This window comes from Massilia sp. Mn16-1_5, from assembly GCF_004798585.1.
In the GTDB taxonomy this organism is placed as follows: Bacteria; Pseudomonadota; Gammaproteobacteria; order Burkholderiales; family Burkholderiaceae_D; genus Telluria.
The window spans coordinates 115,344-170,209 of record NZ_PPXQ01000014.1; the positions used below are offsets into that span (position 1 = coordinate 115,344).

At 64.6% G+C, this 54,866-nt stretch carries 58 protein-coding genes and 2 tRNA genes (2 of these 60 cut by a window edge); 19 read left to right on the plus strand and 41 right to left on the minus strand.

What is annotated here, in order from left to right; all coding sequences use genetic code 11:
• The 3 genes from C2862_RS17515 to C2862_RS17525 all read right to left on the minus strand — a co-directional run.
• Positions 1-329: the 5' portion of a type IV pilin protein gene (locus tag C2862_RS17515; RefSeq protein ID WP_136221426.1), read on the minus strand. The gene continues 85 nt to the left of window position 1, outside the view; the window shows 329 of its 414 coding nt (coding positions 1-329); it begins with the start codon at positions 327-329; the stop codon falls past the left edge of the window.
• Positions 330-463: 134 nt separating this feature from the next.
• Positions 464-1,777, minus strand: a complete 1,314-nt coding sequence (locus C2862_RS17520) for a sensor histidine kinase (protein WP_307723556.1) — start codon at positions 1,775-1,777, stop codon at positions 464-466.
• Positions 1,774-2,445 carry a response regulator transcription factor gene (locus C2862_RS17525; protein WP_136221427.1) on the minus strand — a complete coding sequence of 224 codons (672 nt, stop codon included), beginning with the start codon at positions 2,443-2,445 and terminating at the stop codon, positions 1,774-1,776. The genes C2862_RS17520 and C2862_RS17525 overlap by 4 nt, the downstream gene beginning before the upstream one ends.
• A 277-nt stretch (positions 2,446-2,722) precedes the next feature.
• Between C2862_RS17525 and C2862_RS17530 the strand changes: the two genes are divergently transcribed.
• Positions 2,723-3,532 (plus strand): Crp/Fnr family transcriptional regulator, encoded by an 810-nt coding sequence (locus C2862_RS17530; RefSeq protein WP_136221428.1) that lies wholly within the window; start codon positions 2,723-2,725, stop codon positions 3,530-3,532.
• Positions 3,533-3,637: 105 nt separating this feature from the next.
• Here C2862_RS17530 and C2862_RS17535 read toward each other — a convergent pair whose 3' ends face one another.
• The 11 genes from C2862_RS17535 to C2862_RS17585 all read right to left on the minus strand — a co-directional run bounded on the left by C2862_RS17535 (position 3,638) and on the right by C2862_RS17585 (position 14,395).
• A complete protein-coding gene (locus tag C2862_RS17535) occupies positions 3,638-5,107 on the minus strand; it encodes a CHASE3 domain-containing protein (RefSeq protein ID WP_136221429.1) in 1,470 nt (489 codons plus the stop codon).
• A 257-nt stretch (positions 5,108-5,364) separates the two neighbouring features.
• Complete coding sequence (locus C2862_RS17540) at positions 5,365-5,997, minus strand: response regulator transcription factor (protein ID WP_056334485.1); 633 nt, start codon at positions 5,995-5,997, stop codon at positions 5,365-5,367.
• A 160-nt stretch (positions 5,998-6,157) separates the two neighbouring features.
• A complete protein-coding gene (locus C2862_RS17545; RefSeq protein ID WP_136221430.1) occupies positions 6,158-6,562 on the minus strand; it encodes a MerR family transcriptional regulator in 405 nt (134 codons plus the stop codon).
• 20 nt (positions 6,563-6,582) lie between these two features.
• Positions 6,583-6,942 carry an integration host factor subunit alpha gene (locus C2862_RS17550; protein WP_136221431.1) on the minus strand — a complete coding sequence of 120 codons (360 nt, stop codon included), beginning with the start codon at positions 6,940-6,942 and terminating at the stop codon, positions 6,583-6,585.
• A gap of 107 nt (positions 6,943-7,049) precedes the next feature.
• A complete protein-coding gene (gene pheT / locus C2862_RS17555; RefSeq protein ID WP_136221432.1) occupies positions 7,050-9,476 on the minus strand; it encodes a phenylalanine--tRNA ligase subunit beta in 2,427 nt (808 codons plus the stop codon).
• A gap of 57 nt (positions 9,477-9,533) precedes the next feature.
• Positions 9,534-10,550, minus strand: a complete 1,017-nt coding sequence (pheS, locus tag C2862_RS17560; protein ID WP_136221433.1) for a phenylalanine--tRNA ligase subunit alpha — start codon at positions 10,548-10,550, stop codon at positions 9,534-9,536.
• 178 nt (positions 10,551-10,728) lie between these two features.
• The gene (rplT, locus tag C2862_RS17565; protein ID WP_056334468.1) at positions 10,729-11,088 is read right to left on the minus strand and encodes a 50S ribosomal protein L20; all 360 of its coding nucleotides are present in this window, start codon (positions 11,086-11,088) and stop codon (positions 10,729-10,731) included.
• Positions 11,089-11,108: 20 nt separating this feature from the next.
• Positions 11,109-11,306 (minus strand): 50S ribosomal protein L35, encoded by a 198-nt coding sequence (gene rpmI, locus C2862_RS17570; RefSeq protein ID WP_026354218.1) that lies wholly within the window; start codon positions 11,304-11,306, stop codon positions 11,109-11,111.
• 299 nt (positions 11,307-11,605) lie between these two features.
• On the minus strand, positions 11,606-12,151 hold the full coding sequence (infC, locus tag C2862_RS17575; RefSeq protein ID WP_267873537.1) for a translation initiation factor IF-3: 546 nt from the start codon (positions 12,149-12,151) through the stop codon (positions 11,606-11,608).
• 20 nt (positions 12,152-12,171) lie between these two features.
• Positions 12,172-14,082 carry a threonine--tRNA ligase gene (gene thrS, locus C2862_RS17580; RefSeq protein ID WP_136221435.1) on the minus strand — a complete coding sequence of 637 codons (1,911 nt, stop codon included), beginning with the start codon at positions 14,080-14,082 and terminating at the stop codon, positions 12,172-12,174.
• A 236-nt stretch (positions 14,083-14,318) separates the two neighbouring features.
• Positions 14,319-14,395, minus strand: a tRNA-Val gene (locus tag C2862_RS17585).
• Between the two features lie 125 nt (positions 14,396-14,520).
• Between C2862_RS17585 and C2862_RS17590 the strand changes: the two genes are divergently transcribed.
• Positions 14,521-15,498, plus strand: coding sequence for a cation diffusion facilitator family transporter (locus tag C2862_RS17590; protein ID WP_136221436.1), 978 nt, complete (start codon positions 14,521-14,523; stop codon positions 15,496-15,498).
• Positions 15,499-15,530: 32 nt separating this feature from the next.
• On the plus strand, positions 15,531-16,499 hold the full coding sequence (locus tag C2862_RS17595) for an NAD(P)/FAD-dependent oxidoreductase (protein ID WP_136221437.1): 969 nt from the start codon (positions 15,531-15,533) through the stop codon (positions 16,497-16,499).
• A 79-nt stretch (positions 16,500-16,578) separates the two neighbouring features.
• Here the strand turns inward: C2862_RS17595 and C2862_RS17600 are convergent, their stop codons facing one another.
• From C2862_RS17600 to C2862_RS17625, 6 genes are all read right to left on the minus strand, one after another.
• Positions 16,579-17,211: a hypothetical protein gene (locus tag C2862_RS17600; protein ID WP_136221438.1), complete on the minus strand. Its 633-nt coding sequence runs from the start codon at positions 17,209-17,211 to the stop codon at positions 16,579-16,581.
• Positions 17,208-18,137, minus strand: a complete 930-nt coding sequence (locus tag C2862_RS17605) for an MlaD family protein (RefSeq protein ID WP_136221439.1) — start codon at positions 18,135-18,137, stop codon at positions 17,208-17,210. Before C2862_RS17605 ends, C2862_RS17600 begins: the two co-directional genes overlap by 4 nt.
• Before the next feature lie 6 nt (positions 18,138-18,143).
• Positions 18,144-18,950, minus strand: a complete 807-nt coding sequence (locus C2862_RS17610) for an ABC transporter permease (protein WP_136221440.1) — start codon at positions 18,948-18,950, stop codon at positions 18,144-18,146.
• Between the two features lie 123 nt (positions 18,951-19,073).
• Positions 19,074-21,320 (minus strand): bifunctional (p)ppGpp synthetase/guanosine-3',5'-bis(diphosphate) 3'-pyrophosphohydrolase, encoded by a 2,247-nt coding sequence (locus tag C2862_RS17615; RefSeq protein ID WP_136221441.1) that lies wholly within the window; start codon positions 21,318-21,320, stop codon positions 19,074-19,076.
• Positions 21,321-21,337: 17 nt separating this feature from the next.
• Positions 21,338-21,688: a RidA family protein gene (locus C2862_RS17620; protein WP_136221442.1), complete on the minus strand. Its 351-nt coding sequence runs from the start codon at positions 21,686-21,688 to the stop codon at positions 21,338-21,340.
• 36 nt (positions 21,689-21,724) lie between these two features.
• Positions 21,725-22,603, minus strand: a complete 879-nt coding sequence (locus C2862_RS17625) for an alpha/beta fold hydrolase (protein WP_136221443.1) — start codon at positions 22,601-22,603, stop codon at positions 21,725-21,727.
• Between the two features lie 125 nt (positions 22,604-22,728).
• Here C2862_RS17625 and C2862_RS17630 point away from each other — a divergent pair, with 125 nt between their 5' ends.
• Positions 22,729-23,523, plus strand: coding sequence for a 3-hydroxybutyrate dehydrogenase (locus tag C2862_RS17630; RefSeq protein WP_136221444.1), 795 nt, complete (start codon positions 22,729-22,731; stop codon positions 23,521-23,523).
• Positions 23,524-23,719: 196 nt separating this feature from the next.
• The gene (locus tag C2862_RS17635) at positions 23,720-24,367 is read left to right on the plus strand and encodes a CatA-like O-acetyltransferase (RefSeq protein ID WP_136221445.1); all 648 of its coding nucleotides are present in this window, start codon (positions 23,720-23,722) and stop codon (positions 24,365-24,367) included.
• On the opposite strand, the gene C2862_RS17640 is transcribed toward C2862_RS17635, so the two are convergent.
• Complete coding sequence (locus tag C2862_RS17640; RefSeq protein WP_136221446.1) at positions 24,348-24,980, minus strand: membrane protein insertase YidC; 633 nt, start codon at positions 24,978-24,980, stop codon at positions 24,348-24,350. The two genes, C2862_RS17635 and C2862_RS17640, sit on opposite strands and share 20 nt — an antisense overlap.
• 121 nt (positions 24,981-25,101) lie before the next feature.
• On the minus strand, positions 25,102-26,172 hold the full coding sequence (locus tag C2862_RS17645) for a DUF5694 domain-containing protein (protein ID WP_210736036.1): 1,071 nt from the start codon (positions 26,170-26,172) through the stop codon (positions 25,102-25,104).
• Positions 26,173-26,343: 171 nt separating this feature from the next.
• Between C2862_RS17645 and C2862_RS17650 the strand changes: the two genes are divergently transcribed.
• From C2862_RS17650 to C2862_RS17660, 3 genes are all read left to right on the plus strand, one after another.
• Positions 26,344-26,925, plus strand: coding sequence for a TetR/AcrR family transcriptional regulator (locus C2862_RS17650; RefSeq protein ID WP_136221447.1), 582 nt, complete (start codon positions 26,344-26,346; stop codon positions 26,923-26,925).
• 84 nt (positions 26,926-27,009) lie between these two features.
• Complete coding sequence (locus C2862_RS17655) at positions 27,010-27,714, plus strand: SDR family oxidoreductase (RefSeq protein WP_136221448.1); 705 nt, start codon at positions 27,010-27,012, stop codon at positions 27,712-27,714.
• Between the two features lie 12 nt (positions 27,715-27,726).
• Positions 27,727-29,133 carry an MFS transporter gene (locus C2862_RS17660; RefSeq protein WP_136221449.1) on the plus strand — a complete coding sequence of 469 codons (1,407 nt, stop codon included), beginning with the start codon at positions 27,727-27,729 and terminating at the stop codon, positions 29,131-29,133.
• Here C2862_RS17660 and C2862_RS17665 read toward each other — a convergent pair.
• Positions 29,130-30,635, minus strand: a complete 1,506-nt coding sequence (locus C2862_RS17665; protein WP_136221450.1) for a tetratricopeptide repeat protein — start codon at positions 30,633-30,635, stop codon at positions 29,130-29,132. The genes C2862_RS17660 and C2862_RS17665 overlap by 4 nt on opposite strands.
• A gap of 95 nt (positions 30,636-30,730) precedes the next feature.
• Between C2862_RS17665 and C2862_RS17670 the strand changes: the two genes are divergently transcribed.
• The 3 genes from C2862_RS17670 (at position 30,731) to C2862_RS17680 (ending at position 34,058) form a co-directional block, all read left to right on the plus strand.
• A complete protein-coding gene (locus C2862_RS17670) occupies positions 30,731-32,014 on the plus strand; it encodes an amidohydrolase family protein (protein ID WP_136221451.1) in 1,284 nt (427 codons plus the stop codon).
• Between the two features lie 154 nt (positions 32,015-32,168).
• Positions 32,169-33,470, plus strand: a complete 1,302-nt coding sequence (locus C2862_RS17675; RefSeq protein ID WP_136221452.1) for a dicarboxylate/amino acid:cation symporter — start codon at positions 32,169-32,171, stop codon at positions 33,468-33,470.
• 138 nt (positions 33,471-33,608) lie between these two features.
• A complete protein-coding gene (locus tag C2862_RS17680) occupies positions 33,609-34,058 on the plus strand; it encodes a YciI family protein (RefSeq protein ID WP_136221453.1) in 450 nt (149 codons plus the stop codon).
• A 6-nt stretch (positions 34,059-34,064) separates the two neighbouring features.
• Here the strand turns inward: C2862_RS17680 and C2862_RS17685 are convergent, their stop codons facing one another.
• Complete coding sequence (locus tag C2862_RS17685; RefSeq protein WP_136221454.1) at positions 34,065-34,769, minus strand: SIMPL domain-containing protein; 705 nt, start codon at positions 34,767-34,769, stop codon at positions 34,065-34,067.
• 162 nt (positions 34,770-34,931) lie between these two features.
• Here C2862_RS17685 and C2862_RS17690 point away from each other — a divergent pair, with 162 nt between their 5' ends.
• From C2862_RS17690 to C2862_RS17705, 4 genes are all read left to right on the plus strand, one after another.
• Complete coding sequence (locus tag C2862_RS17690) at positions 34,932-35,315, plus strand: BlaI/MecI/CopY family transcriptional regulator (RefSeq protein ID WP_136221455.1); 384 nt, start codon at positions 34,932-34,934, stop codon at positions 35,313-35,315.
• A complete protein-coding gene (locus C2862_RS17695) occupies positions 35,312-36,589 on the plus strand; it encodes a M56 family metallopeptidase (protein WP_136221456.1) in 1,278 nt (425 codons plus the stop codon). The genes C2862_RS17690 and C2862_RS17695 overlap by 4 nt, the downstream gene beginning before the upstream one ends.
• An 88-nt stretch (positions 36,590-36,677) precedes the next feature.
• Positions 36,678-37,295: a hemolysin III family protein gene (locus tag C2862_RS17700; protein ID WP_136221457.1), complete on the plus strand. Its 618-nt coding sequence runs from the start codon at positions 36,678-36,680 to the stop codon at positions 37,293-37,295.
• A 47-nt stretch (positions 37,296-37,342) separates the two neighbouring features.
• Positions 37,343-37,819 (plus strand): energy transducer TonB, encoded by a 477-nt coding sequence (locus C2862_RS17705; RefSeq protein ID WP_136221458.1) that lies wholly within the window; start codon positions 37,343-37,345, stop codon positions 37,817-37,819.
• A gap of 148 nt (positions 37,820-37,967) precedes the next feature.
• Here C2862_RS17705 and C2862_RS25795 read toward each other — a convergent pair whose 3' ends face one another.
• Together C2862_RS25795 and C2862_RS17715 are read right to left on the minus strand one after the other, a co-directional pair.
• Positions 37,968-38,675, minus strand: a complete 708-nt coding sequence (locus C2862_RS25795) for a hypothetical protein (protein ID WP_229467490.1) — start codon at positions 38,673-38,675, stop codon at positions 37,968-37,970.
• 23 nt (positions 38,676-38,698) lie between these two features.
• A complete protein-coding gene (locus tag C2862_RS17715) occupies positions 38,699-39,136 on the minus strand; it encodes a hypothetical protein (protein WP_136221459.1) in 438 nt (145 codons plus the stop codon).
• 81 nt (positions 39,137-39,217) lie between these two features.
• Here C2862_RS17715 and C2862_RS17720 point away from each other — a divergent pair, with 81 nt between their 5' ends.
• The gene (locus C2862_RS17720; RefSeq protein ID WP_136221460.1) at positions 39,218-39,787 is read left to right on the plus strand and encodes a hypothetical protein; all 570 of its coding nucleotides are present in this window, start codon (positions 39,218-39,220) and stop codon (positions 39,785-39,787) included.
• A 61-nt stretch (positions 39,788-39,848) separates the two neighbouring features.
• On the opposite strand, the gene C2862_RS25335 is transcribed toward C2862_RS17720, so the two are convergent.
• From C2862_RS25335 to C2862_RS17730, 3 genes are all read right to left on the minus strand, one after another.
• Positions 39,849-39,948: transfer RNA gene (locus C2862_RS25335), tRNA-Met, on the minus strand.
• Between the two features lie 204 nt (positions 39,949-40,152).
• Complete coding sequence (locus tag C2862_RS17725; protein ID WP_136221461.1) at positions 40,153-40,803, minus strand: 3-oxoacid CoA-transferase subunit B; 651 nt, start codon at positions 40,801-40,803, stop codon at positions 40,153-40,155.
• 18 nt (positions 40,804-40,821) lie between these two features.
• Entirely contained in the window at positions 40,822-41,523 is a 702-nt protein-coding gene (locus tag C2862_RS17730; protein ID WP_136221462.1) for a CoA transferase subunit A, read from the minus strand.
• A 106-nt stretch (positions 41,524-41,629) separates the two neighbouring features.
• On the opposite strand from C2862_RS17730, the gene C2862_RS17735 reads away from it, so the two are divergent.
• On the plus strand, positions 41,630-42,217 hold the full coding sequence (locus tag C2862_RS17735) for a PAS and helix-turn-helix domain-containing protein (RefSeq protein WP_136221463.1): 588 nt from the start codon (positions 41,630-41,632) through the stop codon (positions 42,215-42,217).
• Positions 42,218-42,299: 82 nt separating this feature from the next.
• Here the strand turns inward: C2862_RS17735 and C2862_RS17740 are convergent, their stop codons facing one another.
• The gene (locus tag C2862_RS17740; RefSeq protein WP_136221464.1) at positions 42,300-42,722 is read right to left on the minus strand and encodes a thioesterase family protein; all 423 of its coding nucleotides are present in this window, start codon (positions 42,720-42,722) and stop codon (positions 42,300-42,302) included.
• A complete protein-coding gene (locus C2862_RS17745) occupies positions 42,719-43,543 on the minus strand; it encodes an SDR family oxidoreductase (RefSeq protein ID WP_373888260.1) in 825 nt (274 codons plus the stop codon). Before C2862_RS17745 ends, C2862_RS17740 begins: the two co-directional genes overlap by 4 nt.
• Positions 43,544-43,671: 128 nt before the next feature.
• Here C2862_RS17745 and C2862_RS17750 point away from each other — a divergent pair, with 128 nt between their 5' ends.
• Positions 43,672-45,348 carry an electron transfer flavoprotein-ubiquinone oxidoreductase gene (locus C2862_RS17750; protein WP_210736038.1) on the plus strand — a complete coding sequence of 559 codons (1,677 nt, stop codon included), beginning with the start codon at positions 43,672-43,674 and terminating at the stop codon, positions 45,346-45,348.
• 183 nt (positions 45,349-45,531) lie between these two features.
• A complete protein-coding gene (locus tag C2862_RS17755; RefSeq protein WP_136221465.1) occupies positions 45,532-46,731 on the plus strand; it encodes a porin in 1,200 nt (399 codons plus the stop codon).
• 56 nt (positions 46,732-46,787) lie between these two features.
• Here C2862_RS17755 and C2862_RS17760 read toward each other — a convergent pair whose 3' ends face one another.
• The 10 genes from C2862_RS17760 to C2862_RS17805 all read right to left on the minus strand — a co-directional run.
• Entirely contained in the window at positions 46,788-47,753 is a 966-nt protein-coding gene (locus C2862_RS17760) for a Bug family tripartite tricarboxylate transporter substrate binding protein (RefSeq protein ID WP_373888261.1), read from the minus strand.
• Positions 47,754-47,842: 89 nt separating this feature from the next.
• Complete coding sequence (gene gudD, locus C2862_RS17765; protein WP_229467494.1) at positions 47,843-49,153, minus strand: glucarate dehydratase; 1,311 nt, start codon at positions 49,151-49,153, stop codon at positions 47,843-47,845.
• A 233-nt stretch (positions 49,154-49,386) separates the two neighbouring features.
• A complete protein-coding gene (locus tag C2862_RS17770) occupies positions 49,387-50,469 on the minus strand; it encodes a porin (protein WP_136221467.1) in 1,083 nt (360 codons plus the stop codon).
• 168 nt (positions 50,470-50,637) lie between these two features.
• Positions 50,638-51,522: a LysR family transcriptional regulator gene (locus tag C2862_RS17775; RefSeq protein ID WP_136221468.1), complete on the minus strand. Its 885-nt coding sequence runs from the start codon at positions 51,520-51,522 to the stop codon at positions 50,638-50,640.
• A 13-nt stretch (positions 51,523-51,535) separates the two neighbouring features.
• On the minus strand, positions 51,536-52,210 hold the full coding sequence (locus tag C2862_RS17780; RefSeq protein ID WP_136221469.1) for an amino acid ABC transporter permease: 675 nt from the start codon (positions 52,208-52,210) through the stop codon (positions 51,536-51,538).
• Between the two features lie 3 nt (positions 52,211-52,213).
• Positions 52,214-53,041, minus strand: coding sequence for a transporter substrate-binding domain-containing protein (locus C2862_RS17785; protein WP_210736040.1), 828 nt, complete (start codon positions 53,039-53,041; stop codon positions 52,214-52,216).
• Between the two features lie 85 nt (positions 53,042-53,126).
• Entirely contained in the window at positions 53,127-53,546 is a 420-nt protein-coding gene (locus C2862_RS17790) for a hypothetical protein (protein ID WP_136221470.1), read from the minus strand.
• Positions 53,547-53,604: 58 nt separating this feature from the next.
• On the minus strand, positions 53,605-54,075 hold the full coding sequence (locus tag C2862_RS17795) for a metallophosphoesterase family protein (protein ID WP_136221471.1): 471 nt from the start codon (positions 54,073-54,075) through the stop codon (positions 53,605-53,607).
• Positions 54,076-54,106: 31 nt separating this feature from the next.
• Positions 54,107-54,397 (minus strand): DUF378 domain-containing protein, encoded by a 291-nt coding sequence (locus tag C2862_RS17800; RefSeq protein ID WP_136221472.1) that lies wholly within the window; start codon positions 54,395-54,397, stop codon positions 54,107-54,109.
• Between the two features lie 127 nt (positions 54,398-54,524).
• Positions 54,525-54,866: the 3' portion of a DUF882 domain-containing protein gene (locus tag C2862_RS17805; RefSeq protein ID WP_229467491.1), read on the minus strand. Its footprint extends 300 nt past the window's final position; 342 of the gene's 642 nt are visible here — the last part of the coding sequence; its start codon lies beyond the right edge, outside the window; its stop codon occupies positions 54,525-54,527.

The following is a 54,866-nucleotide window of genomic DNA, read 5'->3' on the forward strand; positions in this document are numbered from 1 at the left end:
TGGCCGTTCTGGTCGATCGTGAAGACGAAGCCCAGCGTCGCGTTCTTGCCGGTCGCGCTGATCGTGTAGGCCGTGTCGGTCGCGCTCTCGACCTTGAAGCTGAAGTTGTCGGTGTTCGCCGGCAGCGCCGCAAAGCCGCTGTAGGAATTCGTATTCGACCAGTGCTGCTCGAGCGCCGGCTGCACGCCCGCCAGGGCGGAATAGGCATCGGTCAGGCGCGTGCGCAGGACGTAGCTGCCGTAGGTGGGCACGGCGATCGCGGACAGGATGCCGATGATGGCGACCGTGATCATGAGTTCGATGAGCGTGAAGCCAGCCTGAGGTTTCATGTCGGTTCCCGAAGATGGGACGCGCCGCTTGGAAGCATCGCGCCGGAAATAAAAGTTGCCTTGGGAGAATAATACCGCAGGAAGCTTGCATTACCCTGAGGAAATGCTGACAGGAAGCTGACAGTCGAGTCTACTCAGGGAAAGGCCACCGTGAAGACGGCTCCGCCGCCTTGCGCATCGGACAGCGTCAGCTCGGCGCCGTGCAGGCTGGCGATGTCGCGCACGATGGCCAGGCCCAGGCCGCTGCCATGGGTGCCCTCGTCCAGCCGCACGAAGCGCTCGAATACTTTTTCGCGTTGGTAGAGGGGGATGCCGGGGCCGTTGTCTTCGATGCGCAGCATGCTGCCACCGCCTGCCAGCGCGGCGCAGCCGACGGTGACGCGCCCGCCCCGCGGCGTATAGCGCAGGGCGTTGTCGACCAGGTTGTCGACCAGGTCGCGCAGCAGGAAGCGGTCGCCCTGTACCCGGGCCGGCGCCAGCTCGAAGCCGAGGTCGATGTCGCGGCTGGCGGCCTGCTCCACAAAAGCCTGGATGCTTTCGGCGACCAGGTCGGACAGGTCGAGCGGCGCCAGGCGCGCGCGCGCAAAGCGGTTCGGCTCGGCGCGCTCCAGCGACAGCAGCTGATTCGTTTGCCGGATCATGCGCTCGTTCGCGCCCAGCATCAGATCGAGCGAACGGCGGGTCTCGGGATCGCCGGCGTGGCGCGCGGCCAGCCATTCGAGCTGCAGGCGCAGCCCGGCCAGCGGCGTGCGCAGCTGGTGCGCGACGTTGGCGCGGAATTCGTCCTGGGCGCGCGCGCCGGCATCGATCCGGCCCAGCAGGGCATTGAAGGCGCCGACCACCGGCAAGAGTTCGCGCGGCATGCCGGCGTCGTCGAGCGGGGCCAGGTCGGCGCTGCCGCGCGCATCGAGCCGCGCACGCAGGCGCGCCAGCGGAGACAAGCCATTCCCGACCGAGAACCAGACCAGGCCCACCAGCGCCAGGCTGAACAGCACTTCGAGCAGCACCAGCGAGCGCACGATGGCCGCCTGCACGCCCTGGCGCGCGCGCGTGGTGCGCGCCAGGCTGACACGCATGCCCTCGCCCGCCTCGGCCACTGCGACCCGCACCGGCTCGCCGTCGAGACGGGCATCGAGCAGGCCCGTGCGCCGCGGCGCGGAAAGCTGTGGCGTGCCGGCCAGCAGGCGCCCGGCGCCATCGTGCAAGGCGGCCCAGCTGGCCTCGCCGGCGCCCTTGTCGGACGCCACCGTCTGCAGCGCGCCAGCCCCGCCGCTACGCACGCGCGCGGCCAGCGCGGCCGCATCCTGGCGCAGCCCTTCGTCGAAGGCGAGTTGCGCCGGCGTCCAGGCCAGCAGGTAGGTCAGCGCGGCGGCGCCCAGGTTGACGACCAGGATCGGCCCGACCAGCCACTTCAGCAGCCGCAGGCGAATGCTGGGAATGCCGCTCATGCGGCCGGCGCCGCTTCCAGGAGATAGCCGAAACCGCGGATGGTGCGCAGGGCGAGGCCCGCGCCTTCGAGTTTCAGGCGCAGGCGCGAGACATAGACTTCGACCGCATTCAGGGTCAGGTCTTCGCCCCAGGGCGCAATGGTGTCGATGATCTGCTGCTTGGAGACCACTCTGCCCGCCTGCTGCAGCAGGTATTCGAGCACGGCCCACTCGCGCGCCGACAGTTCCAGCGGTCGCTCGCCAATGCGTGCGCGGCGCGCGCCGGAATCGAAGACCAGGTTGCCAAGCAGGAGGATGCCGGTCTTGGGCGCATTCCTGCGCCCCAGCGCGCGGATGCGCGCCACCAGTTCTGGCGTGGCGAAAGGTTTGACCAGGTAGTCGTCGGCGCCGGTCTCGAGTCCGCGCACCCGGTCTTCGACGGCGTCGCGCGCGGTCAGCAGCAGGACCGGGGTGGTGTCGCCGCGCGCGCGCAGGCGGCGCACGACCTCGAAGCCGTCGATACCGGGCAGGCCGATGTCGAGCACGGCCACTTGCGGGGGATTGCGCTGCAACTGGAGGTCGGCCTGGAGACCGTCGCTGGCCAGTTCGACCTGCATGCCGTGACCCTGCAGGGTGCGGGTCAGACCGTCGGCAAGGACGGCGTCGTCTTCGACGAGTAGGACATGCATGCGCTGGACATAAGAAAAATGGCTGAGAGAACGGCCATTATGCGGAAAAAGTTGCTTCTTGAGAAGAAAAGCCCGGGAAAAGGCCTGATTTTCAGCATCTTTCCTAGTAGGACTGGACTGACACGACACCATGCATACAGCCTACATGGGGGCAACCCCTAATCTTATGTTCGGCAACAGACGGAACCATTATCGTACACACATCGCGATTAAGACATTGTCAACACAGTCTCCAAGAGTCGCACTCCATGCAGTACGTTAGATAAGAGGACAGAAAATGAACAACGCTCAACTCGGTGGTGTCACGCAAAAAGCACAATCGGTCAACCAGCTTCTTTCGACCAAAGAGGATATCAAAGCGGCGTCCCGTCCAGTTGTCAGTTTCAGCGGCACCCAGCAAAACGAACTGCTGGCAGCCCTCCCCCGCCAAGACCTGGAAACCCTGTTCGAGCACCTGGAACTGGTCCCTATGCCATTCGGTAAGGAACTGTTCGAGTATGGCAGCAAATTGGAATACGTGTATTTCCCGACGACTTCAATCGTGTCGCTGCTCTACGTGATGGAAGACGGCGCCACGACCGAGATCGCCGTGGTCGGCCACGAAGGCGTGGTCGGCGTGTCGCTCTTCATGGGCGAGCGCGCCATGTGCAGCGCCGTGGTCCAGAGCGCCGGCTACGGCTACCGCCTGAAGACCCAGTACCTGCGTGATGCATTCAACCGCGGCGGCGCCCTGCCCCAGCTCTTGATGCGCTACACCAACGCCCTGTTCGCCCAGATGGCCCAGAACGCCGTTGGCGGCCGCCACAGCTCGATCGAACAGAAACTCTGCCGCTGGCTGCTCGACCGCCTGGACCGTTCGCCAGGCAACGAGCTGAAAGTGACCCAGGAACTCATCTCCATCATGCTCGGCGTGCGTCGCGAAAGCATCACGGCCGCCGCCGGCAAGCTGCAGGATGAAGGCCTGATTCAGTACCGCCGCGGCAACATCACCGTGCTCGACCGTGCTGGCCTGGAAGAGTACGCAGGCGAATGCTACAAGGTCGCCAAGACCGAATACGACCGCCTGCTGATGGACGTGGCACGGTAAGGTGGTCGGCTCCACCTGATTGTCTGCGTGGCGCCTACGTAGGCGCCGCCCACGCGTTCAACGCACGGCGGCATCACTGCAAAGTATCAGGAAACAGCTCGAAGTTTAAGCAGCAAACCTTCCCAGATCGTCGTTCCCCACCGCCGGCAGGACCGGCGATGGGCTCGGCGGCACCAAGGCAATATTCCCTCCAGGCGCGATCGGCGCCGGAATCCGGGCCCGCACGCAGGTCCCTACCCCGTTCACCCCCGGTTCGACGTCGAGCTTGCCGCCCAGCAGCAATGCACGCTCACGCATGCCCAGCAAGCCATGCGACTTGGGACGCGTGATCGCGTCCGGCGCGATGCCGATGCCGTCGTCGGTCACCTCGAGCGCGAGCGAATCGTCCTCGCGCGCCAGGTGCACGATCACACTGCGCGCCTGCGCATATTTCGCAATGTTGTTGAGCGACTCCTGCACGATGCGGAACAGCGCGATCGCATGCATCGAGCCGGCCGAGTCGACTTCGCCGTCGATCAGCACGTCGCAATCGAGGCTTGTCACCCGCGCATAATCTTCGCAATAACTCTGCAGGGCGGCGGCCAGGCCCAGGTTGTCGAGCAGGCTCGGGCGCAGGTCCTCGACGATGCGGCGTTTCAATTGCACCGTGTCGACCAGGGTCGCGCGGGCACGCGCCAGCATCGGGGCCAGGTCCGGCCGGCTGCCGCGCAATTCTTCGCTGAGGCTGGCGAGGTCGAGGCCGATGGCCGTCAGGTTCGCGCCCATTTCGTCGTGCAATTCGCGCGCCAGTTTCGATTTCTCTTCTTCCGACACATGGATCAGGTGGCGCGACAGCACCGACAATTGCTCGGTACGGCGGGCCACCGTCGATTCGAGCTGCTCGTTGGCCAGCTGCAGGGCGTGCTCGGCGCGAGCACGGGCGGTGAAGCTGCGCTGCACCAGCTGGTAGAAGAGCAGCAGCACGGCGATCGCCGCGGCATTGATGCCCAGGCCCAGGATCACCGCATGGCGGTACTGGCCATAAAAGGCGGCGCTGCGCGCGTTCAGCAACTCGTTCTGCTCGCTCAGCATGATCACGACCTGCAGGCGGCTCTCGTCGCTGTCGCCTTCGCTGGGCGCACCGGTAATGGTGAGAATTTCCTTCAGGCCGCCGTCGCGGTAGATGGTGAGGGCCTCGTTCATCATGCGTAGCTGGCGCTCGACGAGCGCGCGCAGCTGGGCCAGGTTCTTTTGCTGCGAGGGATTGTCGGCCAGCAGCACGCCGAGTTTACGCAACTGGGTGTCGATCTGGGCCGGCGCACCCTGCACGGTGCCCAGGTAACTCGGTGAACCGGAGAGAAAATAGCCGCGCAGATTGCTTTCGGCGTCGGTGACGAGCAGGTTCAAATGCTGCAGCTCGTCGGTGACCTTGGTAGTCTGGTCTTGCAGGGAATTCGCGGCCTTCAGGCCATCCAGGTTGCGCAGTAGAAAAATACCATTGACCAGCAGGATCGCCACGCAGGCGAAGCACAACAGCGTCTTGAACAGCGGAAGGGAGCGCGCGTGTTTCGGGAGGGGATCGGTGGAAAAGTACATCTGCGGGTTCCTTTCGCGCAACTTGCCGGATCGCACTGATTATAGTCGCAGACGGACTTTAATGCAGCGCAGCAATGACGTCGAGTTGAAGGGATGAGACAGAATGTACTGGCGGGCAAGACTTCTTGCCGCCCCGCCAACTGACGCTTTGGCAAGGGTGCACGCCGACTTTTGATGCACTGCACTAATGCACTGCGGCAATGCCGCGTTGCCGGTTATCCGGCGAAGGCAGGCGCCGGGCGGCGCCCGCTACCGGCTCAGTCGAGCAGGTTGTTCTTCATCGCGTAATAAGTCAGGTCGCTGTTCGATTGCAGGCCCATCTTTTCCATGATGCGGGTGCGGTAGGTGGACACGGTCTTGATCGACAGTGACAGCGCGTTACCGATATCGGACACGGTCGCGCCCTTGGCCAGGCGCAGGAAGACCTGGAATTCACGGTCCGACAGCTCGGTGTGCAGGGCCGTATTCGGATCGCGGTCGAAGCTTTGCGCCAGCAGTTCGCCGACGGTCGAGCTCACGTAGCGGCGGCCCTGGAACACGGTACGCACCGCAGTCTTGAGCTCGTCGGCGTCGCACTCCTTGTTCAGGTAGCCGTTGGCGCCCATCTTGAAGAGATTCAATGCATATTGCTGAGCCGGATAGCCGGAAAGGATCAGCACCGGCAGGTTCGGCTGGCCCTGGCGGATGGTACGCAGAATGTCGATCCCACTCTGGTCGGGCATGGCGATGTCGAGCAGAAGCACGTCGCAGATTTCGCGACGGGCGATGTCCAGCGCCTCGCGGCCGGTGGCGCCTTCAGCGACGACTTCGAAATCGCCGGACGAGGAGAAAATCTGTTTGAAACCTGCTCGAACTATCTGGTGGTCGTCACAAATGGCAACGCGTATCATTGTCTTCCCTTAAATTTTCCTGGCACAGGAAAGTGCCGGGGAAAGCGTCCCCCGGCTGTCAGGCGTTGGATTACCTAAGCCGCATGTAACATTTTAGCACTCATGCGCCCTTCTACAACAGCGCACGACTGCCGGGTTAACGCTACTTTAAGCCGCTGCTTTAAGCTGGCCGCACGCTTTGCTTGCAGAGTGCGAGAATATCGAGCAAATCCGCACGCAACTTGGCCGTGTCGACGACGGGCGCCTCCTCGACCTGCACTTCCTCGACGCCGCCGGCCAGGTTGCTGGCGCGACTGTCGAGCTTGTTGCGTGCCCCGCTGATCGTGAAACCCTGTTCGTACAGCAGTTCGCGGATGCGCCGGATGAGCAGCACCTCATGGTGCTGGTAATAGCGGCGGTTACCTCGGCGTTTGACCGGCTTCAGCTGAGTAAATTCCTGTTCCCAGTAGCGCAGCACGTGCGGCTTGACGCCGCACAATTCGCTGACTTCGCCGATCGTGAAATAGCGCTTCGCCGGGATCGGCGGCAGCGCGGTCAGTTCAATCTTGTTCGGACGATCGTTCATAACTCACTTATCTGAAGCGCTCAAGCGGCGCGCGCCAGCGACGACGGCGGCGGGCTGGTCTCTTCGACCATGCCTTTCAGTTTCTGGCTGGCGTGGAAAGTCACGACGCGGCGCGCCGTGATCGGGATCTCTTCCCCGGTTTTCGGATTGCGGCCCGGCCGCTGTGGCTTGTCGCGCAACTGGAAGTTGCCAAAGCCGGACAGCTTGACGGCCTCGCCGCGCTCGAGCGCGTTACGGATCTCGTCGAAGAAGGTTTCGACCATGTCCTTGGCTTCGCGCTTGTTCAGGCCGACCTGCTCGAAGAGCAGCTCGGCCAGCTCGGCCTTGGTCAGGGTCGGCAGGTCCTTTTCGGCTTCCTTCCGTACCCGCGCCACCTGCATCGCGCGATGCAGATCGGCCGCCAGAGCCTCCTGGAATACGGCCGAATCAACGTCGTTGTTATTAATTTTGGAGCCCTGCCTTCAGATGTTTTGGACGAATGTTCAACTTATCCGCGCAGTTTTGCGCTGTGTTTTTCTCTTGCGGCCTCTGCCACGGCGGCCATCACAGCCTCCACGACATCGTCCTGCAAGGTCGATTGAGTATCTTGCAAGCTAAAGCGGAAAGCAAGCGATTTTTCGTCCGTTTCCAGGCCCTTGCCGCGGTATTCATCAAACAAAACAACGGCTTGCACGATCTTGCCGCTCGGGTGAGCAGCCAACGCGGCGCCGAACGCGTCGATGATCGATTGCGCCGGAACGCTCTGCTTTACCACCAGCGCCAGGTCGCGCGTGGCGCCCGGGAACTTCGAAATCTCGGTATAGCTCGGGACCGTGCGCTCCTGCAATGCGCTTGCATCGACCTCGAACAGGACCGGCGCCTGCGGCAGGTCGTACTTCTGCAGCCAGCGCGGATGCAGCTCGCCGATGAAGCCGACCACACGGCCGTCGAGCTCGACGTGCGCGCAGCGACCCGGATGCAATGCCGGATGCTCAGCCTTGACGAAGCGTACCACACGCGGCGAAAACAGCGCTTCCAGATCGGCCTTGACGTCGAAGTAGTCGACCGCGCGGGTCGGCTGGCCCCACTGCTCTTCCGCCGCCGGACCGTAGGCCATGGCGCCGACGCGCTTCGGCTGCTCGAAACCGGCCACGCTCAGCGGGCCATCTTCCGTCGTATCGGCGCGCTTGAAGACGGCGCCGACTTCGAACACGCGCACCCTGCCCGCCTTGCGGTTCAGGTTGTAGCGCACGTTGGCCAGCAGGCCGCCGATCAGGGTCGAACGCATCACGCTCATCTGGCTGGCGATCGGGTTCTGCAACTTGATCGGATTCTCGTTGGCAGCGAAATCCTGCTCCCAGACGCTTTCCACGAAGCTCATGTTGACCACTTCCTGGTAACCCAGGTCCGCCAGTTGGTGCCGCACGGCAAACAGCGAGCGGGTGTTTTCCGGCTCGATCAGCATCGCGGACGGCGCCACTGGCGGGTTCGCAGGAATGTTTTCGAAGCCATACACGCGCGCGACTTCCTCGATCAGGTCTTCCTCGATCTCGATGTCGAAACGGTAGGACGGCGCGGTGACGAAGAATTGTCCAGCCTCATGCGTGAACGGCAGGTGCAGGCGGGTGAAAATGTCGGCGACGATCTCGTCGGTGATCGGCACGCCGATGACCTTTTGCGCGCGCGCCGTACGCAGCATGACCGGCTTGCGCTCTGGCAGGTTCGCGACCTGGTCGTCGATCGGGCCAACCTTCGTTGCGTCGGTGCCGCAGATTTCCAGGATCAGCGCAGTGATGCGCTCGATGTGTTCGACGGTCGTGGCGTAGTCGACGCCGCGCTCGAAGCGGTGCGCCGCATCGGTCGAGAAATTGTATTTGCGGGCACGGCCCTGGATCGCGTTCGGCCACCAGAAAGCGGCTTCCAGGTAGATGTCGGTCGTGTCCAGCGTGACGGCGGTCGAGTCGCCGCCCATGATGCCGGCCAGCGATTCGATTTCCTTGTCGTCGGCGATCACGCCGACCCACTCGTCGACCTCGATGGTGTTGCCGTTCAGGAGCTTCAGGGACTCGCCCTTCTTGCCCCAGCGAACGTCGAGGCTGCCGTGGATCTTGTTCATGTCGAACACGTGCGAAGGACGGCCGACTTCCAGCATGACGTAGTTCGAGATGTCGACCAGTGCGGAGACCGAACGCTGGCCCGAGCGTTCCAGGCGCTGCTTCATCCAGTCCGGCGTCGCCGCCTTGGCGTTCAGGCCGCGGATCACGCGGCCGGTGAAGCGGCCGCACAGGTCCGGCGCGGAAATTTTTGCCGGCAGGACTTCGTCCGTCGTGACCGGCACCGGCACCGTCGTCGGCAGGTGCAGCGGCGTGCCGGTGAGTGCGGACACTTCGCGCGCCACGCCCAGCACCGACAGGCAGTCCGCCTTGTTCGGGGTCAGCTTGATGGTGAACTTCAGGTCGTCCAGGCCGAGGTAATCGCGGATGCTGGTGCCGACCGGCGCGTCGGCCGGAAGTTCCATCAGGCCGCTGCTCTCTTCCGAAATTTTCAACTCTTTCGCCGAGCACATCATGCCCTGCGACTCGACGCCGCGCAGTTTGCCGACCTTGATCTCGAAAGGCTTGCCGTCGGCGCCAGGCGGCAGCACGGCGCCGGCCTTGGCGCAGATCGCTTTCATGCCCGCGCGCACGTTCGGCGCGCCGCAGACGATGTTGAGCAGCTCGCCGGTGCCGACGTTGACCTGGCAGACGTTGAGGCGGTCCGCGTTCGGATGCTTGGCCACTTCGACCACTTCGGCCACGACCACGTTCGAGAACGGCGGCGCGACCGGCTCGACCTCTTCGACTTCCAGGCCGGACATCGTCAGCAGGTGGGACAGTTCTTCCGAAGTCATCTTCGGATCGACCATGGAACGGAGCCAGTTTTCGGAGAATTGCATAATCTTTTTACCTTGTAACCGGGTGACTTATCAGGTTTTCTTATAAATGACAGGCGCTTAGTTGAACTGCTTCAGGAAGCGCAAGTCACCCTCGTAGAAGAGGCGCAGGTCATTGATGCCATAACGCAGCATCGTCAGGCGCTCGAGGCCGGAGCCGAACGCGAAGCCGATGAATTTTTCCGGATCGAGGCCGAAGTTGCGCACCACGGTCGGATGGACCTGGCCGGCGCCCGAGACTTCCAGCCAGCGGCCCTTCAGCGGACCCGAGCCGAAGGCGATGTCGATCTCGGCCGACGGTTCCGTGAACGGGAAGTAGGACGGACGGAAACGCACCTGCAGGTCATCGGTCTCGAAGAAGGCCTTGACGAAGTTCAGGTAGACGCCCTTCAGGTCGGCGAACGAAATGTCCTCGCCGATCCACAGGCCTTCGACCTGGTGGAACATCGGCGAGTGGGTGGCGTCGCTGTCGACGCGGTAGGTGCGGCCCGGCGCGATCACCTTGATCGGCGGCGTGTGGGTGCGCGCGTAGCGCACCTGCATCGGGCTGGTGTGGGTGCGCAGCAGCAGCGGCTTGCCGGTGGTGTCGTTGCCTTCGATGTAGAAGGTGTCCTGCATCGAACGGGCCGGGTGGTTTTCCGGGCTGTTCAGGGCGGTGAAGTTGGTCCAGTCGTTCTCGATTTCCGGACCGTCGGCCACGTCGAAACCGATCGAGCGGAAGATCTGCTCGACGCGCTCCCAGGTGCGCATCACCGGGTGGATGCCGCCGATGCCGCGGCCGCGGCCCGGCAGGGTGACGTCGATGGCTTCGGCATTCAGGCGCGCTTCCAGCTGGGCGTTGGCCAGGGCGTCGCGGCGGCCGCTCAGTGCCTGTTCGATTTTTTCTTTGGCGGCATTGATCAGGGCGCCCTGCGCCTTGCGCTGTTCAGGGTCGAGCTTGCCGAGGCCCTTCATCAGTTCGGTAACCTGGCCAGTCTTGCCGAGGTATTTTGCTTTTGCGTTTTCCAGCGCGGCCGCATCCGGCGCGGCGCCAAAGTCAGCCTGGGCCGAGACGACGAGTTCTTCGAGCGAGTTCATGTGTGTTCGTTTCCTGGATTGGGTGGCAGGAGCCACGGGTGCTGTTCAATTGTCGCGGATATGCAACGCGTTGGCAAATTCACAGCATCCCAGAATCAAAAACGGGGCAAAGGTCTGCACCGATGCCCCGCTCTTTTCACGCTACGTTGCCGCAGCGTTGTTTGCTAGCAAACTGCGATTAGGCAGCCAGCTTGGCCTGGACGGCAGCGACGATCGCAGCGAAAGCTGGCTTGTCGTGCACGGCCATGTCGGCCAGAACCTTACGGTCCAGTTCAATCGCGGCTTTCTTCAGGCCGTTCATGAACGCGCTGTAGGTCATGCCGTGCGAACGCGAAGCCGCGTTGATACGGGTGATCCACAGTGCGCGGAAGACGCGCTTCTTGTTGCGGCGGTCGCGGTATGCGTACTGGCCAGCGCGCATGACTGCTTGCTTGGCAATGCGGAATACTTTGCTGCGACGGCCACGGTAGCCTTTAGCAAGCTCAAGAACTTTCTTATGACGGGCACGTGCAGTAACCCCACGTTTTACTCGAGGCATATTCGCTCCTTAGTGTGAGATTAAGCAGATGGCATCATGCGGTAGACGCTGGTCACGTCCGACGCATTGATGTTACGGGTGCCGCGCAGCTGGCGCTTGTTCTTGGTGGTCTTCTTGGTCAGGATGTGACGCTTGAACGCCATACCCGATTTCACAGTACCGCCCGGACGCACGCGAAAACGCTTCTTCGCGCTGCTTTTGGTTTTCATTTTTGGCATAGTCATCTGTCCTTGCGGACAGCCTCATATGGGACAGGATTGCAGGTGGCAGCAACGCTGCTCTTGGATGCCTACTTTCACTTGTCTTGCAGCACAAGCGAGTGTGCTACAACCTGCTTCGAAAAACAGGAACCGCAGATTCTAACACAGCTTGGGTGGAATGGTGTTGCTGCGGGGCCGGTTTTATACGGTGGGCACGGGGCGCCCACCCTACGAACCTGCAAACGACACAGGGCCGAGTCGAGCGCTGCAGTTTGACTGCAACACCGACTCGGCCCTGGCACTTCGAAATCGAAGAATTACTTCTTCTTCTTCGGCGCGATAATCATGATCATCTGGCGGCCTTCCATCTTCGGGAACTGCTCGACCTGGCCGAACGGCTCCAGGTCACCCTTCAGACGTTCGAGCATGCGGAAGCCGATGTCCTGGTGCGCCATTTCGCGACCACGGAAACGCAGCGTGATCTTGGTCTTGTCGCCGTCTTCCAGGAACTTGATGAGGTTACGCAGCTTGATGCTGTAGTCGCCTTCATCCGTGCCTGGACGGAATTTGACTTCCTTGACCTGGATGATCTTCTGCTTCAGCTTGGCTTCGTGGGCCTTCTTCTGCTCCGAGTACTTGAACTTGCCGTAATCCATGAGGCGGCAGACCGGTGGATTCGCGTTAGGCGCGATTTCCACCAGGTCGACGTTCTTTTCCTCGGCCAGACGAAATGCCTCAGCCAGGCTCACAATACCCAGAGGCTCGTTGTCCACCCCGGACAGACGCATTTCCGGGTAAGTGATTTCGCCATTGATGCGATGCGACTTGTCAGTAGCTATGTTGTTTCCTTTTAATGTCTGAATAACCGGCCGGCTTATTCGGCTTATTTGGCCTTGAAGGCCACTTCGCCAACGAGGCGCTCGATCAGGGCATCGACGGACATCACGCCCAGATCGACATTGCCCCGGGCGCGCACGGCCACGGTGTTTGCTTCACGTTCCTTGTCGCCAACAACTAGAATATATGGCAATTTTTGGACGGAATGCTCGCGTATTTTATAGGTAATCTTCTCGTTCCGCAAATCAGCGTGAACGCGCAGACCAGCCTTCTTGAGCTTCTGTTCCACCTCTTTCACATACGTTGCCTGGGCGTCAGAAATGTTGAGAACAGCCACTTGCACCGGCGCCAGCCAGAGCGGCAGCGCGCCCGCATAGTTCTCGATCAGGATGCCGATGAAGCGCTCCATCGAACCCACGATAGCGCGGTGCAGCATGACCGGTACCTTGCGGGTGTTGTCTTCCGCAACATATTCGGCGCCGAGGCGGCCAGGCATCGAGAAGTCGACCTGCATGGTGCCGACCTGCCACGGACGGCCGAGGCTATCCTTCAGGTGGTACTCGATCTTCGGGCCGTAGAAGGCACCCTCGCCCGGCAATTCCGTCCACTCCACGCCGCAGGCGCGCAGGGCCGAGCGCAGCGCTTCTTCCGCTTCGTCCCAGATCTCGTCGGAACCGATGCGGCTGTCAGGACGCAGCGCCAGCTTGACGTCGATGTTGTTGAAGCCGAAGTCGTCATACACCTGCATCGCCTGCGAGTGGAAGGCCGTGACTTCCGCCTCGATCTGCTCTTCGCTACAGAAGATGTGGCCGTCATCCTGGGTAAAGCCGCGCACGCGCATGATGCCGTGCAGCGCGCCCGAGGACTCGTTGCGGTGGCACTGGCCGAATTCGCCGTAGCGCAGCGGCAGGTCGCGGTAGCTCTTCATGCCCGAGTTGTAGATCTGCACGTGGCCCGGGCAGTTCATCGGCTTCAGCGCATACGAGCGGTTCTCCGACTCGGTCGTGAACATGTTCTCGCGGTAGTTGTCCCAGTGGCCGGTCTTCTGCCACAGGGTCACGTCCAGGATCTGCGGGGCTTTCACCTCGTCGTAGCCGTTGGCCTGGTATTTCTGGCGCATGTACTGCTCGACCTGCTGCCACACGGTCCAGCCCTTCGGGTGCCAGAAGATCAGGCCCGGCGCCTCTTCCTGGAAGTGGAACAGGTCCAGCTGTTTGCCCAGCTTGCGGTGGTCGCGCTTTTCCGCCTCTTCCAGCATGTGCAGGTATTGCTCCTGGTCTTCCTTCTTGGTCCAGGCGGTGCCGTAGACGCGCTGCAGCATCTCGTTGTTCGAGTCGCCGCGCCAGTAGGCGCCAGCCAGCTTCATCAGCTTGAAGACCTTCAGCTTGCCGGTCGAGGGCACGTGCGGGCCGCGGCAGAGGTCGGTGAAGCCGCCTTCCGAATACAGCGAGACATCCTCGTTCGCGGGAATCGAAGCGATGATCTCGGCCTTGTAGTCTTCGCCGATCGACTTGAAATAGGCGACGGCTTCGTCGCGCGGCAGCACCTTGCGGGTGACCGGCTCGTCCTTCTTGGCCAATTCCGCCATCTTCTTTTCGATCTTGGCCAGGTCGTCCGGGGTGAACGGGCGCTTGTACGAGAAGTCGTAATAAAAGCCGTTTTCGATGACCGGACCGATCGTGACCTGGGCTTCCGGGAACAGTTCCTTCACGGCATAGGCCAGCAGGTGCGCGGTCGAGTGACGGATCACGTCCAGGCCTTCCGGATCCTTGTCGGTGACGATGGCCAGATCGGCGTCCTGCTCGATCAGGTAGGAGGTATCGACCACCTTGCCGTCCACCTTGCCGGCGAGCGCAGCCTTGGCAAGGCTCGGGGCGATGCTGGTCGCCACCTGGGCGACCGTCACGGGGCCGTCGAACTGACGGCTGGAGCCATCGGGAAGTCGCACGTTAAGCATAGTGATCTCCTGTGGCGCGAACGCCGCTAATGTTGAGAATATTGAAACTTGAATTCGATGGACGAAAAAAAACGCGCACCAGGCGCGTTGTTTTCAGTGTGTTGAGCAAAAGAACACCATACCGCGTCTAGCGATTCCCCCACAACAAGGTTGTAGTTCGCGGTGTCATAACCGTGGATGCCTTTCTCGCTCTTACTCAGGTTGTAAGCGAAGATACTTCGCTGTACTGGATATTCTGGTGGGCGGTGCAGAATTCGAATCTGCGACCCCTTGGATGTCGACCAAGTATTCTAACCAGCTGAACTAACCGCCCAATGACGTGCATTATAGGGGCAGCGCGGGCCTCGCGCAAGGCTTGTGCCGAATTAAGTAGTTAGGTGGCAAACTTTGTGCGGCTATCCATTACACTCCCGGCTGTTTCACTTTATCGAATTGTCCATGTCTTCCGATCACGCCGCCCCGACTTCCGAACACCTGCACGCCCACCTCGACGGCGACGCCAGCCATGGCCACTTCATCGAGGCGCGCAGCCGCACCGCGCTCGGCATCGCGCTGGCGATGACCCTGCTGTTCGCGCTGATCGAGGTCGTCACCGGCGTCATGTCGAATTCGCTGGCCCTGATTTCCGACGCCGGCCACATGGTGACCGACGCCGCCGCCCTCGGCCTGGCCCTGCTGGCCCAGCTGATCGCCAAGCGCCCGCCGTCCTCGCGCCATTCCTTCGGCTTCGTGCGCGCCGAAGCCCTGGCCGCTTTTGTGAACTGCCTGGCCATGCTGGCGCTCGTTGGCTGGATCATCTACGAGGCCGTGCAGCGCCTGACCCATCCGGAACCGGTGCAAGGCGGCGTGGTGCTGGTGGTGGCCGCGATCGGCGCCGCCATCAACCTGATCGTGGCCTGGGTGCTGTCGCGCGACAGCGACAGCATCAATACCCGCGCCGCCCTGGTGAACGTGATGGGCGACCTGCTCGGCTCGGTTGCCGCGATCGCCGCCGGCGCCATCATTTATTTCACCGGCTGGGTCCGCATCGACCCGATCCTGTCGATCTTCGTGTCGCTGCTGATCCTGAAATCGACCTGGGGCATCCTGCGCGAGTCCTATCATTTCCTGATGGAAGGCGTGCCGCACGGCATCGATTACCTGCAGGTCGGCGCCGACCTGGCCGAGGTCGAAGGCGTGCTCTCGGTGCACGACCTGCACGTCTGGGACATGTCGCCCGGCCACCCTGCCCTCATCGGCCACCTCGAGATCCGCGACCTGGTCGAGTGGCCGGAGGTGCTCAAGCGCGTACGCGAGATGCTCTTCGACAAGCATGGGATCGACCACGTGACCCTGCAGCCGGAGGCGCTGGATGGCCTGCCGCTCGATCCGCACTGTAAGCCTGCTCCGACTCCACGCGGGCACGCGCGCCGATAGGATTCGCTGTCGCCGGTCCCGATAATGCAGGGATGAGCGAACTTACCGATCACGTATTCGACTGCCTGGTCGTCGGCGGCGGCCCAGGCGGGCTGACGGCCGCCATCTACCTGCGCCGCTTCACCCGCAACATTGTCGTCGTCGACAAGGGCAACAGCCGCCTGTGCCTGATTCCCGTCTCGCACAACTATCCCGGGTTCCCCGAAGGCGTGCCCGGCGGCCAGTTGCTGGTCAACCTCACGAACCAGCTGAAGAACTACGGCGGCGAGGTCCAGCATGGCGAAATCACCGACCTGCGCCTGGAAGACGGCCATTTCATCGGCGACTATCTCGACGACGAGGGCGTCACCCACGAGATCCGGGCGCTCACCGTGCTGCTCGCGACCGGCGTGGCCGACGCCGGCCTGCCGATCGAGAACTGGCGCGAAGCCGTGGCCTCCGGCGCCGTGCGCCTGTGCCCCGTGTGCGACGGCTACGACGTGATGGACAGGCGCATCGCCGTCGTCACCAACGAAACCAACCCGGTCGGCCACGCCCTCTTCATGCGTTCCTTCAGCGCCCACGTGACGCTCTTCGACCGTGGCGAGGAATCGATGCTGAACGACGAGGAGCGGCGCCAGATCGAAGCCGCCGGCGTACGCTACATCGAGTCGCCGCTGCTGGGTGTGAGCATGAGTCCCGACATGAAGCCGGTGCTGAACACGGCGGACGGCGAAAGCCGCGAGTTCGACGTGTTCTATCCGATGCTGGGGGAGTCGGCCCGCTCGGGGCTGGCGGCGAAGCTGGGCGTGGAGACGGCGGAGTGCGACAAGATCGTGGTGGACGACCACCAGCGCACCAGCGTGCCGGGGCTGTACGCGATCGGGGACGTGGTGCGCGGGCTGAACCAGATTGCGGTGGCGGCCGGGCAGGCGGCGATCGCGGCGACCACGATTCACAATGCCTTGCCGTGGGCGCTGCGGCCGGAGAAGCCCGTCATCGAGGAATCACGCGCTGCTTGAACGCGTGGACGGGAGACCCGTCCACCCTACAACCGGCTGTAGGGTGGACGGCTTTGCCGTCCACGCGTTCAAGGCAAACTCACCTGACCCCGGATGCCAGAGCGATGCGCCGCTTGATCTGCTCGACCGACGCTGCATCGCCTGCCGCTTCCGCCCGCTTCTGCTGCACACCCAGCCACATCAGCAAAGGCCGCCGCCATCCCTGCGCGGACGCCGTCTCGGTCGCCGCCTCGACATCGCCCGGCTGGATCCGCCCCGCCTTGAGCAAGGCACCCGCCGCGACCAGCTTCGACAGCGGATCGGTGATCGTCGCCAGCGAGCCGGTGCCGACCACCGCCCGATGCTGCTCCGGCAGCGCCGCCACATCCAGTCCCTCCCAGCGCCCTGCGAGATAGGCCGCATACGCCCGCTGCTGCGCCGTCGCGTCAAGCGCCAGCGCCGCAAAGCCGGGACAGTCATCGAACTCCAGCGCGGCCGCCAGCGTCGCGCAGCGCACCAGCTCGACCTGGGCGACCAGGTCGGCACGGCCGGTGCTGGTGGTCTCGCGCCGGGCCCGTGCGAATTCCGCATTCGCGGCGGCCGTGTTCCCGCGCAGGTAGTCGTCGGTGAAACCGTCCAGCGCGTCCTTGGCGTTCGGCTGCCAGCTCGGCGGCGTCGGCTTGCTGGCGCAGCCGGCCAGCACCAGGGCGAGCAGGGTCATGGCGTATTTCATGGCAGCTTGATCTCCTCGTTCTTGCCGGCGAACGGCCACTTGCGGTTGAGCTGGTCGACCAGGCGGTTCACCTTACGCAGGCTGGCGTCGACTTCGCCGCGCAGCGCGCCCAGGTCCTCGGTCGCCACGCGCGCATTCGCACCCACGGCCTGGGCCTCGACCAGCACGGCGTCGACTTTTTTGAGCGTGCCGCGCGCATCGGCCAACACGCCCTGCAGCTCGACCACCGCGGCCTGGGCGTCATCGGCCAGGCCCTTCTTGCCGTACAGGCGCTGGTCGGTCTTGGCCAGCAGCGCGTCCAGGCGCTGCAGCGTGCCGACGAATTTCTTCGCCTCGTCGTCGCCCAGCGCCCCGCTCAGCAGCCCGTACTTCCCGGACAGGCGCCCGGTCAGGGTCTGCACGTTCTCCAGGCTGCCGGCGACGCTGCCGCCTTCAGCCGTCATGCTTTCCAGGTTGTTCAGCAGCGAGCGCGCCGTGGCGACCAGGCCCGGGATCTCGGCGGTGACGTCGCCGCGCAGCACTGGACGCACCGCCCCATCTGGCAGCGGCGCGTCGTCGAGTACGCCGGTAAAGGCACGCAGGCGCGTCTCGCCGACCACGCTGCGCTCGAGCGTGAAGACGGAGGACGCGCGCAGCCACTTGGCATCCGACTTGGAGACGTCGATCACGATCTGCACCTTGCCGTCCTTGGCCAGGTCGACCAGGCGCACGCGCCCGATCGGGAAGCCGGCGAACGTCATGTCCATGCCCGGGATCACGCCCTCGGAATTCTCGGTCGTCAGCACCAGCTTCTGGGTCGCCTCGAACACGCCGCGCGCGTACATCACATACAGGACAAAGGCGACAATCAGGGCGGCGAGCACCGCCAGCAGGATGATTGCCTTGGTTTCGACGTGGGCGGGTTCGTCTTGGGTCGGTTCGATCATGAGGTCTTAGATGTATTTGAGGGCCAGCGAGGCGCCTTCGATCAGCAGCAGCACGAACAGCAGGCGCAGCGCGCCCGGCTGCACGCTGGACGCCAGACGGCGCGGATAGCGCTGCAGTTCGAGGATGGCGGCAGTCGGGATCACGGCCACCGCCAGGCCGAACAGCACGGTCTTCAGCACGAAGCCGATGGCGACGACCGGCTCGAACACCCGGCCCACGGTACGCGTGTAGTCGGGCAGGCCCCAGGGCGATAGGCCATAGACGTTCAGGTAGGCCAGCACCAGCACGATGGTGGAACTGACCATGGCAAGACTGAGCACCGAGATGGCGTTCGCGAACAGCTGCGGCACCAGGTCGCGCCGCAGGCGGCGCAGGGCTTCGGCATTGACTTCAGCGGTCGGCAGGCCGGCGCGCGCCAGGCCCAGGGCGCTGGCGTCAAACGCCATGCCGGAGCGCAGGGCCGCGAACAGCGCCGCCGACAGCGGAATCAGTTCCAGCACCAGTACCCGCACCACCATCTCCAGCGCATAGCGCGACAGCCCGTAGCTCAGGGCCGTGACCAGCACGATGCGGATGATGACGAGGCTGATCAGGGCCGAGAGCACGGTGAACCAGGGCAGCACCTGCCAGCTGCTGGCGTGGATGTAGCGCGCGGTGACGAGGCGGTTGCCGCGGTTGTAGGTCGAGGGCGAGAGCGCGGTGACGATGGCGATCGCGCCGAGGAAGAACATGTACCACCAGCTGCGCAGGTAGCGCGCGAAGGCGAGGCCCCAGAGGCTGGGGCGGGCGGCGAGGTGGAGGGAGCGGCGCATGGTCATATGATACGGTTTTAGCAAGTTTGCATCAAACCGCGTATCACGTAGGGTGGGCGCCCCGTGCCCACCAAAAGCGTGCGACGCATTTGCGAATCGTCTGGTGGGCACGGGGCGCCCACCCTACGAACGCCTTGCCTCTTGGACGCCGCTGACTTCGGCGATCGCCGACAGCGCTTTTTGAAGCTGCGCCGTCGCCCCGATCTCCGCCGTGAACACCATGCGCGCCTGCCCTTTCGTCGTCTGCGTATTCACGCCCGTGACGTTGATCTTCTCGCGCAAAAACGCATCCGAGATGTCGCGCAGGAGTCCCTGGCGGTCGGCGGCGAGGATGAAGATGTCGACCGGGTACACGGTCTCGGTAACACCCTTGCCCCATTCCGTCTGGATCACCCGCTCGGGCGCCTTCGAACGCATCTCGGCGAAGTTTTTACATGACAGCCGGTGGATCGAGACACCCTTCCCGCGCGTGACGAAACCGACGATCGGGTCCGGCGGCGCCGGTTTGCAGCACTTGGCCAGCATCGTCATCAGGCCTTCGGTGCCGACCACCAGCACGCCCGACTTGGCGCCCTGCTCGACGCTGGACGCGCGGCTCTTGTTGACCACCGCCGTGTCGTCCGGCGGCGGCGCTTCCACGGTCTCGTGCAGCGCCGCTTCCACGTGGCGCAGGCTGAACTTCTCCTTGCCCACCGCAACGAACAAATCGTCGACCTTGGCAAAGCCGAGTTTATGCGCCAGCGCCTCCAGGTTGACCGCCGTCTTGCCCTCGCGCTGCAGCGATTTTTCCACCAGTGCCCGCCCGGAAGCCAGCGTCTCGGCCAGCTCCTGCGCATGGAACCAGGCGCGGATCTTGGAGCGCGTGCGGCTGCTGACGGTATAGCCGGGGCTGAGCCAGTCGCGCGACGGACCCTGGCTGCCCGCAGGTCCCTTCGCCGTGATGATCTCGCAGGTCTGGCCGTTCTTCAGGGGCGTGTTCAGCGGCACCATCACGCCGTCGATCTTGGCGCCGCGGCAGCGGTGGCCGACTTCGCTGTGCAGGTGGTAGGCGAAGTCGATCGGCGTCGCGCCCACCGGCAGTTCCAGCACGCGCGCCTGCGGCGTCAGGACGAAGATGCGGTCGTCCAGCGTGGTCGCCTTGAGCTTCTCGACCCATTCCTTCTGGTCTTCTTCCGGCGCCACCGCATCGGCGCTGTCGGTGACGTCACTCTTCCACGCCAGCAGCTGGCGCAGCCAGGCGATCTTCTCGTCGTACTTCTGGCTCTTGAAATTCGAGCCGCCCTCTTCCTTGTAGCGCCAGTGCGCAGCCACGCCGTACTCGGCGAAGTTGTGCATTTCCTGGGTGCGGATCTGCACTTCCAGCGGCCGCCCGTCTTCGGCCGTGACGACCGTGTGCAGCGAGCGGTAGCCGTTGCCCTTGGGGCGCGCGATGTAATCGTCGAATTCGGCCGGGATCGGGGTCCAGATGTTGTGCACCAGGCCGAGCACGGTGTAGCAGGTCTTCTCGTCCTGCACGATCACGCGGAAGGCGCGCACGTCGTAGAGCGAGGAGAAATCGAGGTCCTTGCCGCGCATCTTGTTGTAGATGCTGTAGATGTGCTTCGGCCGCCCGCTGACTTCGGCCTTGATGCCGGCCGCGCGCAATTCCTGCTGCAGGCGTTCGATGGAGGACGCGACGAAGCCTTCGCGCGCCATCCGTTTTTCTTCGAGCATCTTGGCGATGCGCTTGTAGGTCTCCGGCTGCAGGAAGCGGAAGGCCAGGTCTTCCAGCTCCCATTTCAGCTGCCAGATGCCGAGGCGATTCGCCAGCGGCGCATACAGGTCCATCACCTCGCGCCCGTAGTCGTGGGTGAGTTCGTCGAAGCGCTTCTGTTCGGCGAAATAACGCAGCGTGGTGACGCAGGACGACAAACGGATCAGCACCACGCGCATGTCGGTCGCCATCGCGAGCAGCATCTTGCGCAGGGTTTCCACCTGCGCCCCCGCCTGCTGGGCCGCGTTCTTGCCGCGCTTGATCTCCTGCTGGCCGACCGTGAGGTCGCGCAGGCGGATCAGCTGCTGCACGCCGCGCACCAGGCTGGCCACCTCGGGGCCGAACAGGCGCTCGAGCGTCTCCACCAGCGGCGGCTCGAACAGCACCAGCTCGAACAGCAGGCCGGCGATGCGCGTCTCGACGTCGCTGCGCAGGTAGGCCAGCGTGCCGGCCACGCCCAGCGAGAACTCGAAGGCGTTCTGGCCGGACGAGCAGGCGCGCTCGCCATACGCGACCGAGGCGTAGTCGAGCGCGTCCTGCACGCGCACGCATTCTTCAGGGCTCAGGCCCTGGATCAGCTGTGTGGTGGCGTCGCCGAGTGCGGCGGTCGAAACCATCGAGACTTGACCTGAACTCAGCGCAGCGCGGCGGTGATCACGATCTCCACCAGGCAGGCCGGGTTGGCAAGCTTCGCTTCGACGGTGGCGCGCGGCGGCGTGTGACCGGACGCCACCCACTCGTCGTAAACCGCATTCATGCCGGCGAAATGGGCCATGTCGGCGATGTAGATCTGGCACATCAGGATGCAGGTCTTGTCGCTGCCGGCTTCCTGCAGCAGGCGGTCGACGTGGCCCAGCACCTCACGGGTCTGGCCTTCGATGTCCTGGGTCGTGTCTTCGGCGATCTGGCCGGCCAGGTAGACGGTGCCGTTGTGGATGGCGGTTTCGGAGAGGCGCTTGCCTACGTGAAGTCGTTTGATTTCCATGTTCTCTTTCGTGTTGAAGGTGCCGGCAGTTAAAGTTTAATTCGCCGTTAAAAATTCGCGCGCGATCGCAATCTGGTCCGCGTGCACGAAGGTCGGCGCATGGCCGACGCCCGCGAGTTCGACCAGGCGCGGCTTCGGACCGCGCGTCGTCATCTCCAGCGCCGTCTCGTGCGTCAGCAGGTCGGACAGTTCGCCGCGCACCAGCAGGGTCGGGCAGGCAATCGCATCCCAGGCGCGCCACAGCGCCGCCTCGTCCTGCTTGGCGCGTTCGACGCCCATCTTCTTGAAGGGCTGGGACAGCGCCAGATCGTAGTGGCGCACCCATTGCCCATCGGGCTGGCGGCGCAGGACGTCGCGCGCCAGCTTGTCCCATTCCTCGTCGCTGTGCGGCCCGAACGAGGTCGACACCTCGCGCACGAAGCGCGCGCCGCTCTCGTAGTCGGGAAAGCGCAGGTCCTGGCCGATGTAGTCGGCGATGCGGTTCAAGGCGCCGCCGTCGAGCGCCGGGCCGATATCGTTCAGCAGCAGGCGCGTGATCGGCGTGCCGGGCAAGGACGCCAGCACCATGCCGATCAGGCCACCCATCGAGGTGCCGAACCAGTGCACGCTGCCGTCGCCGTTGGCGGTGGCGCGCGCAATGACGGTCACCATGTCGGCCACGTATTGCGGCAGCGCGTACAGGTTCGGATCGCGCAGGCGGTCCGAGCGCCCGCGCCCGGCAACATCCGGACAGACCACGCGGTAGCGGTCCGACAAGGCCTGGGCCAGCGCATCGAAATCGTCGGAGACGCGGGTCACGCCGTGCACGCAGACCAGCACGCGCTCGTTGTCCGGGTCGCCCCATTCCTTGTAGGCGATGCGGTGCAGGCCGGCGGGCGAGCTGCACTGCACGCTCTTGATTCTCGCTTCGCTCATTCCTGCTCCTTCGCTGACAATATTGTTACGTCGTTAAGCCCAGCCTCACATTTTAACCGCCCGAGCGATTAGAATTCTACCAATTCTGCAGAACACCCCCGCTCACCCACCCTTCAGAGGAAACAATGAAATCCAACATGCTTAGCGGTAAAACGGCACTCGTCACCGGCTCGACCTCGGGCATCGGCCTGGGCATCGCACGTTCGCTGGCCGGCCAGGGCGCCAACATCGTCTTCAACGGTTTCGGCGACGCCCAGCAGATCGAGAAGCTCTACACCGACATCGGCCAGGAATTCGGGGTGCAGACGGCCTATCACAACGCCGACATGTCCAAGCCCGAGCAGATCGAGGCGATGATGGCCTTCGCCCAGGAGAAGTTCGGCGGCGTCGACATCCTGGTCAACAACGCCGGCATCCAGCACGTGGCCGCGGTCGAGGACTTCCCGGTCGAGAAGTGGGACGCGATCATCGCCATCAACCTGACCTCGGCCTTCCACACCACGCGCCTGGCCCTGCCGGGCATGAAGCAGAAGAACTGGGGCCGCATCATCAACCTGGCCTCGGTGCACGGCCTGGTCGGCTCGGCGCAGAAGAGCGCCTACGTCGCGGCCAAGCACGGCCTGGTCGGCTTCACCAAGGTCACCGCGCTGGAGACGGCGCAGACCGGCGTCACCTGCAACGCGATCTGCCCGGGCTGGGTCCTGACCCCGCTGGTCCAGAAGCAGGTCGACGACCGCGCCGCGCGCGAGAACCTGTCGAACGACGAAGCGCGCCGCGCGCTGCTGGCGGAGAAGCAGCCGTCGGGCGAATTCGTGACGCCGGACGAACTGGGCGCGCTGGCCGTGTTCTTCTGCTCGCCGGCCGGTAGCCAGGTGCGTGGCGTGGCGTGGAACATGGACGGCGGCTGGGCCGCGCAGTAATGTGAATGCGGCCGCGGCGCCGGATCACGTCTATACGTAGGGGTCGTTGAGGCCAATGGCCTTAACGACAGGTTCACCGGACTCCGTCCACGCGGTCTTTCGTGTGGTTGCATATCCGAGCGGTTGAAACGACCGTCCGGCTGATCTACCGGTGATACCGCGTGGGCGGAGCCCACCCTACAAAATCGAACTTCGCATGCAAAATTTTGACAAGCGGCGCGACCGCTTCGAGCTCTTCGACCGCATGGACAGCCCGGCGGTCAACCTCTGCTTCACCCTCGAGCTGCCCGACTACCGTCCCTGGTGCAAGGAACAAGGCCTGCCGCCCTTCCACGTGCTGCTGTGCGCCGTGCTGCGTGCGACCCTGAAGATCGAGAACTTCCGCTACCGCGTCTTCGAGGGCGAGGTCATCGAGATCGACCGCCTGATGCCTTCCTTCACGGTGGTCAACCAGCACAATGACCTGAACTTCGCCCTGTTCGACTGGTCCGACGACCTGCGCACTTTCTGCGCACGCGGCGTCAAGGCGCGCGAGGACGCCTGCGCCATGACGGCGCTGAACAACCAATACGCCGCGCTCTCCCCGCGCCAATGCAGGGACCAGGTCTTCATCACCTGCATCCCCTGGCTCGACTTCACCTCGATCCAGCACCCGATGGCCAGCCTCAAGTCGCCCGACATTCCCTCGCTGGCCTGGGGCCGCTTCAGGGACGCCCCGAACGGCCGCCTGCAGCTGCCCTTCTCGGTGCAGGCGCACCACGGCTTCGTCGACGGCTTCCACATTCACCAGCTGGCGCAGCAGATCGCGGCCGAGCTGGATGGATTCATGACTTCAATGTCTTGAGGCGCCGTTCGTCGACACGCAGCACGCAAGTCTGCAGTCCGCTCACAAAACTCGAAGCCGCCCAGTACAGCCCAAGACCGGCCGACAGCTTCCACAGGATGAAGGCCGTGACGACCACCTGCACCAGCATCATCAGCATCGCCTTGTCCGGCGCCGCCGAAGGCATGTAATAAGCCGACAAGGCGGTCAGCGCCAGCACGATGCCGGTCAAGGCCGCATCCGGCGTGGCGAGACTACGCATCCACAGGAAGGGCCCGGCCCCAAGGCTGGCATTGCTGATCGCCCGGTACAGCAGGCCGAAGACCGGCACCTGGAGCAACGCGCCCATCAGGCCGGAACGGTCGACCATGCTGGCGCCGTTTTCCTTGTACAGGCTTGATATGGCCGCGAACATGTCGGCCGGCTTGTCGGCCAGGCGCTTGCGGATCTCGGCCACCTGGGGTTCGAGCGAGGCGACGATTTTCTGGTTGGCGCGCATGCGTCGTGCCAGGCGCAGGGTCAGCGGCAGCAAGGCCAGCCGTACTGCCAGGGCCAGGACCAGAATGGCCCAACCCATGTTCCCGTCGAACGCCCCAGCCAGGCCAGACATGATCGACGCCAGTATTTCGTTCATTGCATTCGCTCCTTGATTGACAAAAGTCTAATGCCGACGATTGTAGCGACAAGCATTGCTTCCGAAAAACATACAATTTTCGATGGATGACTTCGGTTTTTACGAAGTCATCCGTGAGAATCTATTCCAGCAGCTTTCGTACGTCGACGATATCGACGCCCTGCAGCTGCCCCAGCCAGCTGTCGAACCAGGGCTTGTGCGAGGCGCCGACGATGGTGAGCACGCGTGCGCCGGGACGTTCGCGGAAGGTTTCGCGGATGTTGGCCACCATGCGCAGATTGCGGATTTCCCAGCCGCCGACCCAGATCTGCGGATAGCCTTCCTTCGATTTCGCCCGCATGGAGGGAACGATATTCGCCTCGGCCAGCGCGCGCAGGGATTGCGGATCATTGACGGCGCGGTAGAGCGGCAGCAGGTCGGGGGCCATGCCGAGCGCCTTCTCGCGCTTCTTGAATTCTTCGAAGGTCCCGCCACCGCTTGCCCAAGCCGCTTCGATCTCACGAACGAAGGCCTTGATATCGGGTACGTCGACGAGGTCCCCCGTATGGTTGTCGACCGCATGCACGCGCGGCAGGCCAAGACGCGCAGCCAGGCGGGCGGCGATCATGATGGTCTCGTCCTTGCGCACCGCCAGCTTGCCGAGCTGTTCGACCAGTGCCGCATCGAGGCCGTCGCCGGCGCGGCGTTCGCTCGCGGGCAGCTGCAGCCATTGCGTATAGGCCGAAGCCCGGTCATAGGACGCCAGGAACAGCGCGGCCAGGTGGCGCCGCTGGCTTGCCGTCGGCTGGGCCGGCCAGGCTTTCAGCAGCTTGTCCGCTTCCCGCATCGCGGCCGGTGCATCGAGTCCGGTCGCCTTGCGCGCGGCTTCCACCGAAGGGCAATAGTCGGCGCCGTATTTCGCCGCATGGCGCGCGGCCAGGTCGCACTCTTCGCCGTTCTCGTTCTCGATGGTGACGATGCCGGGCTTGAAGGCCGCCAGCTTGTCGATCAGCTTGTCGAGCGCGGCCGGGTCGAAGCCGTCCGGCATCTCACGCAGGTGCACCGTGCCGAGCACCGCTACCTGCGCGCGCGGCCCGGCCATGTCACGGTCGAGGCTGGTCAGGTCGACCTGCGCCGCGCATGGAAAGGCGAGCGCCAGCAGCGGCACGAGGCAGGCGGCGGCAAGGCGGCCCGGCAGACGACGATTCCCCATCGGATTTCCTCCAAAACCTTGATTGACGGGACAATGTAGAGAAACACGGCGCTTAGCTCAACCGGCGTCGGACAAAACGCGCGAAGCGTGGCATGAAATGTCGAAAAAACAGCTTGACTCTGAAATATGATAAACATAATATGAAATCCATCATATTTCGGAAGCGCCGCCATGAACGCCGACAGCAAGCAAAGCCGCCGCGAGCAATCCCACGCGCGCATCCTCGAGGCCGCCGGCCGCGCGCTGCGCCGCCAGGGCTATGCCGGGGTCGGCGTGGCCGAGGTCATGAAGGAAGCCGGCCTGACCCACGGCGGCTTCTACGCCCACTTCAAGTCGCGCGACGCCCTCCTCGCCGCGGCCATCGAACACGCGGCCGCCGACAGCGCGGCCTCCCTCACGCGCCGCATCGCCACCTTGCAGGAAGCCGGCGCCAGCCCGGTGCGCGCCCTGGTCGAGGCCTATCTCGCCGACCTGCACGTGAGCCGCCCGGAGCGCGGCTGCGTGGTGGCGGCACTCGGCTCGGAAATGCCGCGCCAGAACGAGGAGCTGCTGGAGGTGTCGCGCCGCCGCGTCGCGGCCCTGGTCGAGCGCGCCCGTAGCGCCCTGCCCGCGGATGCACCGCCCGAGCGCGCTTTCCTGCTCGCAAGCAGCCTGGTCGGCGCGCTGCAGATGGCACGCTCGCTCGGCACGGAAGGCCAGGCGCTGCTGCCGGCCACGCGCGCCGCCCTCATCGCCCAGTACGACACGATCTGAACAAGGGCCGCAGCCCGTCTGCGGCTTCTTTTGCAGCCAAAATATGATAGTCATCATATTTTTTAAAACCTGAAAGGACGCATCATGAAACTCCAGGACGCAACCGTCTTCATCACCGGCGCCAACCGCGGCCTCGGCCTCGCCTTTGCCCGCCACGCTCTCGCCAACGGGGCGCGCAAGGTCTACGGCGCAGCGCGCGATCCGAAGTCGATCACCCTCCCCGGCCTGGTGCCGATCGCGCTCGACATCACCAATCCCTCGCAGGTCGCGGCCGCGGCAAGCGACTGCGGCGACGTCACCCTGGTCGTCAACAATGCCGGCATCGCCAGCCTTGGCGGCGTGCTGGCGCAGGACAGCATCGACGCCACCGCACGCATGATGGAGACCAACGTCTACGGCCTGCTGCGCGTCAGCCAGGCCTTCGCGCCCGTGCTGAAAGCGAACGGCGGCGGCGCCCTGCTCAACGTGCTCTCGGTGGGAAGCTGGCTGAGTTCCCCGATCCTGGCGGCCTACGCGGTATCGAAGGCCGCGGCATGGAGCGCGACCAACGGCCTGCGCAACGAGCTGCGGGGGCAAGGCACGCAGGTACTGGGGCTGCACGTCGGCTTCATCGATACCGACCTGACCAACGGTCTCGAGGTGCCCAAGCTCTCGCCCGGCTTCGTCGCGGAACGCGCCTTCGCGGCGCTCGAAAACGGCGACAGCGAAGTGGCGATCGACGAGTTCACCCGGCAGATCAAGCGCGGCCTCTCGAACGAGCCGGGCGTCTACATCGATTTCGCACGCTGATCGGGAGCCTCCATGACCACGCCCACACTTGCCGCCCGCGTCGAGGCCGTATCCAGTGTCACTGCCTCGCCCTGGCCGACCTTCTGGATCGCCTGCATCGCCGTCTTCCTGGTGTCGATCGACAGCACGGTGCTGTTCGCGGCCTTCGGCGCCCTCTCCGCCGCCTTCCCCGCCGCCACGCCGGCCGACCTGTCCTGGGTGCTGAATGCCTACACGGTCGTGTATGCGACCATGCTGATCCCGGCTGGCGGCCTGGCCGACGCGCACGGCAGGAAGCGCGTCTTCCTGTTCGGCGTGACGCTGTTCCTGGCCGCCTCCGCCGCCTGCGGCATGGCCGACAGCGTGCCGCTGCTGATTGCCGCGCGCGTGGTCCAGGCGCTGGGCGCGGCCCTGCTGACGCCCGCGTCGCTCTCGATCATCCTGGACGCCTTCCCGAAAGAAAAGCGTGCGGTGGCCGTCAGCCTGTGGGGCGCGGTCGGCGGCCTGGCCGCCGCCATCGGGCCGAGCCTGGGCACGGCCATCGTCGACCACCTCGGCTGGCCCTGGGCCTTCTACATCAACCTGCCGCTGGGGGCCGTGTCGCTGTACTTCGGCGCGCTGCGCCTGCGCGAAGCACGCGTCGAAGGCAAGAAGGCACGCATCGACCTGGTCGGCATGCTGCTGCTGATCGTGGCCGTCGGCGCGATCGCGATGGCGATCACCCAGCTCGACTCGCCACGCTGGAGCCGGCTGGAACTGGGCGCGCTCGCCGCCACCAGCGCCATCGCCTTCGCCGCCTTCATCGCCTGGGCACGGACCAGCGCCGCGCCGCTGGTCGACCTGGCGCTGTTCCAGAACCGCACTTACAGCGCGGTGAACCTGGCCACGCTGGCCTTCGGCACGGCCTTTGCGATGATGTTCTTCGCCTTCTTCTCCTACATGACCCGGATCTGGCATTTCAGCCTGCCGCTGGCCGGCATCGCGGTCACGCCCGGTCCCCTGATGGTGGTGCCGACGGCGATCGTCGCCGGCCGCATCGCGGCCCGCATCGGCCACCGCCCGATCCTCGTCGTCGGTTCGCTGGTGTACGCGGCCAGCGGCCTGTGGCTGCTGCTGGTGCCGGGCGTGGAGCCGGCCTACGCGACACACTGGCTGCCTGGCCTGTTCCTGAGCGGGATCGGGGTCGGCATGGTGCTGCCATCGTTGTCGGGGGCGGCGGTGGCCGGGCTGCCGCAGGCGCAGTACGCGGTCGGCAGCGCGGTGAACCAGGCCACGCGCCAGCTGGGTGCGGTGCTGGGCGTGGCGGTCACGGTGCTGCTGGTGGGGCACGCGCAGCTGACGCGTGCGGATTTCATTCCGCTCTACGGCATGCACGTGGCGCTGGCGCTCGTGACCGGCGCGCTCTGCCTCGCGGTGAAGACCCGTCCCGTGGCGCGCTAGCTTGCGGCGCGCAGCACCAGCAGGTGTCCTTCGATATCGGCACCATGGTCGCTGCGCACCGGCGCGCGCCGCGCTTCGAGAATGGTAAAACCGTGCCGGGCCGCGAGCTGCTCGAGGTAAGCCAGGCCGTGGGCGTAGCGCTGCGACGGCAATAGCATGAAGTCGCCTTCGTCCAGCGCCTCGGTCGAGAAGCAGAACACGCCGTTGGCGCGCAGGCTGGCGCGCACCTGGCCGAACAGGGTATCGAGCTCACCGAAGTAGACCAGCACGTCGGCCGCGACCGCCAGGTCGAAGGCCTGCGGATTCTGCGCGAGGTAGGTCCCGATGTCGGCGCACACCAGCTCGTCGTACAGCCCGGCCTCACGGGCCTGGTCCAGCATCCGGCCGGACAGGTCGACTCCGACGAGACGCTGCGCACGCGGACGCAGGAACGGCGCGCACAGGCCCGTGCCGCAGCCGAGATCCACGGCCGCGAGCTCCGCCGCGCCGGGGTGGCGCGCCAGCGCGGCCTCGACCAGGGCCGGCGTGCGGTAGCCCAGCACCTGCGTGAGATGCCGGTCGAAGTGGCCGGCATACTGGTCGAACAGGGCTTTCACATAGGCCTGCGGCGCCTGCCCCGGCGTGGCGCCCGCGCCGCGGGCGGCGAGCACGAAATCGAGTTCGCCGGTGTCCAGGCCGGCATCCAGCGCGAGCGTGCGTGCGCGCCGGTAGGCATCGATGGCCTCTTCGCGTCTTCCCAGTGCCAGCAGCGCGTCGCCCCGTTGCCGCTCGGCCTGCGGATGCCGCGGCCGCAAGGCCAGCGCCGTCTCGACACTGGACAGAGCCTCGCCCGGCCGCTCCAGCTTCATCAGCGCCAGGCCACGTCCGGCATGGGCCTCCGGTGCGCGCGCATCCCACGCGATCGCTTCGTCGTAGGCACGCAAGGCAGCCTCGAAGGCACGCAGCCCGAACAAGGCATTCGCCCGTACACAGGCCGCCTCCGCATACGGGCGTTTCTGGTGCAGCGCGCGTTCGGCGCTGTCGAGTGCCGCTTCCGGCTGGCCAAGATCGAGCAGCGCGATCGCGCGGTTGCACCAGGCTTCCGGATACGACGGGCGCAGGCGCAGCGCCTGGTCGTAGCTCTCGACCGCCTCAGGCAGGCGTCCGAGTGCACGCAGGGCGTTGCCGCGGTTGCTCCAGGCGAGCGCATAAGCAGGGTTCAGTTGCACTGCCGTGTCGTAACTCGAGAGCGCCTCGCTGCTCCTGCCCAGGTCTTGCAAGGCTGCGCCCAGATTGCAATGCGCCGTCGACTGCGACGGGTTGATCGTCAACGCCTCCGAGATCAGCCGCACTGCGTCCTCCGCATCGCCCTGCTGGCGCCGGACCACGCCGAGCAGGTGCAGCGCATCGAACTGGCGCGGTGCCTGCGCCAGCACGTGTTCGTAGCGTGCAGCGGCGTCAGGCAGCTGGCCGTTTTGGTGCAGGCCCAGCGCTTCCTTGAGCAAGGCGCCGATGTCGTCCATGTGTTCTCCGTCCGTGAATCCGGCCGCCAGCATACCGTACCCAGGCCAAGCCGGCTCCGCTATGATGGCAACTTCATAACTCAACGGAAGCCGCCATGCCGACCTGGAGCCGCACACTCGCCCTGTCCCTGACCCTGATCGCATCAAGCTGCGCGCACGCGGCGGACCCGCGCAGCCTGCTCCTGAGCGCGGACCGCGTCTGGACCGGCGAAGGCAAGCCGCGCGCCGGCTGGGCGGTGCTGGTGGTCGACGGCCGGGTCAAGGAAGTCGGACCGATCGAGAGCGTCAGCGCGCCGGCCGATGCCGAGCGCGTTTCATTACCCGGCAAGACCCTGATCCCTGGCCTGATCGACCTGCATTCGCACGTGCTGCTGCACCCGTATAACGAAACCACCTGGGACGACCAGGTGATCAAGGAACAGGTCGAATACCGCACCCTCCTCGCGGGCAAGCACGCGGCCGACACGCTGCAGGCCGGCTTCACGACCCTGCGCGACCTCGGCACCGAAGGCGCGAACTATGCCGACGTCGGGATCAAGCGCGCCATCGAACAGGGAGTGGTTTCCGGCCCGCGTTTGCTGATCGCCACCAAAGCCATCGTCGCCAGCTACAGCTACGGCCCGGCCGAGCGCAGCTACCGGCCCGACATGGAGATTCCCTACGGCGCCCAGGAAGCGACCGGCGTCGACGAGGCAGTGAAAGCCGTGCGCGAGCAGAGCGCGCGCGGCGCCGACTGGATCAAGATCTACGGCGACTACCGCACCGGCGTCGACGGCAGCAGCCGCCCGACCTTCACGCTGGAAGAGCTGAAGGCGATGGTCGAAGCGAGCCACATCACCGGCCGCAAGGTCGCGGTGCACGCCAGCACCGACGCGGCGATCCGCCTGGCGACCCTGGCCGGCGCCGATACGATCGAGCACGGCTATGGCGCTTCGGAAGCCACCTTCCGCCTGATGAAGGAACGCGGCACGGCCTACGTGCCGACCCTGACGGCGCCGGAAGCGATCGGCGAATACTTCCAGAAGCACGTGCGCGGCGGTACGCCGACCCCGGCCATGCAGGAAGCGGCGCGCGCATTTACGCTGGCGCGCAGGATCGGCGTCGTGATCGGCAACGGCAGCGACGTCGGCGTCTTCACCCACGGGACCAATGCGCGCGAACTCGAGTGGATGGTGCGGCTGGGGATGACGCCGACCGAAGCACTGCGTTCGGCGACGGTCGTGGCGGCAGGGATTCTCGGCAAGGGCAAGGAGCTGGGGCAGCTGGTGCCGGGCGCACTGGCCGACGTGGTGGCCGTCGAGGGCGATCCGACGGCGGACATCGCGGCGCTGCGCAAGGTGGCGTTCGTGATGAAGGGCGGCAAGGTGTATAAGCGGTAACGGTCATTCACAAATGCAATATGTGCGATAAGGACGCGTTGCGCATATCACGCAGGCGCATGACCGGCATTCATGGGGTTGGGGATTTCCACAATAGCGACTAAAGTGAGAATTCGTGATGATGGCGACACCATCAACCTCATGAAGCGTTGTCATGAAAAAGCCTTTCTATAAAATCCTGTATGTCCAGGTGCTGTTCGCCATCGTGCTCGGCGTGTTGCTCGGTGTGTTCTATCCCGAGCTCGGCACCAAGATGAAACCTTTGGGAGACGGTTTCATCAAGCTGATCAAGATGATCATCGCCCCCGTCATCTTCTGCACCGTGGTCGCCGGTATCGCCGGCATGCAGGACATGAAGAAAGTCGGCCGCGTCGGCGGCAAGGCACTGCTCTACTTCGAAGTCGTGTCGACCTTCGCCCTCGTCATCGGCCTGGTCGTGGCCAACGTCGCCAAGCCGGGCGCCGGCTTCAACGTGGATGTGGCGCACCTCGACACCAAGTCGATCGCCCAGTACACGGAGAAGGCCCAGCACCAGAGCACGGTCGACTTCATCCTGAACATCATCCCGAACACTTTTGTGGATGCCTTCGCCAAGGGCGACATCCTGCAGGTGCTCCTGATCGCGATCCTGTTCGGCACCGCGCTGTCGATCCTGGGTGAACGCGGCCGTTCGACCACGAAGATCATCGAAGACTTCTCGCACGCCATCTTCGGCGTCGTGAACATCGTCATGAAGCTGGCTCCGGTCGGCGCCTTCGGCGCGATGGCCTTCACCATCGGCAAATACGGCCTGGCCTCGCTGATCCCGCTGGCCAAGCTGATGGGTTCCTTCTACCTGACCTGCGGCCTGTTCGTCGTCGTCGTGCTCGGCACCATCGCCAAGCTGACCGGCTTCTCGATCTTCAAGTTCATCTCCTACATCAAGGAAGAACTGCTGATCGTGCTGGGCACCAGCTCCTCGGAATCGGCCCTGCCGGCCCTGATGCGCAAGCTGGAAAAGCTGGGCTGCTCGAAGTCGGTGGTGGGTCTGGTGGTTCCGACCGGTTACTCGTTCAACCTGGACGGCACCAACATCTACATGACCATGGCCGCCCTGTTCGTTGCCCAGGCAACCAACACCGACCTCACGCTCACCCAGGAACTGACCATCCTCGCCGTGGCGATGCTGACCTCGAAAGGTGCCTCGGGCATCACCGGCGCCGGCTTCATCACCCTGGCCGCGACGCTCGCCGTGGTGCCGACCATCCCGGTCGCCGGCATGGCCCTGATCCTCGGCATCGACCGCTTCATGAGCGAATGCCGCGCCCTGACCAACTTCGTCGGCAACGGCGTGGCCTCGGTGGTGGTGTCGAAGTGGGAAAACGAGCTGGACAAGGAACGCATGGATGCGGTGCTGTCGGGCCACTATGTGGAAGAGCATGCGAAGCATGCTGCGCCGATCCGCGAAGCTGCCTGATACACCCTGCTTCACCAGAACCGCGCTTCGGCGCGGTTTTTTTATTGTGCGGACCGCATACCGTGCAAACTGCCATCCCATTGCTGCTCGCATGATGCCGTGCTACGCTCCGCGCCACAACAACACGGAGACTTCACGATGCGCCTGCCCACCCTTGCCCTCGCCGCCCTGCTCGCCCTGCCCTTCACCGCATCGGCACAAACCGCGCCGGCCTACGACGCCGAACTGGCCAAATCCCTGGGCGCCGACGAACGCGGCATGCGCCAATACGTGCTGGTCATCCTGAAAACCGGTCCCAACAAGATGCCCGCCGGCGACGCCCGCACGAAAATGTTCGAGGGCCACTTCGCCAACATGGGCAAGCTTGCCGGCGAAAAGAAACTGGTGCTGGCCGGCCCGCTCGACGGCAAGGAAGGCCGGCGCGGCATCTTCGTCTTCAACACGCCCGACATCGAGGCGGCGAAAACCTGGGTCGCCACCGACCCCGTCATCATCAATGGCGAGATGGTGGCCGAGTACCACAAATTCTACGGCTCGGCGGCGCTGATGATGGTCAACGAGGTGCATGGCAAGATCGAGAAAAAATAAGCAGGCTCACTCGAGCTTGAACACCACATCCACCGGCTGCATCAGCTTCAGGGCATCGACCGAAAGAAAATCGCGCGCGCCCACATTGGCCGGACGCGAGCGCTGGTAACTGAAGTCGGTACGCACCACGCCCATCGCGGCGCCCAGGTTCTTCACGCCGCCGGGCGTCACGGCCGTGACGGCGCCCAGCTTGCGGCGCGAACCCTTGGCGATGATCTCGGCGCGGCGGCGCGCTTCGCGCAGGGCGTCGGCCATCAGCTCGGCTTCGAAGGCGTCGCGCTCGGTCAGGTCGAACCCGGTCGCAAAGCCCGTCAGGTTCGGCTTGTCGAGCAGGGGCGCGACCACGGCGCGCCACTTCGACAGGTCGCGCACGATCAGGTGCACGCTGACGCGCAATTCCTGCGGCGTCGCCTCTGCCGTCTTGCTGCTGCCCGGCTCGCGGCGCACGTCGCGCGTTTCCAGGTCCTCGAGCGGGACGCCCTGTTCCTGCAGCAAGGCGCGTAGCCCGGCCATGCGCGTTTCGATCGTCGCCTGCGCCTGGCCCGGCTCGCTCTCGACCGCGCTGACCAAAAAATCGATCGTGCCGATGTTCGGCGTCGTGTAGCGCGTGGCTTCCGCGCTCACGTGCACGAAGGGGTAAGTCGGCAGCGGCGACGCCTGGGCCGCGACGGGGGCCGCCAGGGCGGCGGCGAGGGCGAGCTGTTTCAGCATGAAGTCTCCTGTGAATATTCTTGAACAGCAAGAATAGGCCGAAATAGACAATCTTGTCTATTTATTTCAGCTCAGCGCCGTACGCCAGGAAAATAACCTAGACAATCTTTTCTAGACAAGATAATCTAGGTTCAATCACGCTGCATCAACCAGGGATCCGCCATGACCACCTCTTCCGACATACCCAAGCCGACCGCGGCCGAACTCGACCTGCTGCAGGTGTTGTGGCCGCTCGGATCGGCGACCGCGCGCCAAGTGCATGAGGCGATGCAGGCGACGCGTCCCGACGTCACCTATGCCACCGTGCTGCGCCTGATGCAGATCATGCACACCAAGGGCCTCCTGATCCGCGACGAGAGCGAACGTTCGCACGTCTACGCGCCGGCCCAGCCCCAGGATTCGCTCCAGACCAACCTGATCCGCGACCTGATGCAGCGCGCGTTTGCCGGCTCGGCCAAGGCGCTTGTGCTGGCGGCCTTGAAAAGCGGCATCTCGAAGAAGGAACGCGCCGAAATCGAGAAATTGTTGAAGGAGGACGAGCAATGACGGGCGCGGACCTGATTCACCATGTGGGCGCCACCCTGCTCGATTCGGTCTGGCAGGCGGCCCTGATTGGCCTCGAAGCCTCGGTTGCGCTGATCGGATTGCGCAAGGCGCGCCCCGAGACACGCTATATGGCGCTGTGCCTTGCCTTGCTGCTGTGCCTGCTCTGGCCGCTGGCCGAGCTGACTACGCGCCTGCACGGCGGCGCATCCGGCGCCAGCGGCACGCCGGTGCTGGCGCAGGTGCTGGCCGGCAGCGACGGCGTCGCGGGCGGCGGTTGGCGCGGCTTCCTGCATGCCCACCTGGCATGGCTGGTGGCCGGCTGGGCGGCCTGCGCCGGCGCGCTCGGCTTGCGCCTGGCCCTGGGCCTGGTCTGGGTGCAGCGCTCGGCGCGCACCAAGCGCACCGACGCACACTGGAATGCGCGACTGGCCAGTATGGCGGCCGGCTTCGGCATCACGCGCGCAGTCCGGCTGCGCGTGGTCGACTCGCTGGCCAGCCCGGTCACGGCCGGCTGGTGGCGTCCGGTGGTACTGGTGCCGGCGTCGCTCTTGTCCGGCATGCCGCCGCAGCTGCTCGAAGCCCTGCTGGCCCACGAGTTGGCCCATGTGCGCCGCTGCGACTACCTGGTCAACCTGGCGCAGCGCCTCATCGAAACGATTTTGTTCTACCACCCCGTGGTCTGGTGGCTCTCGCACCGCATCCGTGTCGAGCGCGAACAGATTGCGGACGATATCGCAGCAAGGCAGCTCGGCGAACCGCGGCGCCTGGCCCTTGCGCTGTCCGAGCTGGAACGTCTCCAGTTCTCAACCCACCACCTGGCCCAGGCGGCCAACGGAGGAGATCTCATGTCACGCATCAAACGATTGGTTCGTCCCGAAACGCAAGCAACCAGCTGGAAGGCCGCGGTGCCGTCCCTCGCCATCGCAGTGGCCTGCATCGCCGGCTGCGCGCAGACCTCGATCGCCGGCCAGGCCCCGGGCGCGTCTGCCGGCGCCCCCGTCAAACAGGCCCTGCTCGATTTCAACTCCTGCCCGAAGCCGCACTATCCGGCCGAGGCGCTGGCACGCAAGGCGGCCGGTACGGTCGACCTCGCTTTCCTGGTCGGCACCGACGGCAAGGTCCACGACTCGAAAGTGCGCTCCTCGAGCGGCGACGCCAGCCTCGACGAAACGGCACGCGTCGCCCTGACCAAATGCACGTTCTCGCCCGCGATGGCCAACGGCAAAGCTATCGAGAATTGGACGAGCGTCAAATACGTGTGGGATCCATCCTGACAGCACGCTGAACCGTGCCGCCGGCCCTGCGCCGGCGGCGTAGAATGGCCGGGAGACCGGTCCTTCCCGGTCGTGTCGGGAGGACGCCATGCAGCACGGCGAACGCTTCAATACGATCACCCACCTCGGCGGCGCAGTACTCGCCTTCGGCGCCAGCATCCCCCTGCTGGCGCGCGCCTTCCAGGGCAACGGCCACCTCGGCCTGTTCAGCACCGCCGTCTACGCCGTGTCGCTGGTGCTGATGTACCTGTGCTCGACGGCCTATCACGGCAGCAGCGGGGCCGTGAAAAAGCTGCTGCGGCGCCTGGATCATCTCAGCATCTACCTGCTGATCGCCGGCAGCTATACGCCCTTCTGCATGCTCATGCTTGGTGGGAGCGAGGCCTGGATCCTGCTCGGCGTGGTCTGGGGGCTGGCCCTGGTGGGCATCCTGCAGGAGACGCGGCCGCATACGGGTGCGCGCGTGCTGTCGATGCTGGTCTACCTGGCGATGGGCTGGTCGGCGGCGACCATGCTGCGGCCGCTGCACGAAGGGCTGGGGACGGCGGGCTTTGCCTGGCTGCTGGGCGGCGGCCTGGCGTACACGGCCGGGATCGTGTTCTATGTGCTCGATGCGCGGCTACGCCATGCGCATGGGATCTGGCATCTGTTCGTGCTGGCGGGGAGCGCCGCGCACTACGTCACGATTTATTGGTACGTGCTGTAGACGCTGCCAGCAGGCCGTCGCCGTTATCATTCTGGACAGACTATTTCTTGTTGGATAAACTCAGCGACCTGCTCGCCGCGCCGCGGCGAGGTCCGCGTCAACAATCATCGAAAGTCGCCATGCAAGGAAATGACAGGGCTCGCCCCGCTTGCCGAAACATCCTCGGAATCATGCTTGCCCTTGCCAGCTTGACGGCCTGTTCCACCCCGGCTCCTGTAGCGAATACGGGGGCACTGGCCTTGTTCAACACATGTACCAAGCCCCTCTACCCGAGGGAGTCCGCATTGCGCGACAGTCAGGGCACGACGAGGATGAAGTTGCTCGTCGAGGCAAACGGTCGTGTATCGGACGGCAGGATCGAATCGTCGAGCGGCGACGAGTTGCTGGACAATACCGCCCTGCATGCCATGAAGACTTGCCGATTCAAGCCGGCGATCAGCGAGGGCCACGCCGTGGCGCAATGGACGCTGCTGACGTATGTGTGGACGATCGAAAACCCGGACCAGAGGCCAGGACGTCCGTAAGCCCGCGACAGTAGCGCAGGGCCGCGGTCGCGTCCGACATTCGGACAGCGAAGCTGCCGCGATGAAGCCTTTACTGCACAGACTGGAAAAAGCGAGCGTCAACTTGCCCGTGCTGGGCTTTGCATGGCCGCGAACGAGAAGACCCGTCTCAGTGCCAGCTTCCTCTCTCTTCCAGAAGCACTTTGTCGTTTTGCGTGACGAAGAGGCGACCGTCCTCCAGCACCCGATAACGAGTTGTTCCATTCCAGAATTCGTATCCCTGGAATCCGCAGGGCGTCTTACGGTCGGCGCACAGACTGTGCTGGGTCTTGCCGCTCAACGCGATGCTTTTTCCGGTTTTCCTGCTCGTACCCCTGTAACCGACATGCCGACAGGTGACGTGCCCCTCCGGGCAATTCACCTCGATTCGAACGATGAACGAAGGCGTGGTCAAGGTTCTCGCATAGCCTGCCGCTGGCGGATCCCCCTTCTCTACCTCCAGGGCGACAAGGGGCATTCCTTCATTCACGCCACTCAGCGTCAGCACAAGCACCACATCGCCTCGTCGAAACGCCGACTGGCACACCGCATCCCATCCGCTTCCACAGCTCAGCTCTTTCCCATCCGCGGACGCGCCATCGGCGTCGCTCAGCCATCGCTTGTCGAGAACCCAAGCCTGCTTCAGTAGCGCTGCCTTGGTCGCCTTGAATGGCGCGGCCAGCTGCAGACCATACTGTGCAGCATGACGCTTCTGCGCCGGCGAAAATGTCATGCAGCGCTCGGTCTCACCGTCGCGGATCTTGACGCATGGGTCGGCAAGGGCAAGCCCGGTGGCAAGGCTGAGGCACCAGAAGAGTGTGAGATATGGAAGTTTCATGGCAAGCTTTGACAGGATTCAGATTAAGCGCTCGCTGCTGTATGCTCCAGGGGCTCCCCCACTCGCACACGCCACCACAGCATTGCGGCGCTCGCCGCGAACATCGCGATCGCGAAGACGTTGAGGACCACCACGGCGTTCGGCAGGTAGATGACAGCACCCAGGTTCAGCGCGCCACGCAGCTGGTAGCTCCTCGAGAAATCGAACGCGTGGTAAGTGGCGAGATGCAGGCCATAGAACCCCAGCGCCGCAAGCTGTCCTGCCGGCCGTCTGCGCCAAGCCTGCGTGCCGGCAAACAAGGCCAGCAAGGAGAGCAGGGCCAATGCGCCGCTCGCACTGTCGGCGACCATCCAGATGGCCAGCCCAAGCATGCCATCGAGGATAGTCATGCCCGCCAGGACGCGCTCGACGCGCGCCCATTGGGCGTGGCTTGTGTTGTCGGATGTGATGGGCGCAGTCATATTGGATGCGGTGACCGAGCATTCTACCTTCGGTTACAATATATTGCAATAAAGCAATGTGGTGAATCACTTTATAACAAGATGGCCGAACTGAAGACCAAAGCTGTAAAACATCTCGAATACGCAGGCATTACCGTCATCGCATTCATCGCCCTCAATTGGCTCAATGAGCTCGCGTTCATCCGGCTCGAGCAAAGTAATGGCATCAACTGGGTGTTCCTGCCGGCCGGGATTCGCCTTCTGGCGACGCTGCTATTCGGTTTCGCCGGGTTCGTGGGCCTGCTGGTTGCCAGCATCTACCTGAACTTCCATCACTTCACGTTCGCGGACGAGGTGCGTGCATTGAGCGGCGCCATCGCGGCGGCGGGCGGGCCTTATCTCGCCTACCTGTTCGCAAAGCACTGGTTCGACCTGGGGCCGCGCCTCGCGAACCTGACCGCAGGGCGGCTCCTGTTCACCGGCGTCCTCTGCGGACTCATGAGCCCGATCTTCCACCATGCCTTCATGTGGGTGCAGACGGGACACGTGGACTGGACGGCCTTCATCGCCATGACGACGGGCGACATCGTCGGCATTCTGATCGTCCTGTACGCCGCAAAGGGAGTCATTACGCTGACCGATCCGCGCGATGTGGATGCGCATCTGCGCTAGAACAGCGAATCGGGGTGTCCGTGCTTACATGACAGACAGGACATGAAATGCAGAAAGCACATGGAGGAAGGTGCAGGATTCGAACCTACGAGGGAGTTTCGACTCTATCATTCCCTACTAGTCCATGGGACCAGTGCCATCGACCGCTCGGCCAACCTTCCAGTGAGTTGCCTTGCTTACCACCACCCGCTCTGCAATACCAGTCTATGAAACAAGCATAACGCTGCGTTTGAGGTGCCTCAATAGTACAGACGAGAAGCTGGCTCGCCGACGCCCTTACGGACCTGAGCTTGGAGCGACTCGGCCCAAAATAAAAAGCCCGGCAAGCGCCGGGCTTCCTGACTACTGCGATCCTGGTCGACTAATCACACCGCCGACACGTCCAGCTCGGCTGCAGTCGCTTCCACAACCTGCTCCTTCGTCACGCCCGGCGCCAGCTCCACCAGCTTCAGGCCGCTGTCGGTCACGTCGATGACGCCGAGGTCGGTGATGATGCGGTCCACCACGCCGACGCCGGTCAGCGGCAGGTCGCACTTCTTGAGGATCTTGTGCGAGGTCGAGCCGTCCTTGGCAGTGGCGACGTGTTCCATCACGACGACCACGCGCTTGACGCCGGCGACGAGGTCCATCGCGCCGCCCATGCCCTTCACCATCTTGCCCGGGATCATCCAGTTGGCCAGGTCGCCGCGCTCGGAGACCTGCATCGCGCCCAGGATGGCGAGGTTGATCTTGCCGCCGCGGATCATGCCGAAGGAATCGGCCGAGCTGAAGTAGGCGGCGCCCGGCAGCGCGGTGACGGTCTGCTTGCCGGCGTTGATCAGGTCGGCGTCGACCGCGTCGTCGGTCGGGAACGGGCCGATGCCGAGCAGGCCGTTTTCCGATTGCAGGAAGACCTCGATGTCCTGCGGCACATAGTTGGCAACCAGGGTCGGCAGGCCGATGCCCAGGTTCACATAGAAACCGTCCTGCAGTTCCTTCGCCGCGCGCGCGGCCATTTCATCACGAGTCCAAGCCATGTTCTGTCTCCGATTGTTTTAGTTGGCGGCGCGCACGGTGCGCTGTTCGATGCGCTTTTCCGGCGTCGGATTATGGACGATGCGGTGCACGAAGATGCTCGCGGTGTGCACCTGGTCCGGATCGATCTCGCCGATCTCGACCAGCTCTTCGACTTCGACGATGCAGACTTTACCGGCGGTGGCGACGTTCGGGTTGAAGTTGCGCGCGGTCTTGCGGAACACCAGGTTGCCGGCCTTGTCGGCCTTCCAGGCTTTGACCAGCGACACGTCGGGCACGAGCGAGCGCTCCATGACATAGTGTTCGCCGTCGAATTCGCGCGTTTCCTTGCCGTCGGCAACGATGGTGCCGTAGCCGGTCTTGGTGAAGAAGGCCGGGATGCCGGCGCCGCCGGCGCGCAGCTTCTCGGCCAGCGTGCCCTGCGGCGTGAATTCGAGCTCGAGTTCGCCGGCCAGGAACTGGCGTGCGAACTCCTTGTTTTCGCCGACGTACGAGGCGATCATCTTCTTGATCTGGCGCGTTTCCAGCAGCTGGCCGAGGCCGAAGCCGTCCACGCCCGCGTTGTTGGAAATGGCGGTCAGTTGCTTCACGCCGGAGTCGCGCAGCGCCGCGATCAGCGCTTCCGGAATGCCGCACAGGCCGAAGCCGCCGACGGCGATCGTCTGGCCGTCTTGAACGATACCGGCCAGTGCCGATGCCGCGTCAGGATACACTTTGTTCATACCCGTCCCTTTTGTGAATTGGCTTGTTAGCCGTTTATGTACCGCAGAGTAGAATCCCAGCATAAAATACGCCGATTCAAAGCACAATACCGTAGAACTACCGGCCATGGCCCTGCTCCAAGACCCGATCCCCAGCGACGCATCATACGCCATCGATTACGAGATGATTTTCCAGCATGCGCCGGTCGGCATGTGCGTATCAAGCAATCGTGTGATCCAGTCCTGCAACCAGGCACTGGCCGCGATGTTCGGCTACGAGCGCGGCCAGCTCGACGGCCAGTCCTTCGCCGTGCTGTATCCGACCATGGACGAATTCCTGCGCACGGGCGACCGCATCGTACCCATCATGAATGCCAAGGGGCGCTATTCGGACGAGCGCATCATGCGCCGCGGCGACGGCGAGCTGTTCTGGTGCCACGTGACGGGACGCGCGCTGAACGCCAGCGAGCCGCTCGGCGCGGGCGTCTGGACCTTCGAGGACGTGAGCGAGAAGCGCCCGGTGACGGCCGAGCTGACGCCGCGTGAGCGCGAGATCGCGGCGCTGCTGGTCGAGGGCAAGACCAGCAAGATCATCGCGCGCGAGACGGATTTGAGTCCGCGGACGGTGGAGATGCACCGGGCGAAGTTGATGCGCAAGTTTTCGGCGTCGACGTCGTCGGAGTTGGTGCACAAACTGGTGGGGGTGGCGCGCTAGCGATGTAACGCGTGGAGTCAGGACTCCACCCTACGTACACTGTAGGGTGGGCATTCATGCCCACGCGGTATCACGGCGTGCCTTACTGCGACGCCGGCAACAAGCCACGCACTTCCTCGGGCAATGGCACCGACTTCTCGACCGCGAAATCCACCCACACGATCTTGGCAGCACCTTCCGCATGCAGCGCCCCAGCCTGCCCGTCTTCTCCGACGAGACGAATCTCGTGCATCACCTCGAAACTCGATCGCCCCGGCGCGGCGGCGTAGGAGGTCACTTCGATCTGCGCCGGATACTTCAGCTGCTTGAGGAAGGAACAGCGCGCATTGATCAGCACCGGCCCGACGCCGCTCGGGTCGGGCAAGGCGCCGATCTGTTCGAGCCAGGCGATGCGGGCCGTTTCGATGTAGCGGAAATAGACGGTGTTGTTGACGTGGCCCATGGCATCCATGTCGCCCCAGCGCACATCCATGCGCATCGTGTGAATCAGTTTTTTGTCGCTCATTGCGCCGTCATGCCGTCGTCCGCCGTGATGATGGCGCCGTTGATGAAGTGGGCTTCGTCGGCCGCGAGCAGCAGGAGCAGGCCGTCCAGGTCTTCCGGCTTGCCGGGGCGCTTGCGCGGCAGCAGGTCGATCAGTTTGCGACCCTGCTCGGTCTCGAAATAATCCTCGTTCATCTCGGTCGCGATGTAGCCGGGGCAGATGGCGTTGACGTTGATGCCGTACTTGCCCCACTCGACTGCCATCGCCTTGGTCATCTGGACCACGGCGGCCTTGCTCATGCAGTACACGCCGATCTGCGGCAGCACGCGCAGACCCGCCACCGAGGCGATGTTGACGATGCGGTGCTGCTTTCTCGGGTCGCCCTTGGCGCGCTGGATCATGCGCTTGGCCGTCTGCTGCGCAACGAAGAAGGCACCACGCAGGTTGGTGTCCATGATGTACTGGTAGTCGTCCTCGGTCACGTCCAGCAGGCGCTGGGTGCTTTGCACGCCGGAGTTGTTGATCAGGATGTCGATCGGGCCGGCCTCGGTTTCGGCGTGGGCAATCGCCGACTTGATGCTGGCCATGTCCGTGACGTCCAGGTTGACGACGTGGGCGGCGCCGCCATCGGCCTCGATCTCGGCGCGCAGTTCCTTCAGGCGTTCGGTGCGGCGCGAGGCCAGCACCACCTGGGCGCCGGCGCCGGCCAGTGCCTTTGCAAAACGGGCGCCCAGTCCGCTGGAAGCGCCGGTGACCATCGCAATTTTTCCTTCGTAATTCACTTCGATGCCCACGTTCGCTCCTGTCCTGTTGTGCTCCGGCACGGTTGATGTCGAAGGCATAATGATGTCACAAATCGCCGGTATTAGATTACTGCACCTAATATTCCGCCTAAAATGGCGCCCGACATTGCATTCGCGCGGAAAAACCCGCACACTCGTGCTTAAATTTTTTTGACCATACCAAGACCATGACAGAGACAACCAACATTCTCGAACAATACGGACCACGCGAGGCCATGGAGTACGACGTCGTCATCGTCGGCGGCGGCCCGGCCGGCCTGGCAGCAAGCATCCGCCTGAAGCAGCTGGCTCTTGAGAAAGGCCAGGAAGTCTCGGTCTGCGTATTGGAAAAAGGCGGCGAAGTCGGCGCCCACATCCTGTCGGGCGCGGTCATGGATCCGATTGCCCTGAACGAATTGTTCCCGAACTGGAAGGAACTCGGCGCACCGCTCAACACCGAAGTGACCGAGGACCGCGTCCTGTTCCTGACCGAGACCAAGGCGACGGCGACGCCGTCCTTCATGGTCCCGAAGATGCTGACCAACCACGGCAACTACATCGTCTCGCTGGCCAACGTCGTGCGCTGGCTGGGCCAGCAGGCCGAAGCCCTGGGCGTCGAAGTCTTCCCGGGCTTCCCGGCCGCTGAAATCCTCTACAACGAGGATGGCTCGGTCAAGGGTGTCGCCACCGGCAACATGGGCGTGGACCGCGAAGGCAATCCGACCGACGCCTTCCAGCTCGGTATGGAACTGCATGCGAAGTACACCTTCTTCGCCGAAGGCTCGCGCGGCCACCTCGGCAAGCAGCTGATGGCCAAGTATGACCTGAACCGCGGCAAGGATCCGCAGACCTACGGCATCGGCATCAAGGAGCTGTGGGAGATCGACCCGGCCAAGCACAAGCCGGGCCTGGTGATCCACACGGCCGGCTGGCCGCTGGACAAGGACACCTACGGCGGTTCCTTCCTCTACCACCTGGAAAACAACCAGGTCGCGGTCGGCTTCGTGGTTGGCCTGGCCTACCAGAACCCCTACCTGTCGCCGTACGAGGAATTCCAGCGTTATAAAACCCACCCGGCGATCCGCGGCTTCTTCGAGGGCGGCAAGCGCATCTCCTACGGCGCGCGCGCGATTACCGCAGGAGGTTTGCAATCCCTGCCGAAGACCGTCTTCCCGGGCGGCGCCCTGATCGGCTGCGACGCCGGCTTCCTGAACACCTCGCGCATCAAGGGCAGCCACGGCGCGATCAAGACCGGCATGCTGGCCGCCGAAGCGGCCTTCGATGCCCTCGGCGCGAACCGCCAGCACGACGAACTGACGGCCTACCCGGCCGCCTTCGAAAAGTCCTGGCTGTACGAGGAACTGCACCGTGCGCGTAACTTCAAGCCGTGGATGAGCAAGGGCCTGTACCTGGGCACCTTCATGACCGGCGTCGACCAGATGCTCTTCCGCGGCAAGGCGCCATGGACCCTGCGCCACAAGCACGCCGACCACGAGTGCCTGCGCCCTGCTTCCGACTTCAAGCCGATCGTGTATCCGAAGCCGGACGGCAAGCTGACCTTCGACCGCCTGTCCTCGGTGTTCATCTCGAACACCAACCACGCCGAAGACCAGCCGGTGCACCTGACGCTGAAGAACGCGAGCATTCCGGTCGACGTGAACCTCGCCAAGTACGCCGGCCCCGAGCAGCGCTACTGCCCGGCGGGCGTGTACGAGTTCGTCAAGACGGACGCCGGCCAGGACCGCCTGCAGATCAACGCGCAGAACTGCGTGCACTGCAAGACCTGCGACATCAAGGATCCGACGCAGAACATCGTGTGGGTCACGCCGGAAGGTGGCGGCGGGCCGAATTATCCGAACATGTAAGTCTGACGGGCGCATCTGGCGCCCGTTTTTTTTCGGGTGTGGATACGTTCGTCAACGCGTGGAGTCGGGACTCCACGCGGTACACCGTTCGCGTTCCAACGTTGTTTTGCGGCAACTACGCTCTTCCGATGAGGTTTTCCCACGTGGGATAATCCGGCTTTGCAATCTCACCAATTCTCACCGATGCCACGTTCCACCGCGCTGTACCCTGCTCTCCTCTGCACCCTCCTCGCCGCCCTCCCCGCCTCGGCCCAGACCCAGTCCTTCCTGATGTCCCGCATGGCCCAGTTGCCCGAATACGGCAACACCGGCGACAGCGTGCGCATCTACGGCACCGTCGATCTCGGCATGATGCACACGAAAACCGACCACGCGGCCGGCCGCTGGCAGCAGCAAAGCGGCGGCGCCTATACGTCCAAACTCGGTTTCTATGCCTCGGAAGACCTGGGCGGCGGCCTGAAGGCGGAAGCGAAGCTGGAAGCGGGCTTCAATGCCGACACCGGCACCCAGCAGACCAGCGCCCTGTTCAACCGCGAGTCCTGGGTCGGCCTGAAATCAAGCACCCTCGGCACCCTGCGCTTCGGTAACCAGATCAATGCGATGCTGCCGCTCTTCGTCGATCCCTTCGTGCTGGTGCCGACCAATTCGGTCTACACCTGGGTCGGCGGCGGCGCCATGCAGGGCCCACGCGGCGTCGGTGCGAACACCGACCTCGCTCCCGGCGCCGCCACGATTCCCGTGCGCGTGCCGAAGTCGCTCACCTACGCCACCCCGCGCGTGATGGGCTTCGGCGCACAAGCGATCTATGCGACCAATCCCTACGGCACAAGCGAGCCGAAGGTCGGCACGCGCGGCGGCGTGCTCTCGTTCACCGATGGTCACGTCTACCTGGCGGCGAGCATGACCCAGGTCTGGAGCAGCCCGGTCAGCGCCGGTGCCGGCCTGCCGGCGCAATCGGTGCGTACCGACATCCCGGCCTTCGGCGCCCTCTACGACACCGGCAAGCTGGTGCTGTCCGCCTCGTATGCGCGTACCGCGCCGCAGGTCGCCGGCGCCGGCGAAGCGCAGATCTCGACGCTGGGCGCGATCCTGGTCCAGGACCGTCTCAGCTGGCGCGCCTCGCTGGTGCACCGCGATACCGAGGGCGCGCGCAATGCCGCCGGCACGCCGGTCGAATCCTCGGCACTGGGCCTGATGCTGGGCGTCGACTACGAGCTCTCGCGCCGCACCGGCCTGTATGCGCGCGCCGGCTCGGTGCGCAACTTCGGCGCATCGGCCATCATCCTGAACAGCGTCGCCCTGCCTTTCGAGGCCGGCAGCACGGCGCCGCAAGTGGGCATCGAGACCCGCACCTATTCGCTCGGCCTGTTCCACAACTTCTGACGACAAACGGCGCGGGTCCGCAGGCCCGCGCCGTCTTTTTCTTCAAGCAGCCGTCTTCAGTCGAGCGTGATCTTGCCCACCTCGATCACGTTCTTCCAGCGCGCCTGTTCGGCGGCCAGGAACTGGTCGAACTGTTCGGGCGTATTGCCCACCACTTCGAAGCCCTGCTCGACCAGCTTGGACTTCAGGTCCGGCTCGTTCAGTGCGGCCACGATGGCGCCGTGCAGCTTGGCCTTCACGTCTTTCGGCAAGCCCTTCGGTGCGGCGATGGCCTGCCAGGAATAGATTTCGACGCCCGGCACGCCCGATTCCGCCAGTGTCGGCAGCTTGGGCAGGACGGCGGCGCGCTGCTCGCCGGTAACGGCCAGGGCCTTCAGCTTGCCGCTCTTGATGTAGGGGAGCGCCGCATTGATGTTCACAAACGAGACGTCGGTCTGGCCGCCCAGCAGGTCGGTGATCGCAGGTGCACCGCCTTTATACGGCACGTGCAGGCCGCTGGTGCCGCTCTTCTGCCAGAACAGTTCGGCCGTCAGGTGGTCCGAGCTGCCGTTGCCGGACGAGGCGAAGTTGACCTTGCCCGGGTTTTTCTTCAGGTAGGCGATGAAGTCCTGGATGGTGCTCGCCGGGAGATCGGGACGTGCGACCAGCACGTTCGGCGCACGCACGGCCACCGTCAGCAGGTCGAAATCGCGCTGCGGATTGTAGGCCAGGCCCTTTTGCAGGAACTGGTTGACGGCATACACGCCGATCGAGGCCACCATCACCGTGTAGCCGTCGGCCGGCGCACGCTTGACGAGCCCCGCGCCGATCGCACCGGTGGCGCCCGGACGGTTGTCGACCACCCAGGGCTGGCCGAAGCGGGTCGAGACCTTCTGTCCGACCGCGCGGGCGATGGCGTCGGTGGAGCCGCCCGGCGGGAAAGGCACCACGGCCGTGATGGGTTTTTCCGGATAGGCCGCCTGCGCGCCGGTCAGCAGTACCATGCTCGACAGCACACCGAGCAGCAACTTCTTTGCATTCATTTCGTGTCTCCTGATTTATTGTAGTCTGGGGCGTTGAAAGTGATACAAGCCGTCTCGCTTAGCGCATCCGGGGCGAGACGGGGACATGCTCAGCGGACCAGGCAAGGCCCCTTGGCATCGAATTTCCAGTTCGGCACCAGGAACTGCATCGCTTGCGCGTCGTCGCGCGCGCCCAGGCCCATGTTGCGGTAGGCCTGGTGCGCCTTCTCCAGTTCCACCATGTCGAGTTCGATACCGAGGCCCGGCTTTTCCGGAATCCGGACCATGCCGCCCTCGATCTTGAGCGGCTCTTTCGTGAGACGCTGGCCGTCCTGCCAGATCCAGTGCGTGTCGATCGCGGTGACCTTGCCCGGCGCGGCGGCGCCGACGTGGGTGAACATGGCCAGCGAAATGTCGAAGTGGTTGTTCGAGTGCGAACCCCAGGTCAGACCGAACATCTGGCACAGCTGGGCCACGCGCACCGAACCCTGCATGGTCCAGAAGTGCGGGTCGGCCAGCGGAATGTCGACCGACTGCAGCTGGATCGAGTGGGCCATCTGGCGCCAGTCGGTGGCGATCATGTTGGTCGCGGTCGGCAGGCCGGTAGCGCGGCGGAACTCGGCCATCACTTCGCGGCCCGAGAAGCCGTCCTCGGCGCCGCACGGGTCTTCGGCATAGGCCAGCACGCCGTGCTTGTCGCGGCAGACGCGGATCGCATCTTTTAATAACCAGCCGCCGTTCGGGTCGAGCGTGCAGCGCGCCTCCGGAAAGCGCTCGTGCAGCGCGACGATGGCTTCCATCTCGGCGTCGGCGCTCAGCACCCCACCCTTCAGCTTGAAATCGTTGAAGCCGTAGCGTTCCTTGGTCGCCTCGGCCAGGCGCACGATGGCTTCCGGCGTGAGGGCTTCCTCGTTGCGCACGCGGAACCAGGCATTGTCCGCATCAAGCTCGCTGCGATAGTCGTACGGCGTCTTGCCGCGGTCGCCGATGTAGAACAGGTAGCCAAGCATCTCGACGGCATCGCGCTGCATGCCCTCGCCCAGCAGGCTGGCGACCGGCACGTTCATGAACTGGCCGAGCAGGTCGAGCAGCGCCGATTCGACCGCGGTGACGGCGTGGATTGCCACGCGCAGGTCGAAGGTCTGCTGGCCGCGGCCGCCCGCATCGCGTTCGGCGAAGGCGCTGCGCATGGTGTTGAGGATGTTGTTGTATTCGCCCAGGGTCTTGCCGACCACCAGGCTGCGTGCATCGTCGATGGTCTGGCGGATCTTCTCGCCGCCCGGCACTTCGCCCAGGCCGGTATGGCCGGCGCTGTCGGTCAGGATCACGATGTTGCGGGTGAACCAGGCGCCGTGGGCGCCGGAGAGGTTCAGCAGCATGCTGTCCTGGCCGGCGACGGGGACGACGCGCAGTGAAGTGATGGTCGGGGCGCCCGCGCATTTGTCTACGGTGTTGCCTGCGGTGGCAGGTCGGGCCTGTGCTTGTTCCACGTGTGTCTCCTGGTGCGGTATGCCTGCCGCCGGGGCGGCGGTCAGGGCTGAACTGTCTGGCGTCGGTTGCAGGCCATCATAGGCGCGCCACGATGGCCGAACAAACCAAACACTGTCCTGATCGATCCAGGCTTTGTATCAATAAGCGAGATCGTGATGCGGGATCAGAACGTATGGCGAATGCCGAGGTTGTAGCCGGTGTTGCCGGTACCCGACTCGGTATTGTTGGCAACCGTGTAGCCGGCGCCGTTGCGGTTGTCGATGTGGCCGTAGGCCGCGTACAGGTTGGTGCGCTTCGACAGCGGGTAGAGGTAGCCGACGCCCCAGGCGTTGGCGTCCTGGTTGAAGGCGGTGCGGTCGTCCTTGTGCATTACCGAGGCCAGCAGCGTGCCGCCAGGTACCGGTGCGCTCAGGCCGAGCAGCACTTCACGGCCGTCGGTCGACGGGGTCGGCTTGACGCCGCCATACGGGTTGTTCGGGTTGCCCAGCGGCGCCGCGTTGAAGCCCTTGTCGACGTTGAAGGCGCCGTACAGCTTGACCCATTTCAAGTCGTAGTTGGCGGCCAGCAGGGTGTTGCGGCCACGCCGTCCGCCCGGTTGCGGGGTCTCGGCATTCTTGCTGTTGTAGGCCAGGCGCGCGTTCAGCGGACCGCGCGCGTAGCCGATGGCGCCGCCGTACTGGCGGCCGTCGGCGCTGCTGGCGCCCTCGCCCAACGCATAGGCCAGTTCGAAGAAGGCGCCGTTCACGTTCGGCGAGACATAGGTGATCGTGTTGCTGCTGCGGACGTTGGCGCCATTGTCGGCAATCAGGTTCTTCGAGCTGCCGGCATAGCCGGTACTGAACGGGTCGCCCACCTGGGCCAGCGCGTTGTGCCAGGGCGTGTACTGGCGGCCGAGCGCGACGGCGCCGGCCTTGCCTTTCAGGCCGACGAAGGCCTGGCGGTTGAAGAGCGTATTGTTCGCGTCGAGGGTGCCGGTATCGATCTTGGCGCCGGTTTCCAGCGTGAAGAAGGCGGAGAGGCCGTTACCGAGGTCTTCGGTGCCGCGAAAGCCGATGCGCGAAGCCGAAGCCGCGCCACTGGTGATCTTGGTGGTGCGTCCCGCCGTGCCGCCGTCCTCGACGACGAGGGCGGCGTCCATGATGCCGTAGATCGTGACGTTGGTTTGTGCCTGTGCCGCTGCCGCGCCGAGCAGTCCGAGCGCAAGCAGACCGAACTGTGGGCCGAGCTGAATACGTGCCTTCTTCATGATGGTCTCCTTTGTGGGGATGCAAGGCCGGGCGCGGTCGACGCCGCGCTTTGCCGGTGCTGCGCATGGGCAGCTTTCTTGCACTAAAACAATCATAGAGGCGGAAGGATTCAGCAACAAACCAATGCGTGACGTGTCCGATCCACAAATTGAATGGATGAGCTCGGTTTAGTTGTCGTGGAAACCGGGCACGATGTCGCGCTTGAAGAGCTGCAGGATGGGATTGTCGTTGTCGCGGCGCCAGGCGCAGACCATGCGCACCGGCTCGGTCTCGATGCGGCGCACGACGATGCCGTCGAAGTGCAGGCGCGTCGCGCCCTCCGCCACCAGGGCGGCGCCGATGCCGGCGTTGACCAGCGCCAGCATGGTGTGGACCTGGCCGATGTGCTCGACGATGTCCGGCACGACGCCGGCGCGTTCGAAGCGTTCGCTCAGCATCTGGTGGAAAGGCCGCGCCTCGTAGGGCGAATACATGACGAAGGGCTTGCCGTGCAGGTCGGCCAGGGTCGGCGCCAGGGGCCACTGGTCCGCTTCGCCCTTCGGGATCGCCAGCATCAGCGCCTCGGTCGCCAGTAATGCCGATTCCAGCTCGGCATTCAGCGCGTGCGGACGCAGCAGGCCGAGGTCGAGCTGGCTCGCATTCAGGCCCTCGACCTGCTCGGTGCTGACCAGTTCCTTGAGCGTGAGGACGACGCCTGGAGAATGTTCGCGCAGGCGCCGCACCACCTCGGGCAGCAGGCTGTAGCCGGCGCCGCCCGTGAAACCGATCGCCAGGGTGCCCTGCTCGCCCTTGGCCACGCGGCGCGCGGTGAAGGTCGCCTCCTCGGCCATGCGCAGGATGCGCGCCGCTTCCGGGAAGAAGGCCTTGCCGGCGGCCGTCAGGCGCACGATGCGGCTGTTGCGCTCGAGCAGGCGCGCGCCGACGTAGTGTTCGAGCAGGCGGATCTGGCGCGAGAGCGGCGGCTGGGTCATGTTGAGGCGCTCGGCCGCGCGGCTGAAGTGGAGTTCCTCGGCCACCGCGACGAAGCAGCGGAGCTGGCTGATTTCGAACATGGAGGATTTCCTTTTATCGGTGCTGCGCGTGCGCCCGGTTCAACCGGTGTTCGGCGACGCGCTGCAGCTGCTCGAACACGAGACTGAGCAACCAGTAGATGGCGGCGGCCGCCAGGTAGAGCGGCAGCGGCTGGAAGCTGGTCGCGATCGCCTCCTTGGTCGCCAGCATCAGTTCGGTCAGGGCGATCACCGACACCAGCGACGTATCCTTGATCAGGCTGATCAGGGTATTGCTCATGGACGGCACCGCCACCCGCAGCGCTTGCGGCAGCACCACGTGCGCCAGGGTCTGGCCGTAGCCGAGCCCCAGGCTGAAACTGGCGCGCCATTGGCCCTGGCCAATGCTGGCGATGGCGCCGCGCAGGCTTTCCGACAGGTAGGCGCCGCTGTTCAGGGACAGCGCCAGCACCCCGGCCGTGACCGGCGTGAACTCGATGCCGACACTGGGCAGGCCGTAATAGATGACGAAGATCTGCACCAGCAGCGGCGTGCCGCGCATCGCGCTCACGTACAGGGCGGCGGGCCAACGGAGAAACGTCCAGGGCGCGATACGCAGCAGCGCCACCGGCACCCCGATCGCCAGGCCGCCGATCATCGACGCCAGTGCGAACAGCAGGGTATAGCCGGCGCCCTGCAGCAGGGTCGGCGCGGCGTCGCGCAGCAGGGACAGCAACTGCGACAGCTCCATCGCTCAGCGCGCAGGGCGCGAGGCGTCGCTGCCGAACCAGCGGGTCGACATGCGCGCCAGGCTGCCGTCGGCCTGCAGGTCCGCCAGGGCCTTGTCGACGGCCGCCTTGAACTTCGGATTACCCTTGCGGAAGGGAATACCCATGCGCTCGACCGCGCCCACGCGCGCGCCGGCCTTGATCGGCAGCTGCGAGTTCTTCAGCAGGTAGGACACCATCAGGCTGTCGTTCAGGGCCGCGGCGACGCGCCCGAAGGCCAGGTCCTGCAGGTTCTCCGGCGCGGCCGGATAGCTCTTCACCTGGATGCCGGGCACGGCCTTGGCCTGCTGCTCGAACACGCTGCCCTGCCCCACGCCCAGGGTCTTGCCCTTCAGGTCGGCGAGCGTCTTGTATTGCAGGCTCTCGTTGCGGCGCACGATCAGCTGCGGCGAAGAATACGTATAGGGATGGGAAAAGTCGAAGGCCTGCTCGCGCTTGGGCGTGATGCCGACCTGGCTGACGATGACGTCGTACTTGCCCGCTGCCAGACCGGCCAGGATGGCCGACCACTCGGTTGTCACGAATTCAGGCTTCAGTCCGAGCTTGGCGGCCACGGCCTGCACGACCTCGACGTCGTAGCCGGCCAGCTGGCCCGTCTTCGGATCCTTGAAGTTAAACGGGGGATAAGTCCCTTCCATCGCGATGCGCAGGGTGCCGCGCGCCTTGACGGTATCGAGCAGGTCGGCGGCGAAGGCCGAGGCCGTGCCCAATGCGGCGCAGCCCAGCGCGAGGACGATGGCACCGTGCCGGACGGCGCGGCGGCGCGAAGCGAAAAGGGACGGCGTCGGCTTCAAGATTGCTCTCCGTTAAAAAGCGAATAACGCTTTTATAACCGAAAAGCCGCCTGCGGGGCGAGGGAAAGATGTTCCTCGCCAGGCGTCAATACGCGCGCGAGGCTTGGCCCAGGCCGCCGCGCGAGCCGAAGCGGTGACCCACCACCAGGGTCGTGCTGGCGACCAGGCTCGACAGGCCGATGATCAGCTGGATCAGGCGGTCGGCCGGCAGCAGCCAGTAGGAACCGCGTGGCACCTCGGCGCCGGTGGCGGCGACAATCAGCGGCGTGATCCAGCTGGCTTCCTCGTCGACGTCGAGCTGGATCGCGTCCTCGTGGGTCTGCATGTAGATGTTGCCGCCTTCGGCCAGCGTGAAGCAGACGCCGTAGCCCGTTTCCTGCGGCTTGATCAGCTCCTGCATGGCCTGGTCATGCTCGGCGATCCAGAGTTCGACGTCCTGCGGGGTTTCGAGGTGGATCCAGGGACGGGGACGGAAGCGTGGCGGCGTATCGAGTGGAGCAGTCATCGGGTGCTGAGCAAGATCAAAGGCAAAGAAGCTATGCTACGGCATTTTGCGGTCCGCGTCAGCGTGCGTCCGGTCCGACCAGGGTGACGATACGGGGCCGCACCGCGCCGTCCTCGATCAGCAGTTCGGCCGCCGAGATCGGCAGGCTGAAGCGCCGCCGGCCCGCACTGCCGGGATTGATGTAAAGGACGCCGTCTCTCTCGCCGCAAGCCGGCTTGTGCGAGTGGCCCGAGACGACGATGCGCACGCCGGCCGCGGCCGGGTCGATGTCGAGCTCTTTCAGGTCGTGGATCGCGTGCAAGGCGACGTCGCCGATGCGCAGCGTGGCGCTGACGGGGATGGCGCGCGCCCAGCTGTCGCGGTCGTTATTGCCGCGCACCACGGTGAGCGGCGCGATCTGCGCAAGGCGTTCGAGGATGGCGGCGTTGCCGATGTCGCCGCCGTGGACGATGTGATCGCAGCCGGCCAGGAAGTCCAGCGCTTCGGGACGCAGGAGACCGTGCGTGTCGGAGATCAGTCCGACGCGCACGGGCCTGGCCGCCAGGGGCCTGGATACCGGCTTAATGATGGCGCTTCGCCCCGGCCATCTTCGCCGTCGTGTAGATCGAATACAGCGCGGCCAGGCCGACCAGTACGTAGACCAGGCGTGCCGCCGGGCTGCCGGGGCCGAAGATGGTGGCGACCATGTCGACCTCGAACAGGCCGACCAGGGCCCAGTTCAGGCCGCCGATGATCAGCAGCGCCATCGCCAGGTAATCGAGTGCCGACATGGCCGAATGGCCGCCTTCGCGCATCGCGCTGCGGCGTTCGGTTCCCATGCGGCGATCCATCGGTGCGTTCATCGTTGCCATTGCGTTCTCCTTCGCAAGTCCAGCGGGCGGCAAAAGGAGCTTGCCGCCCCTGGATCTCACGATAGCAAAAACCGGCACGATGATGGCGCCCGCAAGCCCTATCAGGCTTGAGAGGATGACTTGCCGGTCAGCCTTTCCAGGTGCGGTTCAGGCCGGTGTCGGCGTGGATCCAGCCGCCCTTCGGGCCGGAGCGGTAGTAATAGCCGACGCCGCCCTGGCGGAAGCTGCGGATCAGGCCGCCGAGCACTTCCTCGTTCAGGCTGGCGACGCGGATGTCGGCCGCCTTGCCGACCATGTGCAGCGACTTGCGCGCGGCCGGAATGCCCTGCTCCAGCAGGCGCGCGTTCGAGGCCGGGGTGCGGTAGCCGGACAGGATCTCGAGCGGCTGATGCATGCCGTAGCGCGCGATGAAGGCTTGCGTGCCCCACAGCATTTCGAGCAGCTTGGGATCGATCGGCGCCGTTTCGCG

Excerpts from the sequence above, each read along its gene's own strand:
- C2862_RS17665 (WP_136221450.1), bottom strand. The coding sequence starts at position 30,635 with ATGGACGACATCGGCGCCTTGCTCAAGGAAGCGCTGGGCCTGCACCAA.
- C2862_RS17720 (WP_136221460.1), top strand. The coding sequence starts at position 39,218 with ATGGCCGAACTGAAGACCAAAGCTGTAAAACATCTCGAATACGCAGGC.
- C2862_RS17530 (WP_136221428.1), top strand. The coding sequence starts at position 2,723 with ATGAACAACGCTCAACTCGGTGGTGTCACGCAAAAAGCACAATCGGTC.
- C2862_RS17660 (WP_136221449.1), top strand. The coding sequence starts at position 27,727 with ATGACCACGCCCACACTTGCCGCCCGCGTCGAGGCCGTATCCAGTGTC.
- C2862_RS17635 (WP_136221445.1), top strand. The coding sequence starts at position 23,720 with ATGCAAAATTTTGACAAGCGGCGCGACCGCTTCGAGCTCTTCGACCGC.
- C2862_RS17535 (WP_136221429.1), bottom strand. The coding sequence starts at position 5,107 with ATGTACTTTTCCACCGATCCCCTCCCGAAACACGCGCGCTCCCTTCCG.
- C2862_RS17550 (WP_136221431.1), bottom strand. The coding sequence starts at position 6,942 with ATGCAGGTGGCGCGGGTACGGAAGGAAGCCGAAAAGGACCTGCCGACC.
- C2862_RS17650 (WP_136221447.1), top strand. The coding sequence starts at position 26,344 with ATGAACGCCGACAGCAAGCAAAGCCGCCGCGAGCAATCCCACGCGCGC.
- C2862_RS17675 (WP_136221452.1), top strand. The coding sequence starts at position 32,169 with ATGAAAAAGCCTTTCTATAAAATCCTGTATGTCCAGGTGCTGTTCGCC.
- C2862_RS17730 (WP_136221462.1), bottom strand. The coding sequence starts at position 41,523 with ATGAACAAAGTGTATCCTGACGCGGCATCGGCACTGGCCGGTATCGTT.
- C2862_RS17645 (WP_210736036.1), bottom strand. The coding sequence starts at position 26,172 with ATGGGGAATCGTCGTCTGCCGGGCCGCCTTGCCGCCGCCTGCCTCGTG.
- C2862_RS17630 (WP_136221444.1), top strand. The coding sequence starts at position 22,729 with ATGAAATCCAACATGCTTAGCGGTAAAACGGCACTCGTCACCGGCTCG.
- C2862_RS17620 (WP_136221442.1), bottom strand. The coding sequence starts at position 21,688 with ATGGAAATCAAACGACTTCACGTAGGCAAGCGCCTCTCCGAAACCGCC.
- C2862_RS17775 (WP_136221468.1), bottom strand. The coding sequence starts at position 51,522 with ATGTTCGAAATCAGCCAGCTCCGCTGCTTCGTCGCGGTGGCCGAGGAA.
- C2862_RS17690 (WP_136221455.1), top strand. The coding sequence starts at position 34,932 with ATGACCACCTCTTCCGACATACCCAAGCCGACCGCGGCCGAACTCGAC.
- C2862_RS17655 (WP_136221448.1), top strand. The coding sequence starts at position 27,010 with ATGAAACTCCAGGACGCAACCGTCTTCATCACCGGCGCCAACCGCGGC.
- C2862_RS17590 (WP_136221436.1), top strand. The coding sequence starts at position 14,521 with ATGTCTTCCGATCACGCCGCCCCGACTTCCGAACACCTGCACGCCCAC.
- C2862_RS17670 (WP_136221451.1), top strand. The coding sequence starts at position 30,731 with ATGCCGACCTGGAGCCGCACACTCGCCCTGTCCCTGACCCTGATCGCA.
- C2862_RS17625 (WP_136221443.1), bottom strand. The coding sequence starts at position 22,603 with ATGAGCGAAGCGAGAATCAAGAGCGTGCAGTGCAGCTCGCCCGCCGGC.
- C2862_RS17760 (WP_373888261.1), bottom strand. The coding sequence starts at position 47,753 with ATGAATGCAAAGAAGTTGCTGCTCGGTGTGCTGTCGAGCATGGTACTG.
- C2862_RS17780 (WP_136221469.1), bottom strand. The coding sequence starts at position 52,210 with ATGGAGCTGTCGCAGTTGCTGTCCCTGCTGCGCGACGCCGCGCCGACC.
- thrS (WP_136221435.1), bottom strand. The coding sequence starts at position 14,082 with ATGCTTAACGTGCGACTTCCCGATGGCTCCAGCCGTCAGTTCGACGGC.
- C2862_RS17595 (WP_136221437.1), top strand. The coding sequence starts at position 15,531 with ATGAGCGAACTTACCGATCACGTATTCGACTGCCTGGTCGTCGGCGGC.
- C2862_RS17545 (WP_136221430.1), bottom strand. The coding sequence starts at position 6,562 with ATGAACGATCGTCCGAACAAGATTGAACTGACCGCGCTGCCGCCGATC.
- C2862_RS17525 (WP_136221427.1), bottom strand. The coding sequence starts at position 2,445 with ATGCATGTCCTACTCGTCGAAGACGACGCCGTCCTTGCCGACGGTCTG.
- C2862_RS17610 (WP_136221440.1), bottom strand. The coding sequence starts at position 18,950 with ATGCGCCGCTCCCTCCACCTCGCCGCCCGCCCCAGCCTCTGGGGCCTC.
- C2862_RS17640 (WP_136221446.1), bottom strand. The coding sequence starts at position 24,980 with ATGAACGAAATACTGGCGTCGATCATGTCTGGCCTGGCTGGGGCGTTC.
- C2862_RS17520 (WP_307723556.1), bottom strand. The coding sequence starts at position 1,777 with ATGAGCGGCATTCCCAGCATTCGCCTGCGGCTGCTGAAGTGGCTGGTC.
- C2862_RS17700 (WP_136221457.1), top strand. The coding sequence starts at position 36,678 with ATGCAGCACGGCGAACGCTTCAATACGATCACCCACCTCGGCGGCGCA.
- pheS (WP_136221433.1), bottom strand. The coding sequence starts at position 10,550 with ATGAACTCGCTCGAAGAACTCGTCGTCTCGGCCCAGGCTGACTTTGGC.
- C2862_RS17725 (WP_136221461.1), bottom strand. The coding sequence starts at position 40,803 with ATGGCTTGGACTCGTGATGAAATGGCCGCGCGCGCGGCGAAGGAACTG.
- rpmI (WP_026354218.1), bottom strand. The coding sequence starts at position 11,306 with ATGCCAAAAATGAAAACCAAAAGCAGCGCGAAGAAGCGTTTTCGCGTG.
- C2862_RS17800 (WP_136221472.1), bottom strand. The coding sequence starts at position 54,397 with ATGGCAACGATGAACGCACCGATGGATCGCCGCATGGGAACCGAACGC.
- C2862_RS17600 (WP_136221438.1), bottom strand. The coding sequence starts at position 17,211 with ATGAAATACGCCATGACCCTGCTCGCCCTGGTGCTGGCCGGCTGCGCC.
- C2862_RS25795 (WP_229467490.1), bottom strand. The coding sequence starts at position 38,675 with ATGAAACTTCCATATCTCACACTCTTCTGGTGCCTCAGCCTTGCCACC.
- C2862_RS17740 (WP_136221464.1), bottom strand. The coding sequence starts at position 42,722 with ATGAGCGACAAAAAACTGATTCACACGATGCGCATGGATGTGCGCTGG.
- C2862_RS17755 (WP_136221465.1), top strand. The coding sequence starts at position 45,532 with ATGCCACGTTCCACCGCGCTGTACCCTGCTCTCCTCTGCACCCTCCTC.
- C2862_RS17685 (WP_136221454.1), bottom strand. The coding sequence starts at position 34,769 with ATGCTGAAACAGCTCGCCCTCGCCGCCGCCCTGGCGGCCCCCGTCGCG.
- pheT (WP_136221432.1), bottom strand. The coding sequence starts at position 9,476 with ATGCAATTCTCCGAAAACTGGCTCCGTTCCATGGTCGATCCGAAGATG.
- C2862_RS17790 (WP_136221470.1), bottom strand. The coding sequence starts at position 53,546 with ATGACTGCTCCACTCGATACGCCGCCACGCTTCCGTCCCCGTCCCTGG.
- C2862_RS17770 (WP_136221467.1), bottom strand. The coding sequence starts at position 50,469 with ATGAAGAAGGCACGTATTCAGCTCGGCCCACAGTTCGGTCTGCTTGCG.
- C2862_RS17735 (WP_136221463.1), top strand. The coding sequence starts at position 41,630 with ATGGCCCTGCTCCAAGACCCGATCCCCAGCGACGCATCATACGCCATC.
- C2862_RS17605 (WP_136221439.1), bottom strand. The coding sequence starts at position 18,137 with ATGATCGAACCGACCCAAGACGAACCCGCCCACGTCGAAACCAAGGCA.
- C2862_RS17695 (WP_136221456.1), top strand. The coding sequence starts at position 35,312 with ATGACGGGCGCGGACCTGATTCACCATGTGGGCGCCACCCTGCTCGAT.
- C2862_RS17540 (WP_056334485.1), bottom strand. The coding sequence starts at position 5,997 with ATGATACGCGTTGCCATTTGTGACGACCACCAGATAGTTCGAGCAGGT.
- C2862_RS17680 (WP_136221453.1), top strand. The coding sequence starts at position 33,609 with ATGCGCCTGCCCACCCTTGCCCTCGCCGCCCTGCTCGCCCTGCCCTTC.
- C2862_RS17715 (WP_136221459.1), bottom strand. The coding sequence starts at position 39,136 with ATGACTGCGCCCATCACATCCGACAACACAAGCCACGCCCAATGGGCG.
- C2862_RS17615 (WP_136221441.1), bottom strand. The coding sequence starts at position 21,320 with ATGGTTTCGACCGCCGCACTCGGCGACGCCACCACACAGCTGATCCAG.
- rplT (WP_056334468.1), bottom strand. The coding sequence starts at position 11,088 with ATGCCTCGAGTAAAACGTGGGGTTACTGCACGTGCCCGTCATAAGAAA.
- C2862_RS17750 (WP_210736038.1), top strand. The coding sequence starts at position 43,672 with ATGACAGAGACAACCAACATTCTCGAACAATACGGACCACGCGAGGCC.
- C2862_RS17745 (WP_373888260.1), bottom strand. The coding sequence starts at position 43,543 with ATGCCTTCGACATCAACCGTGCCGGAGCACAACAGGACAGGAGCGAAC.